The sequence below is a fragment of the Amycolatopsis sp. NPDC003731 genome, from assembly GCF_053586895.1.
In genome coordinates, this window is the sequence record NZ_JBSFNC010000071.1 from 1 (window position 1) to 45,203 (window position 45,203).

The following is a 45,203-nucleotide window of genomic DNA, read 5'->3' on the forward strand; positions in this document are numbered from 1 at the left end:
CCAACCGGCCGCCGCGGCCGGTTGGTCCGGCCGATTGCCGCGGGCGGTCGGTGCAGCGGCCGATCGGTAGGGCCGGTCGGCGCAACCCGTCGGTGTGGCCGGTCGGTCGACGCGGCGGCCGGGGCGGCCGGTTGGTCCGGCCGATTGCCGCGGGCGGTCGGTGCAGCGGCACAGGCGCGCGGGGCCTGCCAAGGGCGACCGAACCGGGGCCACCGGCGGCAGCCGCTTCTTCCCTTGGGCCCCGCCCCCGCCCCCTCCCCGCCCCTCCGCTTGGTCATGCCAGTGCCTCGGCTACCTCGTCGACCGTCAGCCAGCGCTCGGGGGCCAGGATCTTGGCCACCTGCGGGGCGAACGCCGGCGAGGCGACCACCACCTCCTTCGTGGGGCCGTCCGCTACCAGCTCGCCCTCGGCCATGACCGCCACTCGGGTGGCCACCGTCGCCACGAACTCGACGTCGTGGGTGGCCAGCACTATCGCGTGGCCCTGCGAGGCCAGTTCTCGCAGGGCCGCCGCGAAGCGCCTTTTTGCGTGGTAGTCGAGGCCGCGGGTCGGCTCGTCGAGCAGCACCAGCGGTGGGGCCGACGCCAGCTGGATCGCCAGCACCAACGCCAGTCGCTGCCCTTCCGAGAGGTCGCCGGGGTGCGCTTCACCGGCGACTCCGGGAGCCAGCCTGTCCAGCAGGCCCCGGGCCGTTCCCGCCGGCACCTCCGACTCGGTGTCCGCCTGTGCGCACTCGGCGTCCACCGAATCGAGGTACAGCAGGTCGGCCGGGGTTTGCGGGACCAGGCCGACGCGCTGACGGGCCACTCGTGGCTTGAGCGACGCCGGGTCCGTGCCACCGACGTCGACCTTCCCCGCCGACCTCGGGCCACTGCCCTGCACCGCCCAGAGAAGCGACGACTTGCCGGAGCCGTTGCGTCCCATCAGCGCGACCACCTCTCCCGGTCCGACACGCAGGCTCACCCCGCGTACCGCCAGGACATCTCCGTATCGGACCACCACCCCTCTCACGTCCAGTGCCGAACCGGTCACCGAGAGGCTACGACCCACCACCGACAATTTTTGAACTTGCCCTGAGAGACGAGCACGCAGCGGCCCCGCGACCCGCCGCGCGTCCCGGACCGACAGCGGCAGCGGTGACCAGCCCGCCAGCCGCCCCAGCTCGGCGATCGGGGGTGCGATCGGCGATGTCGCCAGGATCTCGGCCGGCGGTCCCGACCGGACCGAGCCGTCGCCCGGGAGGTACAGCAGCCGGTCCGCGTACTGGGCCACCCGCTCCATCCGGTGCTCCGCCACGATCACCGTCGTCCCCAGGTCGTGCACCAGGCGCGTGATCGCCGCGAGGACGTCCTCGGCCGCCGTCGGGTCCAGGGCCGACGTCGGCTCGTCCAGCACGACCACCGACGGGTGGGCCGTTAAGACCGAGCCGATCGCGACCCGCTGCTGCTGGCCGCCCGACAATGTCCGAAGTGGACGGTTGCGCAGGTCCGCGATGCCCAGCAGGTCCAGGGTTTCCTCGACGCGCTTGCGCATGACGTCCGGCGGCACCGCCAGCTGCTCCATCGCGTACGCGAGTTCCTCCTCGACGGTGTCCGTCACGAAGCCGGAGAGGGGGTCCTGCCCGACGACGCCGACGACCGAGGCCAGCTCCCGGGGCGGGTGACGGGCCGTGTCGAAACCGCCGACGACGACCCGGCCGGACAGGCGGCCGCCGGTGAAGTGCGGGACGAGCCCGTTGATCGCGCCGAGGAACGTCGACTTCCCCGCGCCCGTCGGGCCCGCGACCAGGCACAACTCGCCCTCTTCGATCTGCAGCGACACGTCGGACAGCACCGGCCGCGCGGCGTCCGGGTAGGTCACCGTGACCCGTGAGAACTCGATCATCGGACGACCTCCCGAACCGGGGGTGCGACGACCGCCGGCAGCGCCGCGACCAGCACGGACACCGCGTGCACCCAGGACACCTCCGGCCAGCGCAGCGGGCTGAGCGAGGGGAACAACCGGCCCGGGTCGATCCGGGCGGTCGCGAACAGCAGCACGCACGCCCCGACGCCGGCCGCGACGACCAGCGTCTCCGGCCAGCGCCACGGGTCCGGCCGGTACGCCGTCCGCCGCACCCGGCGCCCGCCGAGGACGAAGCCGACGACCGCCACCACCAGCCCGGTCACCAGCAGCGGCACCCCGAGCCAGGACGGCGACGTCCCGTCCAGCACGCCGTAGACGCCGACGCACACACCCAGCAGCCCGGCGAGGACGCAGACAGCGATCAGCACCCGCAGGCGGGAACTCAGGTACGCCCGGCGGCCGTAGCCCCGGGAATCCATCGCGGCCGCCAGCCGCAGGGACCGGTCCATCGCGTCCTCCAGCACCGGCACCACGATGCCCTTGACCGCCCGCAGCCCGCGACTCCGCCCCGCCCGCAGCCTCCGAGCCCGCCGCACGCGCTGCACGCTCTCGACGAGCTGCGGGGCGACCGTCAACGCCACCGTCACCGCCGTCCCGACCTCGTACAGCGCACCCGGAACCGCCTTGAGCAGGCGTTTCGGGTTGGCCAGGGCGTTGGCCGCGCCGATGCAGACGACCATCGTCGCCAGCCGCAGGCCGTCGTAGAAGCCGCCGAGCAGCTCCTCCGCCGACGTCGGCCCGAACAGGGACAGCCCGGCGGCGAGCGGGATCCGCGGCAGCGTGAACAGCACGTGCCCGCCGTCGTCGCCGCCGATCAGGATCCGGAACAGCACGCGGGTGGCGACGATCAGTGCGCCGACGTACACGTACAGCCGGAACGCCAGCGCCCAGGGCGCGTCCGACCGCCGGTTCGCCACGACGAACCCGGCGACGGCGATGATCAGGCCGAGCAGCAGCGGGTTCGTCGTCCGGCTGGCGGCGACGGCCAGCGCGAGCGCCCACGCCCACCACGCGCCGGGGTGCAGCGCCCTACTGCGCACGCCGGCGCCGGGCGACGACGATCCCGGCGCCGCCGACCAGCACGATCACGACGGCCCCGAGCACCAGGCCCCACGGGAACGAACCGTCGGAGGCAGCGGGAGCAGGCGCCGGAGTGGCCACCTGGCGGACCGGCGCCACCCGCGGCGGCGACGGCAGGTCGTTCGCCGAGTTCGGCCGCGCGAACGCCCAGCCCTCGAACCCGTTCGGGGTGGGCTTCGCCGTCTGGGCGCCTTCCTGGCTCGACGTCCAGGTGCCCCCGGCCGAGGCGTGCCAGTAGCTCCAGTACGCCGTCGCCGAAGGCATCCCGGCGCAGGACTCGACGTCGGGGCCGGGCTTGCCGTTGATCCGGCAAGCCACCGCGAGGCCGTACTTCTGCGAGCCGGCCACCTCGATCCCGGCCTCCTGCAGGGCGGCGATGCCGTTCGCCGGCGTCCCGGCGGCGCAGCGGATCAGCGGCTGCGGACCGAGGTCGCCGAAGTCGACGACCACCGTCACGCCGCCGCCGTCCGGGCAAGCCCCGTCGGTCCCCGCCGCCGAAGCGGGCGCGGCACCCACGAAGGCGGCCCCGAACAGCAGAGCGCAGACAACGGCGAAGCGGGAGGCGATCATGCAGGCACTTTAACCAGGCCGGGGCCCGCCGCAGGTGCGGTTCCCGAGCGACGCGGGACACACCTAGACTGCGGGCCGTGGGACAGCTCATCGCGGACGGACAGCTGCGCGTCGGCCTGATCGGCGCCGGCCCGTGGGCGACGACGATCCACGCACCCGGACTCGCGGATCACCCGGGCACGGCGCTGACCGCGGTCTGGGCCCGGCGGCCGGAGGCGGCGCAAACGCTTGCGGAGACGCACTGCGCGGCCACCGCCGGCAGCGTCGAGGAGCTGTTCGAGCAGGTGGACGCGGTCGCGTTCGCCGTTCCGCCGTCGATCCAGGCCGAACTGGGCGTCCGCGCGGCCGAGGCCGGGAAGCACCTGATCCTCGAGAAGCCGATCGCCGCGGACCTCGACGGCGCGCGCCGGCTGGCCGACGCGGTCGCGGGCGCGGGTGTGGCCGCGCTCGTCGTACTGACCTTGCGCTACTCCGCGCAGACGCAGGAGTGGCTCGCCGGCCTCGCCCAGGCGGGCGGCTGGGCGGGCGGCGGCGCGCGCTGGCTCTCCGGCTCACTGCTCGGCGGCCAGTACGCCACCTCCGAATGGCGGCAGGACGACGGCGGCGCACTGTTCGACATCGGCCCGCACGCCCTCGACATGCTGGACGCCGCGCTCGGCCCGATCACCGAGGTGGTCGCGGCCCGGCAGAGCCCCGGCGACCTGTGGCACCTGATGCTGGCGCACGAAGGCGGCGTGATCAGCACGGCCACCCTCTCGCTGCGGCTGCCGGTGCAGCCGACCGTCGTCGAGGTCGCGGTCTGGGGCCAGCACGGATACCGGACGCTGGGCCGCAAACCGGGCTCGGCGCAGGAGTCCTACACCGCTCTGCTCGACGATTTCGCCGCGATGATCGCGAGCGGCACGACCACGCACCCCTGCGACGTCCGCCGCGGGCTGCACCTGCAGGCGCTGCTCGAGCAGGCGCGCACCCTCGCCGCGCAGTAGTACACAGGGCGGTTTCACGCCGTTTCGTTGCACCGCAACGCTTTCACACTTGTCCCGCGAATTCATCCACAGGGTTGTCCACAGCATCCACTGTGGACAGTGTGCCCCCTGGCCGAACCACGGTTGAACAAACGTCGCCACCGGAAAGATCACCGAATAGTGCGGTCCGCTCGGAATGCCGAGTCGATCTTGTGATGCGAAGGTGATCTTGCAAGGGGTCGTTCGTAGTGCGCACTGAAGGTCTTGAGGGGTTCGAGAAGGGAGGCGCATGGGAGCTCTGCTGCGCGCCTTCTGGGGGATGATTCCGATTTCGGCCATCGCGCTGCCGTACGCGCTGCTCGGCTGGCCACTGCTCGCGGCGAGGCGCCGCCGGAGAATGGCCGCCCGCCGCGCGAGCGCGACGGCCGCCGTCGACTGCGCGGTCTTCCTCGTCGTCTTCCTGGTGTTTTGCCTGGTCACGATGCCTGTCGGCGATTCCGGCGAGAGCACGCTGGACCTCGTGCCGGGCGCCGACATCGCCGCCGCGCTCAGCAGCGACGGATCACTCTGGCAGGTGATCGGCAACGTCTTGCTGCTCGGCCCGCTCGGCGCGCTGCTCCCGCTGCGGATCCGCCGGCTGCGGGCCCTGCTCCGGATCGCGCTGGCCGCGTTGATCGCGTCCGTGCTGGTGGAAGGTACGCAATATCTGATCCACACCGGGCGGGTGACCTCGGCCGACGACGTCCTCCTCAACACAGCGGGCGCGACGCTGGGGGCGGCACTGAGCCGCCGCGGCTGGCGGGCGCTGGACGCGGCCCCGCCGGTGCCGGTGGCGATCCCGCGGCCACGCCGCACGATCTGCCCAGCGCCGACGCTCACGCTGCGGGTGCCGAGGTCGGTGTGGGACACGCGCTACGCCGCCATCGCGCACCCGGAACGTCAGTAAAACCGGTTGCCGCCCGTGCGACCATGGCCGGGAAGAGCCACTTCGACCTCAAGGAATGACTGCCTATGCCTGGCGCCGTCTCCGGCGTCGGCCCTCGCTAGGCCCGACGCCCAGCGACCAGCCCGCAGGCCCGTGACGAGGGCCGCGGTTCCTTGACGTGCTTTTCGAAAGGCTCCCATGATTCAGGCTTATGTCCGCGCGACCGCGCCACGCGGCCGCGAAACCGAGCAGGTCGGCCCGTTCCTCGCCACCTACTCACCGGGCACCCCGCACCCGATGCTCAACTACGCGATCCCGGACGACGGCGCGCAGCCGACGGCGGCCGAGATCGACGCGCTGACCGCCGCCTACCGGCGGCGGGACCTGCTCCCGCGGCTGGAGTACTTCACCGACGTCGCTCCCGACCTGGAGAAACTGCTGGTCGAGGCGGGGTACGAGCTCGAACGGCGGGTGCCGTTGATGACGTGCGCGCCGGCCGAGCGGGTCGACCAGCCGGCTCCGGCGGGGATCCGGCTGCGCGTGCCGGAGTCCGATGAGGACCTCCGGCGGATGCGGGCCGCGCAGAACACCGCGTTCGGCGAACCCGCGGAGATCGGCGACGAAGAGGTCGAACAGCTGAAGACCGGTCTCGAAGCCGGCGTGCGGCACCTGCTCGCGGAAGACGACGGCGTGGTCGTCGGCGGCGGACTGGCGCTCGAAATCGTCGACGGCACCACCGAGATCGCCGGGATCGCCGTGCTCGAGCCGTACCGCGGCCGCGGGATCGCGGCCGCGCTCACCGGGCACCTCACCCGCGAGGTGCACGAGGCCGGCGCGCACACAGCGTTCCTCACCCCCGGTGACCTGGGGATCGGTGTCGTCTACGCCCGCGTCGGCTACCGGCCGGCGGGCGAGTGCGTGCACCTGTCGCTGACCTAGTCGTCGAAGCGGCCCGAGCGGCCTTTCTTCACGTCGCTCCGGCGCTTCTTCGACGCCAGGCGGCGTTCCTTCGAACCGCGGGACGGCTTCGTGGGGCGCCGCTTGGCGGGCGGCGGGGCCGACGCGTCCATCAGCAGGTTCGCCAGCCGGCCCCGCGCGGCTTCGCGGTTCTGCAGCTGGGAGCGGTGTTCGCTGGCGGCGATCGTCAGGACGCCGTCGACCAGCCGCGAACCCAGGCCGGTCAGGACCCGGTCACGCAGGTGCTCCGGGATCGACGGCGAAGCAGCGACGTCGAAGGACAGCTCCACGCGCGAGTCCGTGGTGTTGACGCCCTGCCCGCCCGGGCCGGACGACCGCGAAAAGCGCTCGCTCAACTCGGCTCCCGGGATCGTGAACCGGGAGCCGACCACCACGTCTTCGGCTGCCACCCCTCAAGTGTGACAGCCGCGAGCAAGGGCGTTTCAGAACCGCGGGTGGTCACCCGAGAGGACCGCGCGCGGTCCGTCGACGTCGTCGGCGGGCTGGACGTCGCCGAGCACCCACGCCGGGACGTGCCGCGCGGTCAGCATGGCCAGCGCCCGGTCGACGTCCTCGGCGCCGACGATCGCGACCATGCCGACACCCATGTTGAACGTCTTCTCCAGCTCGGCCCGCTCGACCTTGCCGCGCTGGCCGATCAGCGCGAACACCGGCGCCGGGTTCCAGGTGCCGCGGTCGAGCCGGGCGACCAGGCCGCGCGGCATGACGCGGGCGAGGTTGGCCTCCAGGCCGCCGCCGGTGATGTGCGCGAACGTCCGGACCTCGGTTTCGGCGGCGAGCGCCAGGCAGTCCTTCGCGTAGATCCGCGTCGGCTCCAGCATCTCCTCGCCGAGGGTGCGGCCGAACTCCTCGACGTGCCCGTCGAGCGGCATCCGCGCGATGTCCAGCAGCACGTGCCGGGCCAGCGAGTAGCCGTTGGAGTGCAGGCCGGACGAGCCGAGCGCCAGCACGACGTCACCGGGGCGGACCTTCTCCGGCGACAGCAGCTGCGACGCCTCGACCACGCCGACGCCGGTGGCCGACATGTCGTAGTCGTGCTCGCCCATCAGGCCCGGGTGCTCGGCCGTCTCGCCGCCGAGCAGCGCGCAGCCGGCCCGGACGCAGCCCTCGGCGATACCGCCGACCAGCGCGGCGATCTTCTCCGGGTGCACCTTGCCGACGGCGATGTAGTCCTGCAGGAACAGCGGCTCGGCGCCGGTCACGACCAGGTCGTCGACCACCATGGCGACCAGGTCGATGCCGACCGTGTCGTGCTTGTCGAGCGCCTGCGCGACCGCGATCTTCGTGCCGACGCCGTCGGTCGACGACGCGAGCACCGGCTCCTTCCACTTGTCGAGCTTCAGGGAGAAGAGCCCGGCGAAGCCGCCGACGCCGCCCATCACCTCGGGCCGCGTCGCGCGCTCGGCGTGCGGCTTGAGCAGCTCGACGGCTTCGTCGCCGGCCTCGATGCTGACGCCGGCGGCGGCGTACGTGGCGCTCGTGGACTCGCTCACGGTGGACGGACTCCCTACTGGAAGGAACTCAGGGACGCCGGACGGCGTCTTCGGCACCGTACCCGGCGGGACTGACGGGGGTCGCCGCGCCATTGACCGCGTCCAGGCTTTCAAGCAGGTGCTTTCCGATCAGCGCGTCCTCGGGCAGCGGGATCGGGTACTCGCCCGAGAAGCACGCCGTGCACAGCCGCGACTTCGGCTGTTCCGCCGCCGCGACCAGGCCGTCCAGGGAAATGTAGCCCAAGGAGTCGGCCCCGATCGAGCGCCGGATGCCGTCGAGGTCGACGCCGTTCGCGACCAGCTCGGCCCGCGACGCGAAGTCGATGCCGTAGAAGCACGGCCAGCGCACGGGCGGTGACGCGATCCGGACGTGCACCTCGAGCGCGCCGGCCTCCCGCAGCATGCGGACGAGCGCGCGCTGGGTGTTGCCGCGGACGATCGAGTCGTCCACCACGACCAGGCGCTTGCCGCGGATGACGTCCCGCAGCGGGTTCAGCTTGAGCCGGATGCCCAGCTGGCGGATGGTCTGCGACGGCTGGATGAACGTGCGCCCGACGTAGGCGTTCTTCACCAGGCCGGTGCCGTAGGGGATGCCCGAGCCCTGCGCGTAGCCGATCGCGGCCGGGGTGCCGGACTCCGGCACCGGCATCACGAGGTCGGCTTCGACCGGCTGCTCGCTGGCCAGCCGGCGGCCGATCTCGACGCGGGTGGCGTGCACGCCGCGGCCGGCGATCGTGGTGTCGGGGCGGGCGAGGTAGACGTACTCGAAGACGCAGCCCTTGGGGTCCGGGTTCGCGAACCGCGACGAGCGCAGGCCCGCGGCGTCGATCGCGATCAGCTCGCCGGGCTCGACCTCGCGGACGAAGGACGCGCCGACGATGTCGAGGCCCGCCGTCTCGCTCGAGACGACCCAGCCGCGTTCGAGCCGGCCGAGCACCAGCGGGTGCACGCCGTGCGGGTCACGCGCCGCATACAGCGTGTTCTCGTCGGAGAACACCAGGCAGAAGGCGCCCTTGAGGGTGGGCAGCAGCTCCATGGCCGCGGCCTCGATGCCCTTGTCGGCGGCGTTCGCGGCGAGCAGGCCGCAGATCAGGTCCGAGTCGCTCGACGAGCCGGTCAGGCCCGCGTGCGGCTTGAGGCCCGCTTCGATGGTGCGTTCGCGCAGCTCGGCCGTGTTGACCAGGTTGCCGTTGTGCGCGAAGGAGAGGCCGCTGCCGGTCTCGGTGGTGCGGAAGATCGGCTGGGCGTTCTCCCAGATGGTCGCGCCGGTGGTCGAGTACCGGCAGTGACCGACGGCGATGTGCCCCTGCAGCGACTGCAGGATCTGCTCGTCGAACACCTGGCTGACCAGGCCGAGGTCCTTGAAGACCACGATCTGCGAGCCGTCGGAGACGGAGATGCCGGCGGCCTCCTGGCCCCGGTGCTGCAGGGCGTAGAGGCCGTAGTAGGTCAGCTTCGCGACTTCTTCCCCGGGAGCCCAGACGCCGAAGACGCCACACTCCTCACGGGGTTCCGGTTCGGGCTGGTCGGACACGAGCTGCGGGTCGGAAACCACCGAGGAGCTCCTGGGAAGACGTGGTCAGGCCGATTTCAGTGTAAACGGTGCGGACATGCGTCAGGCCCCGGCCGACGTGGTTCTGACCACTTCGGACGGGGCCTGCAAGCCTGAACGTCTAGCACGCATCCGGCAGCGAAAGGATCTCCGTCAGCACCTGCGCACCTTCTCCGCGGCGGCGCCACAGCCACCGCTCCGGCTCGAAGATGTTCTCTTCGGAGCCGGGCATCCTGGTCGCCACGACGTCGTCCTCGGCGTTGAGCCGGACCACGTCCACCACGTCGTCGTGCACCCGCACGCCGACGACGGCGAGGACCTCGCCGAGCTCGTCGGCGGGGTGGACGAACTGGTAGCCGCGGGCCACCAGTTCCTGCAGTCCGGTCTCGATGTCGAAGACGGTGGCGACGGCCTCAGCCGAGGACATCGTCGAATTCACCGTCCTTCGCACCCGCGAGGAACGCCGCCATCTCGGCCCGCGTGTAGACGAGCGCCGGGCCGGTCGGGAACCGCGAGTTGCGCATCGCGATCTCCCCGTTGGACAGCGGCGCGACCTCCACGCAGTTGCCGTAGGCACCGCTGTAGCTCGCCTTGCGCCACTGGGCACCGGACAGCCGATCGGCCGGGATGCCGTTCTCGAATCGCTCAGCCATGTTCCCACCTCTCGATGCGGAAAACTCTGGGGGCAATGCAGATGCATGTGCATTTGCCCGCGTATCGGAGGCTAGCACGTGTGCCTGCAACGGTAAATGCACGTGCAGAATTTCTTGCAAAGTTCTCGGACGGTAAAGAAGTGCGCGGCCCCGGTTAACCTATCGGGTGATAGGCACCTTCTCGTTTGGCCTAATAACTACCGGCAGTCACCGATCACCGGGACATGACGGCGCCCCGGATCGGGCGTGGGCCAGGGTTTCTAGATCTCCTGCCGGCGCTTGCCGAGCATCGACCGGCTGCGCTCCGGCGTCTCCGCGTCGACCGCCAGCATGTCCAGCGCGCGGCTGTACTTTTCGATCTCTTCGCGCTTCTCGATGTAGTGCGCGCCGGTCATGTACTCGACGTAGGCGATGTTCGGCAGTTCCGGTTCACCGAACCGCAGCAGCGAAAACGCGTGTTCCGCGGACAGGCCGCTGCGCGAGTACGGCAGGATCTGGATCGACACGTGGGGCAGCGCGCTCATCTCGAGCAGGTATTCGATCTGCTGCTTGAGGACCTTCATCCCGCCGATCGGGCGGTGGAGCACGGACTCGTCGAGCACCATCCACACGCGCGGCGCGTCCGGCCTGCTGAACATCTTCTGCCGCCGCATCCGGAGCGCGACCAGCTGGTCGACCCGCTCGTCGGCCATCTCCGAACGGCCGTGGCTGAAGATCGCCCGCGCGTACGGCTCGATCTGGAGCAGACCCGACACGTAGAGCGGCTCCCAGATCTGGATTCGCGCCGCGGCTTCTTCGAGGCCGACGAGGTCGGTGAACCAGTTCGGCATGGTGTCGCCGAAGCGCCGCCACCAGCCCGGCTCGTTCGACTGCTTGACCATGTCGAGGAACGCCCGGCGTTCGTTCGGGTCCTCGACGCCGTACATCGTCAGCAGGTCGGTGACGTCGCGTTCCTTGAACCCGACGCGGCCCAGCTCGAGCCGGCTGATCTTCGACTCGGACCCGCGGATGTTGTAACCGGCCTGCTGACGGGTGATGCCGGCCTCTTCACGGAGCCGGCGCAGCTGCGACCCGAGGATCATGCGGCGTGCCGTCGGGCCGATGTTCTGTTCACCTGCGGACGCGTTCACCGCGTTCATTCCCGGCCCTTCCGCGCTCACGTCACCAGGGGGTCCTAGCCCGACTACCGAAAGTACACGTTGGGCCGTCCTGCGCAAAGAGGTGACCCGGTTTACCGCATGCGTGTGGAGTCCTACTCTACGTAGAGTACGAGACTTTCGACACAGAACTTGCGAGGTTCAACATGCCCGACGCCGCGACCCGGACCGAACGAGTTCCCGTGGGGGTCGACCCGACCCGAGCGAGCATCGCGCGCGTGTACGACGCCTTCCTGCTCGGGAAGGACAACTACGAGATCGACCGGGAGGTCCTGCACAAGGTGCAGAAGGCCGCTCCCGAAGCGCAGGACCTCGCCTTCGAAAACCGGGGCTTCCTGATCCGCGCCTGCCGCTTCCTCGCCAGCCAGACCGGCATCACCCAGTTCCTCGACTGCGGCTCCGGCCTGCCGACCGCCGAGAACACCCACCAGGTGGTCCAGCGGATCAACCCGGAGATCAAGGTCGTCTACGTCGACAACGACCCGGTCGTGCTGGCCCACGGCCGCGCCCTGCTCGAAGAGAACGAGAACACCCACTTCGTCGCCGAGGACATCTTCGAGCCGCAGCGGATCCTCGAGCACGAGGTCGTCCGGCAGCACATCGACTTCTCGCAGCCGGTCGCGTTCCTCCAGCTGGGCACGCTGCACCACTTCAACGGACCCGCGGAACGGCCGGCGGAGATCATGAAGGAGTACGTCGACGCGCTGCCGTCGGGCTCCTTCGTCGCGCTCTCGCACTTCTTCGACCCCGAGGACGAGGACTCCGCGACCGCCCGCCGGATGGAGGACTTCTTCCTGCACAGCCCGATGGGCTCGGGCACCTTCCGGAAGCAGAAGGAGATCGAGGACCTGTTCCCGGGTCTCGAAATGGTGCCCCCGGGCGTGGTCCGCTGCGCCGACTGGTGGCCGGACGGCCCGCGGCTCAAGGACCTCAACGTGGCCCAGCGGACCATCGCCGGCGGCGTCGGCCGCAAGCCGTAGGACAGCCTCCGGTCCCCACCGGTTGTCAGACGCGCAGCAGCGGGAGCCAGTGCGACAGATCGGCCCGGGTGCCCGACGCGGACACCCGGCCGTCGGCCACGGCCGTGGTCCAGTCCAGCCGCCCGGTGGCCAGCTCGAGCCACGTGCGCGGGTCCGTCTCGATCACGTTCGGCGGGGTGCCCCGCGTGTGCCGCGGTCCTTCCACGCACTGCACCGCGGCGAACGGCGGCACCCGCACCTCGACCGTCCGGCCCGGTGCGTCGGCCGCCAGCGCACGCAGGGACAGGCGCACCGCCGCGGCGAGTTCCGGGCGCGCCGGATCGGGCGCATCGCCCTGCAGCCACGGGGAAATCGCCAGCACCGCCGCACGTAACTGTCCGGGGTCGACCGAACGCGAAGAGGCCATGGGCAAACAGTAGAGTGGCGCACCAAGACTTGGCAGGCACACCCGAGAACGTGGGGATGACGATGGCGCAGCGGGACGAGGCGGATCGGATGGTTTCGCAGCAGCCCACCGGAAGCGGAGCCGATCGCCCCGGCAGGCACGGCAAGCACAACCGGGCCGCCCGGCGGGAGGGCCAGCAGGCGCGGCGCACCGGCAAGCACGGCACGCCCGAGATCACCGCGGAGATGCGCTCGAACGCCCGCGCCAACCCCAACAGCTGGCTCTACGTCATCGACGAGGCTTTCGACCCGAACGGCCCGGTGCCGTCGTGGGCGGTCGTCGGCGCGTACCCGGTGAACGGCGCCGGCGACGTCGTCGCCGACTTCCACCCCAACGACCGCTACCGGCCCTCGCCCAAGGCGCTCGGGTTCCCGGACCCGGCCAACGACCTCGAGCACCTGCTGCAGCTCGTCCGCACCGAGCACCGCCCGCCGTCGGACCTGCCGAAGGTCGTCCTCGACGCGACGCTGTTCGTCTACGCGATGTCGCCGGTGCAGCGGACCGTGATCGGCTTCCACAACGCCGACGGCCGGGTGATGGTGCCCGCCTACACCCGCAAGTCGCTGGTGCCGCGCGAGTGGCCGCACGCGCGGGCCGTGGTCGGCCGCGACATCGTCGACCTGCTCGGCGGGCACCCGGTCGCGATCAACCCGCACGACCTCATCACGGCCGTCGTGCCGGCCGAGCACCTGCTGAAGGCCATCGCGGACGAGCGCCGCTGACCTGCGGGTCCAACCCCATCGAGTGATCATCGACTCGCCGATCCGGCGGCGCCGGTGCATCGTGAGACTGAAGAAGTCTGACGAGATCGGTGGGGAGCAAGAGGGTGAAAAGACGTTCGCTGCCCTTCGCCGCCGCCCTCGCGTCCGTCCTGCTCGTGGCCGGGCAGGCGCCGGCGAAGGCCGCTGACCCGTACGCCGGCGCGGAGGACCACTACGCGGGTTCGCAGATCGCCGCGGTCGAGGGCGTCGGTGAAGGGCCCGACGTGTTGTACGGCGGGGAAGACCAGGTGCTCGGGCACGACGTCAGCGGGCACCAGGGGCCGGTCGACTGGCCCGGCGCGGCGGGGTCGGGCGCCAAATTCGTCTACGTCAAGGCGACCGAGGGCACCGGGTTCGTGAACCCGCAGTTCGCCCAGCAGTACAACGGCTCCTACCAAGCGGGCCTGATCCGCGGTGCCTACCACTTCGCGCGGCCGGACATCTCCGACGGCGCGTCGCAGGCGCGGTACTTCCTGGCCCACGGCGGCGGCTGGTCGAAGGACGGCAAGACATTGCCCGGCGCGCTCGACGCGGAGTACAACCCGTACGGCGAAACGTGTTACGGCAAGGACGCCGCGGGCATGGTCGCCTGGATCCGGGCCTTCTCGGACACCTACCTGGCGGCGACCGGCCGCCACCCGACGATCTACACGTCGACGAGCTGGTGGAAGCGGTGCACCGCGAACAACGGCGGGTTCGGCGCCAACCCGCTCTGGATCGCGCGCTACAACAGCTTCATCGGCGAACTGCCGTCCGGCTGGAGCATCCACACGATCTGGCAGTTCGCCGACCGCGGCACCCTGCCCGGCGACCAGAACTGGTTCAACGGCTCGGCGGACCGCCTGCTGGCCCTGGCGCTGGGCTGAACGGCGCAACCGTCCAATAATAGGTGTTAACTCGCCACCAATTAACGATCTTCTTCCCGGGAAAATCACCCACACGTATACCCAATTTCACGGAAGTGAGTGACAAACGCCACTTCGTCCCTAACAATCGTGCTCGGGCGGCTACCTGCAAGTAGGCCGCCCATCGCGAGGGTTTCCGTGAAGGGATTCAACGATGTCCACCTCCCGAAGAGGGCGGCTGTTCGCTGCCCTGGTCGTCCCGGCCGCGCTGCTCCTGCTCGGCAGCACGGCGCAGGCGACGACCTTTTCCCCCGAAGTCGACCCCGTGGCCGCGATCAACGCGGACATCGCGCAGAACAACCACGCACTGGGGTCGCAGATCCGGCGCGTCGAAGGCGACTCCTCGACCCCCGACTCGCAGAAGGCGGCCCAGCAGCCGCAGCCCGGCCAGGCCATCCCCGGCCAGGTGCTGGCCACCGTGGCCGGCATGGACGTCGCCAGCTACCAGGGCAACGTCGACTGGGCGAACTGGTGGAACCAGGGCAAGCGGTTCGTCTGGACCAAAGCCACGGAGAGCACCAGCTACACCAACCCGTACTTCGCCCAGCAGTACAACGGCTCCTACAACCAGGGCTTCATCCGCGGCGCCTACCACTTCGCCACGCCGAACACCTCGAGCGGCGCGGCGCAGGCCCGGTACTTCGTCGCCCACGGCGGCGGCTGGTCCAAGGACGGCAAGACGCTGCCCGGCGCGCTGGACATGGAGTACAACCCGTACGGCGCGACCTGCTACGGGCTGAGCAAGGCGGGGATGACGTCGTGGATCCTCGACTTCCACGACACCTACCACTCGCTGACCGGCCGGTACCCGGTGATCTACACGTCGCAGAGCTGGTGGAGCAGCTGCGTGAGCGGTGACTTCTCCAGCACGGCCCCGCTGTGGGTCGCGCGGTACGCGTCGTCGGTCGGCACCCTGCCCTACAACTGGGGCTTCTACACCGTCTGGCAGTACACCTCGAGCCCGCTCGACCAGGACACCTTCAACGGTGCCTACGACCGGCTCCAGGCACTGGCCAACGGCTGACCCACCCCGCCCCGGCTCCCGGATCGTGACGGTTTCGCGCCGCACGGACCGGGAGCCGGTTCCATGCCGTACCGTCCGAGCTTGCAGAATGCTGCAGCCACGTCCTGGGGGAACCGCACGCCGCCGTCGGACGTCGGAAGCGCACGAACACCCAGCGCCCGGAAGGCATGGACAGATGACCTACCCGCCTCAGCCGGGCCAGCCCGGCCAGCCCGACCCGTACGGCCAGCCGAACCCCTACGGCCAGCAGCCCCCGTCCGGCGGCTTCCCGCAGCAGGGCGGGTGGGACCCCAACCAGCAGCAACAGCCGTACCCGACGCAGCAGTACCCGCAGGGCTGGGACCCGAACCAGCAGGGCTACCCCTCGGGCGGCTTCCCGGCCAACCCGCAGCCGGCGTGGGGTGACCCGTACGCGCAGCAGCAAGGGCAGCAGTCGGCGTGGGCCGACCCGAACGCGCAGCAGTACGGCCAGCAGGCCTGGGACCCGAACGCGGCCGGCCAGGTGTCCGGCTGGGACCCGGCGACCGGCGGCTACACGCAGGGCTTCGGCGGGCCGCCCGCGCCGCCGAAGAAGAGCAAGACCGGGATGTGGATCGCCATCGGCTCCGCCGTGGTCGTCGTCCTCGCCCTGGTCGGCATCACCGGCTTCGTCGCGCCCGGCTTCTTCCTCTCGAAGGACGACACGAACACGGCCGCGGCCCCGTCGTCGAGCACGTCGGCCAAGCCGTCCACGCCGAAGCCGACGTCCAAGAAGCCGACGACCTCGAAGACGCCGTCCGGCAGCGAAGGGGGCGGCGCGGACGCCAAGGTCGTGCTGCAGGGCTTCATCGACAAGCTGAACGCGGGCGACAACGCCGGCGCCGTCGCGCTGGGCTGCGCCGACTCGAAGCAGCTGCTCAGCTCGTGGCTCGAGACGTTCCTCAAGCCGCCGCTGCAGCTGCAGCTCGGTGACGTGCCCGCCGACAAGTACCTGGTCGAAGGCGAGGTCACCGGGACGTCCGCCGGCAAGCCGGTCAAGGGCACGCTGAGCGCGACGAACTTCGACAAAAAGGGCTTCTGCGTCAGCACGATGCTGGTGTCCTGAGGCGTGAAGCTGTGGCGATCGCCGCTGGCGTGGACGTTCTTCGCGTCGGTGGTGCTGCTGCTCGGGGTCGGCGGCTGGCTGCTGACCGACCCCGCCACCAGCCGCAGTGACGCGCTGAAGACGGGCGGCCTGGCGGGCGGCGCGATCGTGGCGCTGTACGCGCTGTGGCTCAACGACCGCCGTCGCCGGGTCGAGGAGCGGCGGCAGGACATCGAGCGGCAGCGGCACGAACTCGAGGCGCAGCGGGCGGAACAGGACCGCGAGCGCGTCGCGGACGAGCGGTTCGCGAAGGCGGTCGAGCTGCTGGGGCACGCGGCCGACCAGGTGCGGGTGGGGGCGCTGCACGCGCTGGCGGGGCTGGCGCGGAGCCGGCCGGGCTACACGCAGACGGTGCTGGACGTGCTGTGCTCGTACCTGCGGCGGCCGTTCACCTACACCCGGGAATCCTCCGACGGAGAGCCGGATCCCGAGCTGGAGCGCGAACTGACGGTCCGGCTCACGGCGCAGCGGCTGGTCTCCGACCTGCTCCCGGCGCGCGACGACGACGCCCCGGCCTACGACCTCGACCTGACCGGTGCCCGGCTGGAGTACCTCGACCTGTCGGGCAAGCTGATCGGTGGTCTGCTGCTGCGGTACGCGTCGCTGCACAACAGCACGAACTTCAGCGGCTGCCGCTTCAAGGGCCGGGTCTACCTCACCGCCGCGGGCACCGTGTCCGGTCGCCAGGTGGGCTACTTCCGTTGCCGTGGCGCGGTTTTCGAACGCCACGCGTGGTTCAGCGGGACGAAGTTCGCCGAGGACGTGGACTTCACCGGCACGACCTTCGCCGGCCCAGCGAACTTCAAGGACGCGAAGTTCGCGAAGGACGCGGGGTTCTCCGGCGTCGTCGTCGCGGACTCGCTGGACCTGCGGCGGACCTCGTTCGACGGGCAGACCGACCTGCGGTTCGCATCGCTGCCCGACTCGGTTTCGCTGTACAACACGCTGGTGCGGGCCGAGAAAGACGTGCAGCTGCCCGAGGCGTGGACGCAGGAGGAACTGCGCGACGGGGACGCGCGGATCGTCGCCAAGGTGGGCTGAGCAGCCCCCGGTTTCCACGCTAGCGGAGGGGACCGACAGTTCTGCGTCGGCGCGGCTGGATGTCCGGCTTCTGACAGATGTCACGACGAGCCGGTGGACAACGTCGCTACCAGCGGAAACGCCGATCGGCCAGCATTTCGGGCATGACGAAGCAGACCAGCCCGACCGTGACCGTGACCGACTCCGACGCCCGCGAGAAGCTGCACATCGCCAAGGTGCTGCTCGGCGGCTACGCGGCCGTGAGCCTCCTGACCTTCCTGGCGATCGTGGTGTTCAGCGGCGACCCCGACGTCGTCACCGACGCCGTTTGGGTGCGCGGCTCGATCCTCGCCGTCGCCGCGCCGATCACCTTCGCGCTCGGCGTTTCCATGGCCAAGGGCTCGCGCGGCAACTACCGCCGGGTGCGGATCATCACCGTGGCCCAGGTGGTGGCCATCCTGGTGATCGAGGCCATCCCCGGCTCCTTCCCCGTCTGGTTCAAGATCGCGAACGGGGTGTGCCTGGCGCTGCTGATCATCGTCGCCCTGCTGACCGTCGCCCGGGCCGTGCGCGCCACTTTCGCGGCCGAGTGAACACCGGCGGCGGTACCGTCACCGGCGTGGACGACCTGCGGGGCCTGGACGAGCGGCGCCGGCTGCTGCTCTCCCTGGGCATGCTCTGCTACCCCTTCCTGGCGGCCGCGGGCCTCACCCAGTACACGCGCGGCGCCGGCCTGGTCGCCGGCTACCTGCTGCTGGCCGGCATCTCCGCTTGCTACCTGGCCATCGTGGTCGCCGCGATGCGCTCGGCGTGGCGGGTCTACTGGTGGCTGCTGGCGGCGATGACGGTGCTGTCCGTGCTGGTCGCGCCACTGGCCCACGAGTACGCGTTGATCCTGGTCGCGGTGATCGTGCCGTCGGCCGCGACGCGCGTCGACGTCCGGAAGGCGGCGGCGCTGGTGGTCCTGGGCGCCGCGGCGTGCGTGGTGGTGCCGCTGGTCGTGCCCGGCTGGAACACCGGGCCGAGCTGGTACTACGCGGTGGCCGTCGTGTTCACCACGCTGCTGGTCCACGCCTTCAGCCGCACCGCCACGGCGAACCAGCAGCTGCGCGAAGCCCGGGCCGAGGTGGCCCGGCTGGCGTCCGAGGCCGAGCGCAACCGGATCGCCCGCGACCTGCACGACCTGCTCGGCCACTCGCTCACCGCCATCACCGTGAAGAGCACCCTGGCCCGGCGGCTGGCCGTCGGCGCCCCGCCCGCGGCACTGGCCGAGATGGAATCGGTGGAGCAGCTGTCCCGGCAGGCGCTGGCCGACGTGCGAGCGGCGGTGTCCGGGTACCGGGACGTCACGCTCGCGGGTGAACTCGCCCGGGGCCGGGAGCTGCTGCGGGCGGCGGGGGTGGTCGCCGACCTGCCCACCGCCCACGACGACGTGCCGCAGGAGCGGCAGGAACTGTTCGGCTGGGTGGTCCGGGAAGGGTTGACGAACGTGGTGCGACACGCACGCGCGGGCCGGTGCACGGTGGAGCTGACCGCGTCCTCGGTGGAGGTGCGCGACGACGGGACCGGCGGCCCGGCCGGCTCCGGCTCCGGGCTGGACGGCCTGCGCGCCCGGGTGGCCGCGGCCGGTGGCGTGCTGACCGCCGGGCCGGCGCAGCCGCACGGCTGGTCCCTGCGGGTGGAGGCATGACGATCCGGTTGCTGCTCGCCGACGACCAGGAGCTGATCCGGCAGGCCCTGCGCGCGCTGCTCGACCTGGAACCGGACTTCGAGGTGGTGGCCTCGGTCGGCCGCGGCGACGAGGTGACGGCCTCGGCGCTGGAGCACCGCCCGGACGTGGCGCTGCTGGACATCGACATGCCCGGGCTGGACGGTCTCGCGGCGGCGGCCGTGCTCACCGCGCAGGTGCCCGGGTGCCGCGTGGTCATCCTGACCACCTTCGGCCGCACCGGCTACCTGCGCCGGGCCATGGAGGCGGGCGCCGTCGGGTTCGTCGTGAAGGACGCCCCGGCCGACACGCTCGCCGACGCCGTCCGGCGGGTGGTGGCCGGCGAGCGGGTGGTGGACCCGGCGCTGGCCGCGGCCACGCTGGCGGCGGGCGAGTCGCCGCTCACCGCGCGCGAACGCGACGTGCTGATCGCGGCCCGCTCCGGCGCGACCGTGGCCGAGATCGCGGCCCGGCTCTACCTCGCCGAGGGCACCGTGCGGAACTACCTGTCCGGGGCCACGACGAAGACCGGCACCCGCAACCGGATGGAGGCGCTGCGGGTGGCCGACGAGCGCGGCTGGCTGTAGGCCCCGGCCCGGCGGGACCGGGCCGGGGCCCGGCGTCAGTCGAACAGGGCCGGGAGCGTGCGCTCCCAGGCCTCCCGCAGCTCGTCGAGCGTGAACTCCGTGATGCCCTGCAGCTCCAGCGTGCCCGACTCCGGGTCGACCACGCCGGTCTTGCGCCACGGGAGGCCGCGCGCGGTGCACATCTCGGTGAAGCGGAGCTCCTCCGTGCGCGGGACGGCCACGAGCACGCGGCCCGCCGACTCGGAGAACAGCTGCACGAACGGGTCCTGGCCGTCGTCGAGGAACACCCGGGCGCCGCACTGTCCGATGAGGACGGTCTCGACCAGGGTCTGGATCAGGCCGCCGTCCGAAAGGTCGTGCGCCGCGGAGATCATGCCGTCGCGGGAGCCCGCGACCAGGATCTCGCCCAGCAGCTTCTCGCGGGCCAGGTCGACCTTCGGCGGGACACCGCCGAGGTGGCCGTGCAGCTCGCGGGCCCACGCCGAGCCGTCCAGCTCGTCGTGCGTTTCGCCCAGCAGCAGCAGGGTTTCGCCCGCCTCCGCACCGATGCCGGTCGGGATGCGGCGGGTGACGTCGTCGATCACGCCGAGGACGCCGATCACCGGCGTCGGCAGGATCGCCGTCGACCCGGTCTGGTTGAAGAAGCTGACGTTGCCGCCGGTGACCGGGATGCCGAGCTCGACGCAGCCGTCCGCGAGGCCGTGCACGGCCTGCTCGAACTGCCACATCACGCCCGGGTCGGTGGGGGCGCCGAAGTTCAGGCAGTCCGACACCGCGACCGGCGTCGCGCCGCCCGTGGCGACGTTGCGGTAGGCCTCCGCCAGCGCCAGCTGCGCGCCGCGGTACGGGTCGAGGTAGACGAACTTGCTGTTGCAGTCCGTCGCCACCGAGACACCGCGGCCGGTGGACTCGTCGATCCGGATCATGCCGGAGTCCGACGGTTGGGCCAGGACGCTGTTGCCGCGCACGTACCGGTCGTACTGCGACGTCACCCATTCCTTCGACGCCTGGTTCGGCGCGGAGATGAGCTTGAGCACGTCCGCGCGCAGTTCGTCCGGAGTGGACGGACGCGGCAGCTTGGCGGAGGTGTCCGCGATCAGGGCGTCCTGAGTGGACGGTCGCTCGATCGGCCGGTCGTACACCGGGCCATGGTGGGCGACCGTGTGCGCCGGGACGTCGACGACGACCTCGTCGTGCCAGGTGATGACCAGGTGCTCGCCGTCGGTGACCTCGCCGATGTCGGTGGCGATGACGTCCCACTTGCGGCAGACCGCCATGAACGCCTCGACGTTCTCCGGCGAGACGACCGCGCACATGCGCTCCTGCGACTCGCTGGAGAGCACCTCGGCGGGCGTCATCCCCTTGGCGCGCAACGGAACGCGGTCGAGGTAGATGTGCATGCCGCCGTCGCCGGCCGCGGCGAGTTCCGACGTCGCGCAGGACAGCCCGGCGCCGCCGAGGTCCTGGATGCCGACGACGAGCTTCTGGGCGAACAGCTCGAGGCAGCACTCGATGAGCACCTTCTCGGTGAACGGGTCGCCGACCTGGACGCTCGGCAGCTTCTTGCGGCCCGACGCCGACTCGTCACCCGAAAAGGTGTCACTCGCCAGGACGGAAACGCCGCCGATGCCGTCGAGGCCGGTGCGCGCGCCGAACAGGATGATCTTGTTGCCGGTGCCGGACGCGAAGGCGAGGTGCAGGTCCTCGACGCGCATCGCGCCGACGCAGAGGGCGTTCACCAGCGGGTTGCCCGAGTAGGACGGGTCGAAGACCAGCTCGCCGCCGATGTTCGGCAGGCCGAGGCAGTTGCCGTAGCCGCCGACGCCGGCGACCACGCCGGGCAGCACGCGCTTGGTGTCCGGGGCGTCGGCCGGGCCGAAGCGCAGCGCGTCGGCGACCGCGAGGGGCCGCGCGCCCATGGCCATGATGTCCCGCACGATGCCGCCGACACCGGTCGCGGCGCCCTGGTACGGCTCCACATAGGACGGGTGGTTGTGGCTCTCCACCTTGAAGGTGACGGCCCAGCCTTCGCCGATGTCGACGACGCCGGCGTTTTCGCCGATGCCGGCCAGCATCTTGGCCTTCATCTCGTCGGTGGCGGTCTCCCCGAAGTAGCGGAGGTGCTTCTTGGAGGACTTGTAGGAGCAGTGCTCGCTCCACATGACCGAGTACATCGCCAGCTCCGCATCGGTGGGCCGGCGGCCGAGGATCTCCCGGATGCGGGCGTACTCGTCGTCGGCGAGGCCCAGTTCGCGGTAGGGCTGGGTGTGCTCCGGAGTCGCCCCGGCGCGCTCGGTGGTGTCAACGGTGCTGGTCACGGTGTCCGTGTCAGGGTTCGCCACGGCCGTCAGGATACGGGTCGCTCCCGGCCACCCCGGACGGTGGGCCGCCGAACCCGGCCCCTCTGCGGCGGGTGTGACCGGGGCGACATCGGGAGCCGGCCGGGGTGACTCGGCGGCGGGCGGGGCGGGGTCGGGTGGGGCGCCTCGACGCCGGGTGGAGCGGGCGCCTTCCTTGGGGACAACTCGGGGCGCGGCTCGGTCGCGCGGCCGGAATTGTCGGTGTCCGCGAGTAACGTTGAAACCGGGGGTCCCCCAAGCGGCCGGGGCTGTCAGCAGCGCCCGGAGACCCAGGCGGCAAGGCCCTCGGCGGGGCTCGGCAGCAGGCCCGGTGGCCCGAAAATCGGTCGCCTTTGCCCGGGCCTCGGCTTACCGTCGGAAATCGTGCTTTCCGCCACGTACCCCCTTCCGCCGCTGCGGCTGCCCGTGCGGCCGACCGCGAGCCGGTTCCTGCTCGCCGTCTTCCGGGCTCGGCTCGGGACGGTGGTGGGCGCCGCCGCGATCGGGGTCGTCTGGGCGCTTCCCGGTGCGCTGCTGCCGCTGGTCGTCGGCCAAGGCATCGGCGCCATCGGCGCGCACGATGGCGCCGCCGTCGCGCGGTGGGCGCTGGCCGCCGCCGCGCTCGGGGTGGTGCAGACGATCTTCGGGACCTGGATGCACTTCCTCAACTACGGCCTGTGGCTGCACGGCGCCGGCTCGACCCAGCGGCTCGTCTCCGCGCACACCACGCGCGTCGGGGCCGGGCTGCGCGAGCAGACCACCACCGGCAACCTCGTCGCCGTCTCCACGACGGACATCAACCACATCGGCAACACCGTCGAGATGACCGGCCGCGCCTTCGGCTCGCTGCTGGCCTTCGTCGTGGTCGCGGTGTGGCTGATCTCGACGTCGCCGCTGCTCGGCGTGGTCGCGCTGGTCGGGGTGCCCGTTGCCGTGCTCGGCATCGGGCCGTTGCTCGCCCCGCTACAGAAGCGCAAGGCGAAGCAGCGCGAGCAGCGCGGGGACGTCAACGCGCTCGGCGCGGACATCGTCTCCGGCCTGCGGATCCTGCGCGGCATCGGCGGCGAGCGGCGGTTCTTCGCCCGCTTCCGCGAGACGAGCCAGCGGGTGCGGCGGGCCGGTGTCGAGGTCGGCAAGGCCGAGGCGTGGCTGGCCGCGGCCGAGATCGCGCTGCCCGGCCTGGTCACCGTGGTGATCACCTGGCTCGGCGCGCGGCTGGCCGTGGCCGGCTCGATCGACGTCGGGCAGCTGGTCGCGTTCTACGGCGTCTCGGCCTTCCTGATCTGGCCGGTCAACGCCGCGACGGAGGCCGTCGGCTCGATCACCTCGGGCCTGGTCGCGTCGCGGAAGGTGGTGGCGCTGCTGGCGATCCGCCCGAAGCTGGCCGATCCGGAGACACCGGTGCCGCTGCCCGGCGGCCCGCTGGAGCTGGTGGACACCGAGTCCGGGGTGCGGGTCGCGCCCGGTCGCCTGACGGTCGTCGACTTCGGGGCCGGCGGCGAAGCGGTGGCCGACAGGCTGGCCCGGTTCGCCGATCCGGCCGAGGGCGAAGAGGTGCTGGTCGGCGGGGTCCGGGCGGACCACGTCGCGCTTGCGGAGCTGCGCCGCCGGATCGTCTACGCGCACAACCAGGACATCTGGTTCTCGGGCGTGCTGCGCGAGCAGCTGGCGCCGGCGCGATCGGGCGGTGTCAGTGTCACCGAAGCGCTGTACGCGGCCGATGCCGAGGACATCGTCGAGGCGCTGCCCGACGGCGTCGACGATGTGATCGGCGAGCGCGGCCGCGAGGTGTCCGGCGGCCAGCGGCAGCGGCTGAACCTGGCCCGCGCGCTGGCCACCGACGCCGACGTCCTGGTGCTCGACGAGCCGACATCGGCGGTGGACGCGCACACGGAGGCGCGCATCACCGAGCGCGTCGCCGAGCTGCGGCGCGGCCGGACGACGGTGGTGTTCAGTCAAAGTCCTCTGTGGACACATGTGGCCGACGAAGTCTTCACCGCGAAGGGGGTGACGGTGTGAAGCGGCTTCCCACGGCGGCCCGGCGGGACGTCCGCCGCTGGACCGTGCACACGGCGATGCTCCACAAACGCGAATTCGGCCTGCTGCTGGGCTCGCTCGCCGTGGCCACGCTGATCGGCCTGGCCGGGCCGCAGCTGCTCGGCTCGCTGGTCGACGACGTCGCGGCCGGCACCACGACCGGGCACGTCGACGTGCTGGCGGTGGCGTTCATCGGCATCCTGCTGCTGCAGGCGGTGGCGCGGAAGATCGCCCGCATGCGCGGCGCGGTGTTCGGCGAGCTGGTGCTGGCCGAGACGCGCGAGGAGTTCGTCGGGACGGCGTTGCAGCTGCCGCTCGGCACCGTCGAGGCGGCCGGCACGGGTGACCTGCTCAGCCGGGCCACCACCGACCTCGGCCGGATCGACCACGCGGCGCGGTTCGCGGCGCCGGAGATCCTGGTCGCGGCGGTGACCGTGGTGTTCACCATCGTCGCGATGGTCGTGACGTCGCCGCTGCTGTCGCTGGGCCTGCTGGTCGCGCTGCCGCTGCTGGTGCCGGTGAACGTCTGGTACCAGCGGCGGATCCCGTCGGTCATGCAGTGGATGCTCGACCGGTGGGCCGACCTGACCACCAGCGTCCACGAGACCGCCGAGGGCGCGCGCACGACCGAGGCGCTCGGGCTGACCGAGCGCCGGATCGGCGCCGCGCACGACGCGCTGGACCAGAGCATCTACGGCGAACGCCGGATGCGGGCGCTGCAGCTGCGGTGGCTGCCGTCGCTGGAGATCAGCTACGTGCTGCCGCTGGCGGTCATGCTGCTGCTCGGCCTGCTCGCGTACGCGCAGGGCTGGGCCGGGCTCGGCGAGATCACCACGATGCTGCTGTACGTGCAGGGCATGGCGGCGCCGCTGAACGAGGCCCTGTTCTGGCTGGAGGACCTGCAGGTCGCGGCGGCCGCGGCGCGCCGGATCCTCGGCGTCCGGACGGTCGCGGTCGAGGACACGGAAAAGATCACCGAGGTGCCGCGCGGGCGCGACATCGACGTCCACGACGTGCGGTTCAGCTACACCGCCGACCGCGAGGTGCTGCACGGCATCGACCTGCGGGTCCCGCGCGGTGAGCGGCTGGCGATCGTCGGGCCGTCGGGCGCGGGCAAGTCGACGCTCGGCCGGCTGCTGGCCGGCATCGCGGCGCCGTCGGCGGGCTCGGTGCGCATCGGCGGCCAGGACGTCTCGGCGCTGGCCGACGACGTGCTGCGCGGCGAGGTGCTGCTGCTGACCCAGGAGCACCACGTGTTCTCCGGGACGCTGCGGCAGAACCTGGCCCTGCCGGCCCGCCGCGCGGGTGGCGACTGGACGGACGAGGAGCTGACGGCGGCGCTGGCGTCGGCGGGCGCATCGGACTGGGTCGCGACGCTGCCGTCCGGGCTGGACACGAAGCTGGGCCCGGGCGAGCACCCGGTGCCGGCGGCGATCGCGCAGCAGCTGGCGCTGGCCCGGGTGGTGCTGGCGGACCCGCACACGCTGGTGCTCGACGAGGCGACGTCGCTGCTGGACACGGGCTCGGCCCGCGACCTGGAGAGGTCGCTGAACAGCGTGCTGGCGGGCCGGACGGTGATCGCGATCGCCCACCGCCTGCACACGGCCGCGGCGGCCGACCGCGTCGCGGTGGTCGAAGGCGGCCGGATCACGGAGCTGGGCCCGCACGAGGAGCTGCTCTCAGCGGGCGGCTCGTACGCCCGCCTGGTGGCGGCGGCGAGTTAGCCCGGCCCGGTTCGGTCGGCTCGTCGCCGCCCGGCCGGGCCGGGCGGTCAAAGCGGGGCGCGCACCGACGGCGCCACTCGGTGGCGCGACGGGGTCCGCTCCGGGCTCGGTTCGGTCTGCGAAGAACACGGCCGACTGAGCCCGGGGCCGCCAAAGCCGGGCGCACCCGGCCGGCGCGGGCTCGGCAGCGGCTCGGCGGCTCGGCAGCGGCTCGGCAGCGGCTCGGCGGCGGCTCGGCGGCTCGGCAGCGGCTCGGCGGCTCGGCGGCGGCGCGGCAGCGGCTCGGCAGCGGCTCGGCAGCGGCTCGGCGGCGCGGCGGCGCGGCGGCGCGGCTCGGCAGCGGCGCGGCAGCGGCTCGGCGGCGCGGCAGCGCGGCGGCCGAACCGCGGCGGCGAGCCCGGCGGGCCGACTTCGGGCCCGACCACCGGTCCCACAGCCTGGCCGCGGCCGCCATTTGGTCCGGAATGTCCGGAGCGAGCGACGTGTTGCTCCTCGTGGATGACCAGCTACCTGGGGAGTGACATGTCGTCGTTCGTGATGAGCGCCGTGGAGCGGGAAGAGTTCCTGAGCGGGGTGCACGTGGGCGTGCTGGCGGTGGAGCGCGCCGGCCGGGCGCCGCTGGCCGTGCCGGTCTGGTACGACTACGAACCCGGCGGTGAGCTGCTGATCTGGATGGAACGCGACACCGTCAAGGACCGCTCGATCCGCGCGGCAGGCCGGCTGAGCCTGGTGGCCCAGGACGAGAACCCGCCGTACCGGTACGTCACGGCCGAGGGACCGGTGGTGGCCAACGACGAGCCGCCGACCCGCGAGCAGGCCCTCCGGATCGCGAAGCGGTACTGGCCCGAAGACCAGGCCACGGCCTACGTCGATTCGGCGCTCGGAGAGCGGTCGATCCTCGTCCGGGTGCGCCCGGAGAAGTGGCTCTCGAACGACCAGAGCAAGAGCTGAACGAGGTCCGGGGCTGTGGACAACTCACGTCCGCAGCCCCGGAACTGTCGGTGTCCCCCGGTAGCATGGTTACCGGGGGCCGAGGGCCGCCCTCAGGCCTTCACCAGCGCGTCCACCGCGCTGAAGAACATCCCGAGCCCGTCGTCCGAAGGCCCCGTCAGCGCGTCGATCGCGTGCTCCGGGTGCGGCATCAGCCCGACGACCCGGCCGTTCTCGCTGCGGATCCCGGCGATGTCGTTGCGCGACCCGTTCGGGTTCCCGCCGACGTACCGGAACACCACGCGGCCCTCGCCCTCCAGCTCGTCCAAAGTGGACTGCTCGGCCACGTAGCAGCCGTCGATGTTCTTCATCGGGATGAGGATCTCGGCGCCTTCGTCGTAGCGCGTGGTCCACGCCGTGGACGTGTTCTCCACCCGCAGCCACTGGTCGCGGCAGATGAAGTGCAGGCCCTGGTTGCGGATCATCGCGCCGGGCAGCAGGCCGGCCTCGCAGAGGATCTGGAACCCGTTGCAGATGCCGAGCACCGGCATGCCCGCGCGCGCCGCCTCGATCACCGGCGTCATGACCGGCGCGAACCGGGCGATCACGCCCGCGCGCAGGTAGTCGCCGTAGGAGAAGCCGCCCGGGACGACGACGGCGTCGACGTCACGCAGGTCTTCGTCGGCGTGCCACAGCGGCACCGCCTCGCCGCCGGCGTAGCGGACCGCGCGGGCCGCGTCGCCGTCGTCCAGCGTGCCCGGGAACGTGATGACGCCGATGCGCGCGCTCACGCGTCCACCCGGGTGATCGTCCACTGCTCGATGACCGGGTTCGCGAGGAAGCCTTCGGCGATCTTCTCCAGCGTCGCGTCGTCGACCGTGTCGTCGACCTCGATCTCGAAGTGCTTGCCCTGGCGGATCTCGGTGATCCCGGTGAACCCCAGGCGACCGGCGGCGCCGAGCGCGGCCTGTCCCTGCGGGTCGAGGATTTCGGGCTTCGGCATGACGTCGACGACGACTCGGGCCACGGCAGGCTGCTCCTTATTTCTGCAGGTCGTGGGTACCTCGTCAGCATAGTTCACCCGCTGGCCCACCCTGCGTGGCCGGTCGGGAAACCTAGACTGGCCCACGGCGCCGGGCTGCGCCATGATGAGTCGTTGACATCTCGCCAACAGGAGGCACCGTGGCCGTCCAGGAGTCCTACGACTACGTCATCGTCGGTGCCGGCAGCGCGGGGTGCGTCCTCGCCAACCGCCTGACCGAGGACCCGTCCGCCCAGGTCCTGCTGCTCGAAGCGGGCGCGGAGGACACCGCGGACGAAATCCACATCCCGGCCGCGTTCCCGTCGCTGTTCAAGACCAAGTGGGACTGGAACTACGAGACCGTCGAACAGAAGCACACGGGCAAGTCGGCGTATTGGCCGCGCGGCAAGATGCTCGGCGGCTGCTCGTCGATCAACGCGATGATCTACATCCGCGGCAACCGCGCCGACTACGACGGCTGGCGCGATTCCCACGGCGCTTCGGGGTGGGGCTGGGACGACGTCCTGCCGTACTTCAAGCGCGCCGAGGGCAACCAGCGGCTCGGCGGGCCACTGCACGGGACGGACGGCCCGCTGCACGTCGAAGACCGCCGGTTCACCCACGAGCTGTCGAACGCCTGGGTCGACTCGGCCGTCGCATGGGGACTCAAGCGCACCGACGACTTCAACGGCGAGAGCCAGGAGGGCGCCGGCGTCTACCAGGTGACGTGCAAGAAGGGCCGCCGCTGGTCCACGGCGGACGCCTACCTGCGCCCGGCGCTTTCGCGGCCGAACCTGACGGTGAAGACGTGCGCGCCGGCCACCCGCGTAGTCTTCGAGGGCACCCGCGCGGTCGGTGTGTCCTATCTGGACAACGGCGTCGAGCAGACAGCGCGCGCTTCGACTGAGGTCATTCTTTCGGGTGGTGCGATCAATTCGCCGCAACTACTCATGGTGTCGGGGGTGGGTCCGGCCGAGCACCTGCGCGAGCACGGCATCGACGTCGTCGCCGCGCTGCCGGGCGTCGGCGAGAACCTGCACGACCACCCGGCGTGCGGAATCATCTGGTCCACTCGGGACACCTCCGATCTGGTCGAGGCGGCCACGGTTTTCGGCCTGGCCCGGTACCAGCTGACGCGGCGCGGCCCGTTGACGTCGAACATCGGTGAAGCGGGCGCGTTCTACCCGACCACGGACGGCCTGCCGGCACCGGACATGCAGATCCACGTGGCGCCGACGTTGTTCTACGACAACGGGATGCGCGAGCCGACGGTGTCGGGGTTCACCTCGGCGGCGACCTTGGTGGACGTCGCCAGCCGGGGGCGGCTGCGGTTGAAGTCCGCGAATCCGCTGTGGAAGCCGGAAATCGATCCGGCTTATTACGCCGATTCGCGCGATATGGAGACGATGATCGCGGGATTGCGGTCGTTGATCGAGATCGGGCAGGTCGGGCCGTTGCGGCGGTTCTTGGACAAGCCGTTCCTGCCGGTGCGGCACGATTTGAGCGATTCCGAGCTGGCCGAGCACATCCGGGAGAACACGCAGACGCTTTATCACCCGGTCGGGACTTGCTCGATCGGGTCGGTGGTTGACCCGGAGTTGCGGGTGCAGGGGGTGGAGGGGTTGCGGGTGGTGGACGCGTCCGTGATGCCGGTGGTGCCGCGGGGGAACACCAATGCGCCGACGATCATGGTGGCGGAGAAGGCCGCCGACCTGATCCGGGGACGGTCGATCTAGCGGGCGCGGCCCTCGGCCCCCGGTATCCAGTTTACCGGGGGGCACCGACAGTTTTGGTGCTGCTCCGGGGTTGTGGACCCGGTCGGTCCACAACCCCGGGCGGGTCAGCGCTTGCCGTGGAGGATGGTCACCAGCTTGGCGACCAGCGCGTCCGTCGATTCCTTGCGGGTGAACGACGTCAGCGTCAACGGGGCCGTGAACCGCTGGCGGGCGATCGCCTTCGTGCGGGCGAACTCGCGCAGCCCCTCCGGTCCGTGGATGCGGCCGAAGCCCGAATCGCCCACGCCACCGAACGGCAACGACGCGATCCCGGCGAACGACAACGGCGCGTTGATCGCCGTCATGCCCGTGCGCAGCTTCTCCGCCAGCTCCACACCCCGGGACTTCGAGAACACCGTCGAACCCAAGCCGTACTTCGTGCTGTTCGCGCGCTCGACCGCTTCGTCCATGTCGCGGACCTTGGCGATCGTCACCGTCGGGCCGAACGTCTCCTCCGTCACCGCCTCGGAGTCCTCCGGGACGTCGACCAGGACCGTCGGCTGGGCGTAGCGGTCGCCCACCGCTTCCTCGCCTCCGAGCACCGCCTTGCCTCCGCGGGCCAGGGCGTCCTGGATGTGCCTCTTGATCACGCCCAGCTGGGAGGGCATCGTCACCGGGCCGTACTGGGCTGCCTCGTCCGAGCCCGCCCGCACGTCCTTCGACTTCTCGACCACCTTGGCCACGAACTCGTCGTGGACCTTCTCGTGGACGTACACGCGCTCCACGCCGATGCACGTCTGGCCCGAGTTCGAGAACGCGCCCCACACCGTGGCGTCCGCCGCCGCGTCCAGGTCCGCGTCCGCGTCGACCAGGACCGGGTCCTTGCCGCCCGCCTCGATGACCACCGGCGTCAAGGTCTCGGCCGCCGCCGCCATGATGCGCTTGCCCGTGGCCGTCGAGCCGGTGAACGCGATCTTGTCGACGCCCGCGCCGACCAGGGCCGCGCCCGTCTCGCCGAAGCCCGTGATGAGCTGCAGGACCGGCTGCTCCGGGACGATCTCGGCGAACGCGTCGACCAGCCACTTGCCGACGCCCGGCGTGTACTCGCTCGGCTTGAACACCACCGCGTTGCCCGCCGCCAGCGCGTACGCGACCGAGCCGAGCGGGGTGAACACCGGATAGTTCCACGGGCCGATCACGCCGACCACACCCAGCGGCTGGTACTCGACCGTCGCCGCCTGGTTGGACATCAGCAGCCCCGCGGACCGCTTCTGCTTGCCGAGCACCTTCTTCGCGTGCTTGCCCGCCCACGCGATGTGCTCGATGGCCAGGACGCTCTCCAGCTGCGCGTCGGCGATCGGCTTGCCGGTCTCGTCGCGGACCACCTGGCACAGCTGCGGCAGCCGGCGCGTCAGCACGCCCTTCCAGGCCTTCAGCCGCTCGGCGCGCCCGGCGAAACCGAGGCCCGCCCACCACTCCGCCGCGACGCGCGCCCGCTCGACGGCCGCCTTGACGTCCTCCGCGGTGTGGATCGGGTAGGTTCCGACCACCTCGTCGGTCGCCGGGCTGAGCGAGTCGAAGGTCTCGCCGACCGTCGTCGGCTTCGGCTGGACGGCAGTCATCGGCGTCTCCCGTGGGTCGAGGGTCAGCCCAGGTTACGACCTTACTGACATCGTGCCAATAGCTCGTGCGGGCTTCGCCACCAGCATTGCACCGGCGACCGCCGCGGCAAAGACACCGAACAACGGCGGCAGCCACAGCGGCAGCACGCCGACGGCCAGCGAACCGAGCCCGAAGCCGCACGACTGCACGGTGAAGCTCAAGGAGAACCCGGCGGACCTGCGGTTTCTCGGCAGCAGGCGCTGGAGGTTGACCGAGGTCGTGGCGACCAGCGGCCCACCGCAGGCGCCGATCACCGCCAGGGACGCGAGCAAGCCCGCCCAGCCGAGATCCGCGGCGAGCACCATCCCGCCGGCGACGAACCCGCCGAGGAACAGCCGCGGGTCGCCGGTCTTGCCCCGCCACGCGTAGACCGCGCCACCGACGAGGCTCGCCCCGGTCAGCACAGCGATCACCAGCGGCGCAGCCGCGTCGGGTGCGCCGACGCGTTGGACCAGCGGCAGGGGCGCGACCTCGATCGTCGATGTCAGCAGCCCGACGGTGAAGGCACAGCAAAGCCACGGCAGGTAGGCGACCGGCGGCGCGGACGGGAGGTCCTCCACGGATTCCACCCGATCGTGGGAGCCGGCGCGACGCGGGACGAGCAGGGCAGCGGCCACGCAAGAGGCGGCCATCGCGGCCAACGGCACGAGCGGGCCGGCCAGGTCGAGCAGCGTGACCAGCACCGGGCCGCCGACGAGCACACCTTCGAGGATCATCCCGTCGACGGAGATCGCCCGGGGAAGCAGCCCGTCGTCGACCGTCTCCGCGAGCAGTGTCCGGAACCCGCCCGACAACGCTCCGCCCGTGATGCCGGGCAGCACGACGAAGACCAGCAACACGGTACCCGGAGCGCCGTTCGCGGCGGCCACGGTCAGGACGACGAACCCCGCCGCGGTCAGGAGCAGCAACACCGGCAGCCCGCGCCCCGGGCCGACGCGGTCGAGCAGCCGCCCGACCGGGACCGCGCAGACCATTTCCGCGGCGACGTAGACCGCCATCAGGACGCCGCCCAGCCGGTACGACCCGGTCGTGGCGGTGGTCAGCACGGTGAACGCAAGCGGCGCCATGAACGCCGGGAGCCGGGCGAACTGGACGCCCGCCGACCAGCGCCAGTACGCGCGATGGGTGAACAACGACATGGCGTCACGCTCTCGTGGCGCGCTCCCGCGGCATACTGATTCGGGTGAGAGCGAATCAGCCGTGATCGAACTGGCCCTGACCGCGGCCGGGAGCCAGCGCGTCCGCTTCGCGATCTCGCCCTTGGAGGAGGTGCTGGGCGCGGTCCAGACGCTGCTCGGCATCCGGCGGCACCCCGCGCCCCTGCCGTGGCTGTCCGACGTCCCCGACGTGCCCGAACTGATGGCGGTGCTGAGCGCGCGGCACTACATCACCGAGTTCCTGAGCCCGCCGCCCGACGGCCCCGAGACGACCGCCGAAGCCCAGGTCGAGGTGGTCCGCGCGACGCCGCCCGAGCAGGTGGCGCTGGAGCTGGGCATGGTCGACGCGGATCTGTCCGGGCTGCCGGCCGACCCGGCGGCCGCGCGCGACCTGCTCGCCGGCCAGCTGGCGACGGTCTGGCAGGCGGTGCTGGCGCCGCAGTGGCCACGCCTGCGCGAGCTGCTCGCGGCGGACATCACGCACCGGACGCGCCGGCTGGGCTCGGGCGGCGTCGCGGCGATGCTGGCGGAGCTCCACCCGCGCGTCCGCATGTCCGGCACCTCGGTGCTGGTCGACGTCCGCGCCCGGGAACGGCTGTCGATCGACTCGCGCGGGCTGCTGCTGATCCCGGCGGTGTTCGCGTGGCCGAACGTCGGCGTGGTGACGGTGCCGCCGTGGCAGATTTCGCTGCTGTACCCGGCTCGGGGCGTGGCTTCGCTGTGGAGTTCTTCCGTCACGCCACCGGAACCGCTGGCGGAGGTGCTCGGCCGGACCCGCGCGTTGTTGCTGACGACGCTCGACCGCCCGGCGGCGACGACCGAACTGGCCCGGCGCCACGACCTGGCGCCCGCGACGGTGTCGGCGCACTTGACGGCGTTGCGCGGAGCGGGGTTGCTGGCTTCGGAGCGGCGCGGGCACCGGGTGCTGTATCGGCGGACGGAGCTGGGTGACGCGTTGCTCACCGGGAAGCTCTGAACGGGACTAGGCTGGAAACGACCACCCGTGAAGGAGAACCAACGATGCGTATCGTCCATTTCGGACACGCCTGTCTGTTGCTGGAGACCGGTTCCGAGCGGATCCTGCTCGATCCCGGCGTCTTCTCCACCGGCTTCGAGGGTGAGCGGGAGCTGTCCGCCGTGCTGGTGACCCACCAGCACTTCGACCACCTCGACGTCGACCGGCTGCCGAAGATCCTCGAAGCCAACCCGGGCGCGAAGCTGATCGTCGACCCCGGGTCCGCTCCCGAAGTCGAGAAGCTCGGCCTGGAGTTCGACATCGCCAACGTCGGGGACGCTTTCGCCGTCGGGGACACGTCGATCAAGGCCGTCGGCGGGGAGCACGCCGTCATCCACTCCGACATCCCCGTCATCCCGAACATCGGGTACGTCTTCGACGACGGCGCCTTCTTCCACCCCGGCGACTCGTTCTTCGTGCCGGAGCAGAAGATCGATGTCCTGGGACTGCCCACCGGCGCTCCGTGGCTGAAGGCCGGGGAAGCCGTCGACTACCTGCGGGCCGTCGCGCCGCGGGTGGCCGTGCCGATCCACGAAGCCGTGCTCGCCAACCCGGCCATGCACTACGGCCTGTTCGGCAACCTCGCGCCCGAAGGCACCGAGGTCAAGGTGCTGGAACGGGCCGAGCCGGCGAAGTTCTAGCCACCCATGCCTTGACACCGTCGAGGAACCGGTCCACACCGAAGCCCAGTTCCGCCGGCCGCCCGCTCGGTTCGTACGCCGGGCCGCCGGCGGCTTCGGCCTCGTGGACCGCCGTCACCGGCCGGACCGTCAGCTGCAGGCTGATCTGGGCCGTACCGCGAGCAGGGGCTGCAGCAGGCGGTCGAGCCAGGCGAGCTGGTTGGTGCCGACCGGCGTGTGGTCGAGCGGCACGCACAGGATCCACGGCCGGGCCTGGGAACCGGCCCACAGCGCGGCCAGCATCGGCGTCCGGCTCAGCCCGCTGGTGCTGCTCCTGTTGACCGGCTGGCTGCTCGAACGCCGGTGACCGCGTCAGGCCGCGACCGCGCGCAGCGAACCGTAGGTCGCCCCGAAGGCGCGGTTCTCGAGAGCGACGTCGACCGCGTCGAGCAGCGCCTGGCGGAGGCCGGGGCGGGTCAGGTCCGATGCTTCTGCCCCCAGCCGGACCAGCCCGCCCCGGCGGGCCGAACGCGCCGCCGCCAGCACCAGGGCGAAGCAGCGCACCGTCTCGGTGCGGTGTGACTGGCTCGTGAATTCCTGGACCCGCGCGCGGCGCACCTCACCGGTGACGAGGTCGCGCACCGCGCCGAGGTCGGCGCACAGCCGGAAACCGTGCTCGGCCAGGGCCTGCAGCGTGCCCTGGGACGCGATCCAGCGAGGCGGTGCGAAGCCGTCCACCGCCAGCCCGGCGTTGTCCAGCGCGGCCTTCGCGGCGATCAGCCGCAGGCGGGCCTCGTGCGCCGGCAGCGTCGCGAACTCCGCCCGCTTGCCCAGGTACACCGTGCGGTGCGTGGGCGTGACGGTGTGGTCGTAGCCGTGCAGCAGCACGGAATCACCGCCGCGGGCGCGGGTGCGCACCCACTCCGTCACCGGGCCTTCGCCGGTGCGGGCGGCGTACAGCAGCGAGAGCGGCACCTTGCGGCGGTCGAGCTCGGCCGCGAGGTCGGCGCACCGGTGCAGCGTGCGCGGGGTGATTCCCGACAGCGAAACCAGCAAGCGAGCTTCCACGACCACCATTGGCGCGCACGCGTCTGAAACTCCCGTGAACTGCGCAGAACGGGCGGGCGACCGTTGCCGGAAGCCTCAAATGCCTTCACGCAGGCGCTGCACGGCCACCGCGATCCGGCCGCGCAGATCGGGGTCGGCGACCTGGCCGTCGGCGACGTCCGCCCGCGAGACCGGGATCCGCGCGCACGCTTCTTCGACGATCTTCGCGCCCGCGTACGTCAGGACTTTGCGCAGCGAATCGTGCGCGTCCCGGCCGCCGGTGGGCGCCGCGATCGAGGACGCGTTGATCCACGCCACCGGCTTGCCGTACATCTCGCCGCCGCCGACCGTCCAGTCGAGGAGGTTCTTGAACGAGCCCGGCAGGCCGCCCGCGTACTCCGGCGTGCAGATCAGGACGGCGTCGGCTTCCTTGAGCGCCGCGCGCAGCGAGGTGACCTCGGGGTGCAGGGGATCGCGGTCGTCATCGGGGTTGAAGTGCGGCAGATCGGCGAGGCCGGTGTACGTCTTGCTCGCGGTGAGGGTCGCGACGGTCCCCAGCACCGCCGCATTGCCCGAGCCGGCTCGCAGGCTGCCGCAGATCAGCAGGATCACGAGGCCAGTCTGCCAGCGAAAGCCCGGTGATGCGCCGGTACGCCTCGAGGTACCGGTCGCGCGTGGCCGTCACCACTTCGGGCGGCAACGGCGGCAGCGGGGACACGCAGTCCCAGCCGGACGCCGGGTCGACCAGCCAGTCACGCACGTGCTGCTTGTCGAACGACGGCTGCGGGACGCCGGGCTGGTGACCGTCGGCGAGCCAGTAGCGCGCCGAATCCGGCGTCAGCAGCTCGTCCGCGAGCACCAGACCGCCGTCCGAGCCGATGCCGAATTCGAACTTCGTGTCGGCCAGCAGCAGGCCCTGCTCCGCCGCGCGCGCGGCACCCCGGCGGTACAGCTCGAGGGAGGCCTCCCGGACCTCCTCGGCGAGCGCACGGCCGAGCACCGACACGCACGTGTCGAAGTCGATGTTCTCGTCCTTCTCCCCGCGCCGCGCCTTGGTGGACGGCGTGAAGATCGGCTCGGGCAGCCGCGCCGACTCGGCCAGGCCGGACGGCAGCGCCAGCCCGCACACCTCCCCGGACCGGCGGTAGTCGGCGTACCCGCGGCCGGTGAGGTAGCCGCGGACGACCGCCTCCACGGGCAGCATCTCGAGCCGCTCGACCAGCAGCGCGCGGCCGCGGACGGACTCGGGGATCAGCGGTCCGTCGCAGGTCACGAGGTGGTTCGGGAGGACGTCGGCGAGCTCGCGGAACCAGAACACGCTCATCGCGGTGAGCACGCGGCCCTTGCCGGGGACCGAGGTGGGGAAGACTTGCTCGAAGGCGGAAATGCGGTCGGAGGCGACGATCAGCAGGTGGTCGTCGCCCGCTTCGTACAGGTCGCGGACCTTGCCGGAGGCGAGCCTCCGGCGTGTGGGGAGGGGTGTCACGCACCGAACCCTAACGGGCACCCTCTGCCACCATGGATGATGCTGGCATGGCGTACGACTGGATCTCGGTGACCACCGACTACGGCCTGCGCGACGGCTTCGTGGCGGCCTGCCACGGCGTGATCGCGCGGCTGGCGCCCGCCGTGCGGGTGATCGACGTGACCCACGAAGTGCCACCCCAGGACATCCGGCACGGGGCGATGGCCCTGGCCCAGACCGTCCCCTACCTGCCGGAGTCGGTGCACGTCGCGGTGGTGGACCCGGGTGTCGGCACGGACCGGCTCGGCGTGGTCGTCGTCGCGGAGGACGGGCTGCTGGTCGGGCCGGACAACGGCCTCCTGCTGCCGGCCGCGCAGGCCTTGGGCGGGGTCCGGGTGGCGTACGAGCTCGCCGAGCCGTCGCTGCGGCTGCCCGCGACGTCGGCGACCTTCCACGGCCGGGACGTCTTCGCGCCCGCGGCCGCGCACCTCGCGCTGGGCGTGTCGCCGGCCGACTTCGGCGACCCGGTGGACGGCCTGGTCGCGATGCCGGAGCCGTTCGTGGCGGCGTTTCCGGGGAAGCTCGTGTCGGAGGTGCTGACGGTCGACCACTTCGGCAACGTCCAGCTGGCCGCGACCCCGGCGGACCTGGAGCTTTCGGGCCTGTCCGGCGCGGTTTCCGTGCACAGCGAGCGCGTGGCGGTGACCACGGTGCTGGGGCGGACGTTCGCCGACGTCCCCGCCGGCGCGTCGGTGCTCTACACGGACTCGGCGGGCCGGCTCGCGGTCGCCGTCAACGGCGGCTCGGCGGCGGCGGTGCTCGGGCTCGGGCCGGCCCAGGAGTGCACGATCACCTCATCGCCGACCGCGACCTGACCCGGCCGCAGCACCGCGGCTTTCGCGCCGAAGACGACACCGCCCTGCGGGTCACGCCGGTAGGTCGCGAGGGTGCGGATCGGCTCGGGACCGGCCTTCGCGCCGGTTTCCTGGTCGACCATCGGGACCGCGCACCGGACGCACCTCTCGGCGTACCCGATCCGCGCGGTCCCGGCGGTCAGTTCGCGGGCCTCGTCTTCGCGGTGGGGTTCGACCCAGCCGGCGAGCACGATGTTGGGCCGGAAGCGGTCCATCGGCACCGGTTCGCCCTGTCCGGCGGCGATCCGCTCGTTGAGGTTGTCCAAAGAGGACTCGGAAGCGAGCAGCAGGGCGTGCGCGTCGCCGAAGGCGGCGAGGCCGGGGAACACCCCGTCGCTGACGCGGTGGTGATCCGGCGTGACGCCGATCAGCGCGGCCGGACGGCCGAGCAGGTCCGAGAACCACTCGTCGGCCCGGGGATCCTGCCGGACGCCCTCGCCGTGCCAGCTGAGCATCGACACCGGGCGCCGCGGGCCGTCGCGCCGGATGTCCACGACGACGTCCTCGCGGCCGGGTGCCGACAGCGCGAGCCTGTCGCCGAGCACCCGCGGCCGGACGACCGCCATGACCGGGTGCGGCCGCTGGGTGAGGACGTCACCCTCCGGCGAAATGACCTGGAAGACCCGGTCGCCCGCGAGCCCGGTGCTGGTCACCTCGGCGGACGGCACGTCGATGCCCGCGCAGGACTTGACCGGGTAGTACGTCAGCCGAGCGATTCTCGCCATCTTCGCAGGCTACCCGGGCGGCCGCCGCCGAAGCGCCTCCTTTCAGAGGACCTGCGAGAGGAACCGTTGCAAGCGGGGGCTCTGCGGCTCGTCGAAGATCTCCGCCGGTGGGCCCTGCTCGACGATGCGGCCCGCGTCCATGAACGCCACCTCGTCGGCGACGCTGCGAGCGAAGCCCATCTCGTGCGTCACCACGATCAGGGTCAGCCCGCGCGAGGCCAGGCCCGCCATCAGGTTCAGCACGCCCTTGACCAGCTCCGGGTCCAGCGCGCTGGTCGCCTCGTCGAAGAGCATCACCTCGGGGTCCATCGCCAGGGCCCGGGCGATCGCCACCCGTTGCTGCTGGCCGCCGGACAGCGCGCTCGGGCGGTACGGTGCCTTGTCCGCCAGACCGACGTCCGCCAGGCGGGCGCGGGCGATCGCCGACGCCTCCTCCTTGCTGAGCTTCTTCACGCTGCGCAGCGGGAGCACGATGTTGTCCAGCACGCTCCGGTGGCCGAAGAGGTTGAAGTGCTGGAACACCATGCCGACGCGCTGGCGCAGCACGTCCGGGTCGGCCTTGATCACCGACTCGCCGTCGAGCAGCAGATCGCCGGAATCGGGCTCCTGCAAGCGGTTCACGCAGCGCAGGAGCGTCGACTTGCCGGAGCCGGACGGGCCGATGACGCACGTCGTCTTGCCGCTCTCCACGCGGAGGTCGACCCCGCGCAGGACTTCGAGCGTGCCGAAGCTGACGTGGATGTCCTTCAGTTCCACACTGGACGAGCGCACCGCCGTCGTCACGAAGGGACCTTTCCGCTGGCGACCAGGTCCAGCTCGTCGCCGTCGTCCGGCTCGTCGACGCGCACCTTGCGGCCGGTCCGGAGCTTCTTGTCGATGTAGTTGACCAGGTGCGTCAGCGGCACGGTGATCACCAGGAAGAACACGCCCGCGGCGACCAGCGGCGACAGGTTGCCCGTGTTCGCCGCCAGGTCCTGGCCGATCCGGAACAGCTCGCGCTGGCCGGACAGCAGGCCGAGCACGTACACCAGGCTGGAGTCCTTGACCAGCGCGATGAACTGGTTCACCAGCGCCGGCAGCACCCGCCGGACGCCCTGCGGGATGATCACCAGCAGCATCGACTTGGTGTAGCTCATCCCGAGCGCCCGGCTGGCCTCCATCTGGCCCTTGTCCACGCTCTGGATGCCGGACCGGAAGATCTCGCCGATGTAGGCGGCGGCGATCAGCGACAGCGCGAGGATGCCCATCGGGTACGGGTTCGTGCCGACGACGTCCCGCGCGAGCGTGCCGAGGCCCTGGCCGATCAGCAGGATGGTCAGGATGGCCGGCAGCCCGCGGAAGATGTCGGTGTACACCCGCGCGGGCCAGCGCAGCCACCACTTGGTGGACAGGCCCATCACCGCCAGCACCATGCCGACCACGGTGCCGATCAGCGCCGAGGACACCGACAGGATCAGCGTGTTCAGCAGCCCGGTCTTCAGCAGGTCCGGCAGGACCTGCGAGATGTAGTGCCAGTCGAGGAACGTGTTGACAAAGTCTCCCACCCGTCACCCACCCCCACCCTCAACGGAAGCGCTTCGCGCTGCTGGCTTGTTCACAGTGGACTACTGCCCCGGCTTGAACTCGGCGGGCACCGGCGCGGTGGGCTCGAACTGGTCGTGCACCTTCACCCAGGTGCCGTCCGCGATGACCTTCTTCAGGCCGTCGTTGATCTTGTCGATCAGCTCGGTGTTGCCCTTCTTGAAGGCGAACCCGTGCGGGATGGTCGTGGTGATCGCCTTGGTCACCTTGAGCTTCGCGTCCGGGTTGTTCTTCGCGTAGTCCTCGGCGGTCGCCTGGTCGAACACCGCGCCGTCGATCGCGCCGGTCTTGAGGGCGTTGAGGGCCGCGGCGTCGTTCGGGAACCGGACGGCCTGCGCGGTCGGTGCGTTCGTGCCGAGCCAGGTGTCCGACACCGTGCCCTGGACGACGCCGACCCGCTTGCCCGCCAACGAGTTCTCGTCGGTGATGCCGGCGGTTTCCTTGGCTTCGATGCCGAGGGCCTGGTAGTTGTACGGCGCCGAGAAGTCGACGGTCTTCTTGCGGGCGTCGGTCTGGGAGATCGCCGAGCTGCCGATGTCGAAGGTGCCGTTCGCGACCTGGCCGAGCAGCGCCGAGAACTCGGTCGCGGCGAACTCCAGCTTCAGGCCTTCCTTGGCCGCGATGGCCTTGAGCAGCTCGTTGTCGAAGCCGGTGTAGTTGCCGTTCTCCTGGTAGGCGTTCGGCTTCGAGTCGCTCAGCGTGCCGACGCGCAGGGTCTTCTCGCCGCCGCTGTCCGAGCCGCCGCAGGCCGTGAGGGCGGCCAGCAGGGTCGCGGTCAGCGCTGTGACCAGTGTCTTCCTCATGCTTCTCCTAACCCTGGAACCCGGCCGGCACCGGAGCGGTCGGCAGGAACTGCTGGTGCAGCTTAAGCCAGGTGCCGTCGGAGATCACCTGCTTGAGCCCGTCGTCGATCTTGCGCAGCAGCTCGGCGTTGCCCTTCTTCACCGCGAAGCCGTGCGGCACGTCCGTGACGAAGCTCTTCACGACGACCAGCTTGGCGTCCGGGTTGTCGGTGACGTTCTTCTCGGCAATGGACTGGTCCAGGATGTACGCGTCGACCGCGCCGCTCTTCAACGCGGTCAGCGCGGCGGCGTAGTCCGGGAAGCGCACGGCCTGGGCGCTCGGCACGGTGCTGGTCAGCCAGTGGTCGCCGACGGTCGCCTGGATGACGGCGACGCGCTTGCCGGCCAGGCCCTTCTCGTCGGTGACCGGCGTGCCCTGCTTGGCCTGGATGCTCATCGTCTCGAAGTCGTACGCCGCGGAGAAGTCGACCGTCTTCTTGCGCTCGTCGGTCTGCGCGATCGCCGAGCTGGCGATGTCGTACCGGCCCGAAGCGACCTGCCCGAGCAGCGCGGAGAAGTCGGTCGCGGCGAACTCCAGCTTCAGGTTCTGCTTGGCCGCGATGGCCTTGAGCAGCTCGTTGTCGAAGCCGGTGTAGGTGCCGTCCTTGAGGTAGATGTTCGGCGGCGCGTCGCTCAGCGTGCCCACGCGCAGCGTCGAGGAAGCGCTGTCCGAACCGCCGCATGCGGTCAGCGTGAGAGCGGCGGCCAGCACGGTGACGATCAGCTTCTTCATGTCACGCCCCCAGGTTCTTGACGGGCAGGCCGGGGCCGCCCTGCTGAAGTTCCTTCGACAGCGGCGTGTTCTTGTAGAACTGCCCGTAGATCCGGGCCACCGTGCCGTCCGCGACGGCCTTCGCGAGGCCGTCGTTCAGCTTGTTCAGCAGATCGGTGTTCTTCTTCGCCACGGCGAACGCCGACGGCGTGTCCTTGTCCTCGACCGTGTACCCGAGTTCCAGCGGGACATTCGGGTTCTGGTCCAGGTACTTCTGCCCGATGTCCTGCGGGACGACCCAGCCGTCGAGCGTGCCGTTCTTCAGCTGCGCGAAGCCCGCGTTGTAGTCCGGGAAGCGGACGACCTGGGCGCCGGCGACCTTGCCCGCGAACTCGTCCTGCACCGAGCCCTGGACCACGCCGAGCCGCTTGCCGCCCAGCGCGGCGACGTCCTTCAGGTTCGCGCCCTTGGCCGTGACGATCGTGGTGAAGCCGGTGTTGTAGCCGTTGGAGAAGGCGACCGTCTTCTTGCGCGCCTCGGTGCTGGAGATCGTCGAGCTGCCGATGTCGAACTTGCCGCCCGCGACGCCGGCGAGCAGGCTGGAGAACTCGGTGCCGACGAACTCGACCTCGAAGCCCTCCCGCTTGGCGATGTCGCGCAGCAGCTCGTTGTCGTAGCCGGTGAACCGGCCGTTCTCCAGGTAGATCGACGGCGGGGCGTCGCTCAGCGTCCCGACGCGCAGGGTGGCCGCCCCCGCGTCGGAACCACCGCAGGCGGCCAAGGTCAGCGTCAGCGCGCCCGCGGTGGCGGCCGCGGCGATTTTCGACAGCGTGGATCTCATCGCTTCTTCCAGAGGTAGGCGCGCCCAGGGCGCGAGGAAAGCACGTCAGGTCACTGGGTAAACGTCCTGACGCTCCGGTTTCGTGCGATCGAGATTAGGGATTTCGCCCGTTCGTGTGGATTCGTTCCAGTCCGTGGACTCGTGCGTCAGCTCACAGGATCGGCTGCGGGACGTATCCCGCGGCCTCGGGGAACCGCTCGAGGACCTCGGCGACGCGCTCGGCCACCTGCGTGACCTGCCGCCCGGCCGTGCCGGTGAACGAGATCCGGTCGGCGAGGAGTTTGTCCAGCTCACCGCGGTCGAGCGGGATGCGCTCGTCGGCGGCGAACCGGTCGAGGAGGTCGTTCTCGGCGCGGCCTTCGCGCATCTCGAGCGCGACGGCGACGGCGTGCTCCTTGATCGCTTCGTGGGCCGCCTCACGCCCGACGCCGGCGCGGACCGACGCCATGAGCACCTTCGTCGTGGTGAGGAAGGGCAGATAGCGATCGAGCTCACGCTCGATCACCGCCGGGAAGGCGCCGAACTCGGCGAGCACGGTGAGGAACGTCTCCAGGAGGCCGTCGAGCGCGAAGAAGGCGTCCGGCAGCGCGACCCGGCGGACGACCGAGTCGGAGACGTCGCCCTCGTTCCACTGGTCGCCGGCCAGCTCGCCGATCATCGAGAGGTGGCCGCGCAGCACGACGGCGAGGCCGTTCACGCGCTCGCAGGAGCGGGTGTTCATCTTGTGCGGCATGGCGGACGAGCCGACCTGGCCGGGCTTGAAGCCCTCGGTGACCAGCTCGTGGCCGGCCATCAGCCGGATCGTCTTGGCCAGGCTGGAGGGCGCCGCGGCGAGCTGGACCACAGTGGACAACACGTCGAAGTCGAGCGAGCGCGGGTACACCTGGCCGACGCTGACGAACCGCCGGTTGAACCCGAGGTGCTGCATCACGCGGTCCTCGAGCTGGTCCAAAGTGGACTCGTCGCCGAGCAGGTCGAGCATGTCCTGCGCGGTGCCGACCGGGCCCTTGATGCCGCGCAGCGGGTACCGCTCGATGAGGTTGTCGAGGCGCTCGAAGGCGACCAGCAGCTCGTCGGCCGCGGTGGCGAACCGCTTGCCGAGGGTGGTGGCCTGCGCGGCGACGTTGTGGGAGCGCCCGGCCATGACGGTGTCGGCGTGCTCGACGGCGAGGGCGGCCAGCCGCGCCAGCACGGCGGCGACGCGGGTGCGCACGAGCTCCAGCGAGCGGAGCAGCTGGAGCTGCTCGACGTTCTCGGTGAGGTCGCGCGAGGTCATGCCCTTGTGGATGTGCTCCTGGCCGGCGAGGTCGCTGAACTCCTCGATCCGCGCCTTGACGTCGTGGCGGGTGACGCGCTCGCGGGCGGCGATCGACTCGAGGTCGACGTTCTCCAGCACCCGCTCGTAGGCCTCGACGACGCCGTCCGGCACCTCGACGCCGAGGTCCCGCTGGGCCTTGAGGACGGCGAGCCAGAGCTGCCGCTCCAGGACGACCTTCTGCTCCGGGGACCAGATCTCGACTAGGTCCGCGGAGGCGTAGCGGGCGGCGAGTACGTTCGGAATGCGGGGCTTGTCCGTCACGCCCTCACGATACCTGCGCAGGTCAGGGCGGTGACGGCCTGGGGTTTCACCATTCCGCGAAGCTGCCGTCGTCGTGGCGCCACACCGGTGAGCGCCAGGCGTGGCCGGTCTCGTCCGCCCGGCGCACGGCTTCTTCGTCGACCTCGATGCCGAGACCGGGGCCGAGCGGCCGGGCCGCGTAGCCGTCCTGGAACGCGAAGATCGACGGATCCGCGAGGTACGTGTGCTCGCGGCCCTCGTGGTAGTGCATGCCCACGCTTTGTTCCTGGATCAGGAAGTTCGGTGTGGCGAAGGCGACCTGCAGCGACGCGGCCAGGGAAATCGGGCCGAGCGGGCAGTGCGGCGCCAGCGAAGCGCCGTACACCTCGGCCAGCGCCCCGATCCGCCGCAGCTCCGAGATGCCGCCTGCGTGCGACGGGTCGGGTTGGACGACCGCGACCCCGGCGTCGAGCACCGGCTTGAACTCCCAGCGCGAATAGAGCCGCTCGCCGAGCGCGATCGGCACCGTGGACGCCTCGACGATCGAGCGCAGCGCGTCGCCTTGGGTCTCCGGCAGGATCGGCTCCTCGACGAACAGCGGCTGGACGTCCTCCAGCAGCCGCACCAGCCGGCGCGCCATCGCGGGCGAGACCCGGCCGTGGAAGTCGATCGCGAGGTCGCGGTGCGGGCCGAGCGCCTCCCGCGCTTCCCAGGCCCGCGCCACCGCCGCGTCCGCCTCGGCCGGGGACGCGATCGCCGTCATCGGCCCGGCGACGTTCATCTTCACCGCGGTGAACCCGGCCTCGACCTGCGCGGCCACTGCTTCGCGGATGCCGGCCGGGCGGTCGCCGCCGACCCAGCTGTAGACCCGGACGCGGTCGCGGACCGGTCCGCCGAGCAGCTCGTGCACCGGCGCGTTGCGGACCTTGCCGGCGATGTCCCACAGCGCGTGGTCGAACCCGGCGAGCGCGCTGGAGAGCACCGGGCCGCCGCGGTAGAAACCGCCGCGCCGCAACACCTGCCAGTGGTCCTCGATGCGCAGCGGGTCCTGGCCGATGAGCAGCTCGGACAGCTCGTGCACGGCCGCGCGCACGGTCTCCGCGCGGCCCTCGACCACGGGCTCGCCCCAGCCGCTGACCCCTTCGTCCGTGCTGACCTTGAGGAACAGCCAGCGCGGTGCGACCAGGAACGTCTCGATGGCGGTGATCTTCACCCGGGTACCCCTGCTTCTACGCGGAATCCTTGGCGGCCGACCAGCCGCCGTCGACGGTCAGTTCGGCCCCGGTGACGAACGAGGCGGCGGCCGAGAGCAGGAACGCGATCACGTCCGCGACCTCCTCCGGCCGGCCCAGGCGGCCGGCCGGGGTCGCCCGCGCGCTGCGTTCGCGGTCTTCGGGCGGGATGCGGGCCCAGGCCTCGGTGAGCACCGGCCCCGGCAGCACGGAGTTGACCCGCACCTCGGGGGC

47 protein-coding genes are annotated in these 45,203 nt (G+C 71.4%); 20 read left to right on the forward strand and 27 right to left on the reverse strand.

What is annotated here, in order from left to right; genetic code table 11:
* Nucleotides 1–274 precede the first annotated feature (274 nt).
* Genes ACWDN5_RS26480 through ACWDN5_RS26490 form a run of 3 tightly spaced genes read right to left on the reverse strand, consistent with a single transcriptional unit; the run spans nucleotide 275 to nucleotide 3,556 of the window.
* A complete protein-coding gene (locus tag ACWDN5_RS26480; protein WP_449678180.1) occupies nucleotides 275–1,885 on the reverse strand; it encodes an ABC transporter ATP-binding protein in 1,611 nt (536 codons plus the stop codon).
* On the reverse strand, nucleotides 1,882–2,946 hold the full coding sequence (locus ACWDN5_RS26485) for a CbiQ family ECF transporter T component (protein WP_449678181.1): 1,065 nt from the start codon (nucleotides 2,944–2,946) through the stop codon (nucleotides 1,882–1,884). The genes ACWDN5_RS26480 and ACWDN5_RS26485 overlap by 4 nt, the downstream gene beginning before the upstream one ends.
* The gene (locus ACWDN5_RS26490) at nucleotides 2,936–3,556 is read right to left on the reverse strand and encodes a hypothetical protein (protein WP_449678182.1); all 621 of its coding nucleotides are present in this window, start codon (nucleotides 3,554–3,556) and stop codon (nucleotides 2,936–2,938) included. The genes ACWDN5_RS26485 and ACWDN5_RS26490 overlap by 11 nt, the downstream gene beginning before the upstream one ends.
* Nucleotides 3,557–3,633: 77 nt before the next feature.
* Between ACWDN5_RS26490 and ACWDN5_RS26495 the strand changes: the two genes are divergently transcribed.
* From ACWDN5_RS26495 to ACWDN5_RS26505, 3 genes are all read left to right on the forward strand, one after another.
* Entirely contained in the window at nucleotides 3,634–4,542 is a 909-nt protein-coding gene (locus tag ACWDN5_RS26495; RefSeq protein WP_449678183.1) for a Gfo/Idh/MocA family protein, read from the forward strand.
* Nucleotides 4,543–4,810: 268 nt separating this feature from the next.
* Nucleotides 4,811–5,467 (forward strand): VanZ family protein, encoded by a 657-nt coding sequence (locus ACWDN5_RS26500; RefSeq protein WP_449678184.1) that lies wholly within the window; start codon nucleotides 4,811–4,813, stop codon nucleotides 5,465–5,467.
* 177 nt (nucleotides 5,468–5,644) lie between these two features.
* Nucleotides 5,645–6,385 carry a GNAT family N-acetyltransferase gene (locus tag ACWDN5_RS26505; protein ID WP_449678185.1) on the forward strand — a complete coding sequence of 247 codons (741 nt, stop codon included), beginning with the start codon at nucleotides 5,645–5,647 and terminating at the stop codon, nucleotides 6,383–6,385.
* Here the strand turns inward: ACWDN5_RS26505 and arfB are convergent.
* From arfB to ACWDN5_RS26535, 6 genes are all read right to left on the reverse strand, one after another.
* The gene (gene arfB, locus ACWDN5_RS26510; RefSeq protein ID WP_310969689.1) at nucleotides 6,382–6,798 is read right to left on the reverse strand and encodes an alternative ribosome rescue aminoacyl-tRNA hydrolase ArfB; all 417 of its coding nucleotides are present in this window, start codon (nucleotides 6,796–6,798) and stop codon (nucleotides 6,382–6,384) included. The two genes, ACWDN5_RS26505 and arfB, sit on opposite strands and share 4 nt — an antisense overlap.
* Before the next feature lie 48 nt (nucleotides 6,799–6,846).
* Nucleotides 6,847–7,917, reverse strand: coding sequence for a phosphoribosylformylglycinamidine cyclo-ligase (gene purM / locus ACWDN5_RS26515; protein WP_310969461.1), 1,071 nt, complete (start codon nucleotides 7,915–7,917; stop codon nucleotides 6,847–6,849).
* 28 nt (nucleotides 7,918–7,945) lie between these two features.
* Nucleotides 7,946–9,472, reverse strand: coding sequence for an amidophosphoribosyltransferase (gene purF, locus ACWDN5_RS26520; RefSeq protein ID WP_310969462.1), 1,527 nt, complete (start codon nucleotides 9,470–9,472; stop codon nucleotides 7,946–7,948).
* A 118-nt stretch (nucleotides 9,473–9,590) separates the two neighbouring features.
* On the reverse strand, nucleotides 9,591–9,896 hold the full coding sequence (locus ACWDN5_RS26525; protein ID WP_310969463.1) for a hypothetical protein: 306 nt from the start codon (nucleotides 9,894–9,896) through the stop codon (nucleotides 9,591–9,593).
* Entirely contained in the window at nucleotides 9,883–10,122 is a 240-nt protein-coding gene (locus tag ACWDN5_RS26530; protein ID WP_310969464.1) for a DUF397 domain-containing protein, read from the reverse strand. The genes ACWDN5_RS26525 and ACWDN5_RS26530 overlap by 14 nt, the downstream gene beginning before the upstream one ends.
* A 260-nt stretch (nucleotides 10,123–10,382) precedes the next feature.
* Nucleotides 10,383–11,261: a helix-turn-helix domain-containing protein gene (locus tag ACWDN5_RS26535; protein ID WP_310969465.1), complete on the reverse strand. Its 879-nt coding sequence runs from the start codon at nucleotides 11,259–11,261 to the stop codon at nucleotides 10,383–10,385.
* Nucleotides 11,262–11,461: 200 nt separating this feature from the next.
* Here ACWDN5_RS26535 and ACWDN5_RS26540 point away from each other — a divergent pair, with 200 nt between their 5' ends.
* Nucleotides 11,462–12,259, forward strand: a complete 798-nt coding sequence (locus tag ACWDN5_RS26540) for an SAM-dependent methyltransferase (protein ID WP_310969466.1) — start codon at nucleotides 11,462–11,464, stop codon at nucleotides 12,257–12,259.
* A 25-nt stretch (nucleotides 12,260–12,284) separates the two neighbouring features.
* On the opposite strand, the gene ACWDN5_RS26545 is transcribed toward ACWDN5_RS26540, so the two are convergent.
* Nucleotides 12,285–12,665, reverse strand: a complete 381-nt coding sequence (locus tag ACWDN5_RS26545; RefSeq protein ID WP_176174130.1) for a sterol carrier family protein — start codon at nucleotides 12,663–12,665, stop codon at nucleotides 12,285–12,287.
* A gap of 56 nt (nucleotides 12,666–12,721) precedes the next feature.
* Between ACWDN5_RS26545 and ACWDN5_RS26550 the strand changes: the two genes are divergently transcribed.
* The 8 genes from ACWDN5_RS26550 (at nucleotide 12,722) to ACWDN5_RS26585 (ending at nucleotide 19,832) form a co-directional block, all read left to right on the forward strand.
* Entirely contained in the window at nucleotides 12,722–13,426 is a 705-nt protein-coding gene (locus ACWDN5_RS26550; protein ID WP_449678208.1) for a type VII secretion system-associated protein, read from the forward strand.
* A gap of 104 nt (nucleotides 13,427–13,530) precedes the next feature.
* The gene (locus ACWDN5_RS26555; protein WP_310969468.1) at nucleotides 13,531–14,331 is read left to right on the forward strand and encodes a lysozyme; all 801 of its coding nucleotides are present in this window, start codon (nucleotides 13,531–13,533) and stop codon (nucleotides 14,329–14,331) included.
* A 193-nt stretch (nucleotides 14,332–14,524) separates the two neighbouring features.
* The gene (locus tag ACWDN5_RS26560; protein WP_310969469.1) at nucleotides 14,525–15,394 is read left to right on the forward strand and encodes a lysozyme; all 870 of its coding nucleotides are present in this window, start codon (nucleotides 14,525–14,527) and stop codon (nucleotides 15,392–15,394) included.
* Between the two features lie 175 nt (nucleotides 15,395–15,569).
* Nucleotides 15,570–16,478 carry a hypothetical protein gene (locus tag ACWDN5_RS26565; protein WP_449678186.1) on the forward strand — a complete coding sequence of 303 codons (909 nt, stop codon included), beginning with the start codon at nucleotides 15,570–15,572 and terminating at the stop codon, nucleotides 16,476–16,478.
* Between the two features lie 3 nt (nucleotides 16,479–16,481).
* The gene (locus tag ACWDN5_RS26570) at nucleotides 16,482–17,558 is read left to right on the forward strand and encodes a pentapeptide repeat-containing protein (protein WP_449678187.1); all 1,077 of its coding nucleotides are present in this window, start codon (nucleotides 16,482–16,484) and stop codon (nucleotides 17,556–17,558) included.
* Nucleotides 17,559–17,701: 143 nt separating this feature from the next.
* On the forward strand, nucleotides 17,702–18,130 hold the full coding sequence (locus tag ACWDN5_RS26575) for a hypothetical protein (protein WP_449678188.1): 429 nt from the start codon (nucleotides 17,702–17,704) through the stop codon (nucleotides 18,128–18,130).
* Between the two features lie 26 nt (nucleotides 18,131–18,156).
* Nucleotides 18,157–19,227 carry a sensor histidine kinase gene (locus ACWDN5_RS26580; RefSeq protein ID WP_310969473.1) on the forward strand — a complete coding sequence of 357 codons (1,071 nt, stop codon included), beginning with the start codon at nucleotides 18,157–18,159 and terminating at the stop codon, nucleotides 19,225–19,227.
* Nucleotides 19,224–19,832: a response regulator transcription factor gene (locus ACWDN5_RS26585; RefSeq protein ID WP_310969474.1), complete on the forward strand. Its 609-nt coding sequence runs from the start codon at nucleotides 19,224–19,226 to the stop codon at nucleotides 19,830–19,832. The genes ACWDN5_RS26580 and ACWDN5_RS26585 overlap by 4 nt, the downstream gene beginning before the upstream one ends.
* A 35-nt stretch (nucleotides 19,833–19,867) precedes the next feature.
* Here the strand turns inward: ACWDN5_RS26585 and purL are convergent, their stop codons facing one another.
* On the reverse strand, nucleotides 19,868–22,174 hold the full coding sequence (gene purL, locus ACWDN5_RS26590) for a phosphoribosylformylglycinamidine synthase subunit PurL (RefSeq protein WP_449678189.1): 2,307 nt from the start codon (nucleotides 22,172–22,174) through the stop codon (nucleotides 19,868–19,870).
* A 381-nt stretch (nucleotides 22,175–22,555) separates the two neighbouring features.
* On the opposite strand from purL, the gene ACWDN5_RS26595 reads away from it, so the two are divergent.
* The 3 genes from ACWDN5_RS26595 to ACWDN5_RS26605 all read left to right on the forward strand — a co-directional run bounded on the left by ACWDN5_RS26595 (nucleotide 22,556) and on the right by ACWDN5_RS26605 (nucleotide 26,883).
* Nucleotides 22,556–24,190: an ABC transporter ATP-binding protein gene (locus ACWDN5_RS26595; protein WP_449678190.1), complete on the forward strand. Its 1,635-nt coding sequence runs from the start codon at nucleotides 22,556–22,558 to the stop codon at nucleotides 24,188–24,190.
* Complete coding sequence (locus ACWDN5_RS26600; RefSeq protein ID WP_449678191.1) at nucleotides 24,187–25,932, forward strand: ABC transporter ATP-binding protein; 1,746 nt, start codon at nucleotides 24,187–24,189, stop codon at nucleotides 25,930–25,932. Before ACWDN5_RS26595 ends, ACWDN5_RS26600 begins: the two co-directional genes overlap by 4 nt.
* A 522-nt stretch (nucleotides 25,933–26,454) precedes the next feature.
* Nucleotides 26,455–26,883: a pyridoxamine 5'-phosphate oxidase gene (locus ACWDN5_RS26605; RefSeq protein ID WP_449678209.1), complete on the forward strand. Its 429-nt coding sequence runs from the start codon at nucleotides 26,455–26,457 to the stop codon at nucleotides 26,881–26,883.
* A gap of 92 nt (nucleotides 26,884–26,975) precedes the next feature.
* On the opposite strand, the gene purQ is transcribed toward ACWDN5_RS26605, so the two are convergent.
* Together purQ and purS are read right to left on the reverse strand one after the other, a co-directional pair.
* Nucleotides 26,976–27,653: a phosphoribosylformylglycinamidine synthase subunit PurQ gene (gene purQ / locus ACWDN5_RS26610; RefSeq protein WP_191315274.1), complete on the reverse strand. Its 678-nt coding sequence runs from the start codon at nucleotides 27,651–27,653 to the stop codon at nucleotides 26,976–26,978.
* Nucleotides 27,650–27,889, reverse strand: coding sequence for a phosphoribosylformylglycinamidine synthase subunit PurS (purS, locus tag ACWDN5_RS26615; protein WP_013230759.1), 240 nt, complete (start codon nucleotides 27,887–27,889; stop codon nucleotides 27,650–27,652). Before purS ends, purQ begins: the two co-directional genes overlap by 4 nt.
* A 155-nt stretch (nucleotides 27,890–28,044) precedes the next feature.
* Between purS and ACWDN5_RS26620 the strand changes: the two genes are divergently transcribed.
* Complete coding sequence (locus ACWDN5_RS26620) at nucleotides 28,045–29,619, forward strand: GMC family oxidoreductase (protein ID WP_449678192.1); 1,575 nt, start codon at nucleotides 28,045–28,047, stop codon at nucleotides 29,617–29,619.
* 104 nt (nucleotides 29,620–29,723) lie between these two features.
* Here ACWDN5_RS26620 and ACWDN5_RS26625 read toward each other — a convergent pair whose 3' ends face one another.
* Both ACWDN5_RS26625 and ACWDN5_RS26630 read right to left on the reverse strand, forming a co-directional pair.
* On the reverse strand, nucleotides 29,724–31,220 hold the full coding sequence (locus ACWDN5_RS26625) for an aldehyde dehydrogenase family protein (RefSeq protein ID WP_449678193.1): 1,497 nt from the start codon (nucleotides 31,218–31,220) through the stop codon (nucleotides 29,724–29,726).
* Nucleotides 31,221–31,253: 33 nt separating this feature from the next.
* Complete coding sequence (locus ACWDN5_RS26630; protein ID WP_449678194.1) at nucleotides 31,254–32,399, reverse strand: MFS transporter; 1,146 nt, start codon at nucleotides 32,397–32,399, stop codon at nucleotides 31,254–31,256.
* 61 nt (nucleotides 32,400–32,460) lie between these two features.
* Here ACWDN5_RS26630 and ACWDN5_RS26635 point away from each other — a divergent pair, with 61 nt between their 5' ends.
* From ACWDN5_RS26635 to ACWDN5_RS26645, 3 genes are all read left to right on the forward strand, one after another.
* The gene (locus tag ACWDN5_RS26635) at nucleotides 32,461–33,393 is read left to right on the forward strand and encodes a DUF5937 family protein (protein WP_449678195.1); all 933 of its coding nucleotides are present in this window, start codon (nucleotides 32,461–32,463) and stop codon (nucleotides 33,391–33,393) included.
* Between the two features lie 44 nt (nucleotides 33,394–33,437).
* Nucleotides 33,438–34,073, forward strand: a complete 636-nt coding sequence (locus tag ACWDN5_RS26640; protein WP_310969481.1) for an MBL fold metallo-hydrolase — start codon at nucleotides 33,438–33,440, stop codon at nucleotides 34,071–34,073.
* Nucleotides 34,074–34,275: 202 nt separating this feature from the next.
* Nucleotides 34,276–34,419 carry a hypothetical protein gene (locus tag ACWDN5_RS26645; RefSeq protein ID WP_449678196.1) on the forward strand — a complete coding sequence of 48 codons (144 nt, stop codon included), beginning with the start codon at nucleotides 34,276–34,278 and terminating at the stop codon, nucleotides 34,417–34,419.
* A 5-nt stretch (nucleotides 34,420–34,424) separates the two neighbouring features.
* Here the strand turns inward: ACWDN5_RS26645 and ACWDN5_RS26650 are convergent, their stop codons facing one another.
* The 3 genes from ACWDN5_RS26650 to ACWDN5_RS26660 all read right to left on the reverse strand — a co-directional run bounded on the left by ACWDN5_RS26650 (nucleotide 34,425) and on the right by ACWDN5_RS26660 (nucleotide 36,585).
* Nucleotides 34,425–35,129, reverse strand: coding sequence for a DUF2334 domain-containing protein (locus ACWDN5_RS26650; protein ID WP_310969482.1), 705 nt, complete (start codon nucleotides 35,127–35,129; stop codon nucleotides 34,425–34,427).
* Nucleotides 35,130–35,195: 66 nt separating this feature from the next.
* Nucleotides 35,196–35,660, reverse strand: coding sequence for an NADPH-dependent FMN reductase (locus tag ACWDN5_RS26655; RefSeq protein ID WP_449678197.1), 465 nt, complete (start codon nucleotides 35,658–35,660; stop codon nucleotides 35,196–35,198).
* A complete protein-coding gene (locus ACWDN5_RS26660; RefSeq protein ID WP_449678198.1) occupies nucleotides 35,581–36,585 on the reverse strand; it encodes a phosphoribosylaminoimidazolesuccinocarboxamide synthase in 1,005 nt (334 codons plus the stop codon). The genes ACWDN5_RS26655 and ACWDN5_RS26660 overlap by 80 nt, the downstream gene beginning before the upstream one ends.
* A gap of 47 nt (nucleotides 36,586–36,632) precedes the next feature.
* On the opposite strand from ACWDN5_RS26660, the gene ACWDN5_RS26665 reads away from it, so the two are divergent.
* A complete protein-coding gene (locus ACWDN5_RS26665; protein WP_310969486.1) occupies nucleotides 36,633–37,439 on the forward strand; it encodes an SAM hydrolase/SAM-dependent halogenase family protein in 807 nt (268 codons plus the stop codon).
* Here ACWDN5_RS26665 and ACWDN5_RS26670 read toward each other — a convergent pair.
* The 9 genes from ACWDN5_RS26670 to ACWDN5_RS26710 form a co-directional block, all read right to left on the reverse strand.
* The gene (locus tag ACWDN5_RS26670) at nucleotides 37,322–38,203 is read right to left on the reverse strand and encodes an MOSC domain-containing protein (RefSeq protein ID WP_449678199.1); all 882 of its coding nucleotides are present in this window, start codon (nucleotides 38,201–38,203) and stop codon (nucleotides 37,322–37,324) included. The two genes, ACWDN5_RS26665 and ACWDN5_RS26670, sit on opposite strands and share 118 nt — an antisense overlap.
* 42 nt (nucleotides 38,204–38,245) lie before the next feature.
* The gene (locus ACWDN5_RS26675) at nucleotides 38,246–38,986 is read right to left on the reverse strand and encodes an amino acid ABC transporter ATP-binding protein (RefSeq protein ID WP_449678200.1); all 741 of its coding nucleotides are present in this window, start codon (nucleotides 38,984–38,986) and stop codon (nucleotides 38,246–38,248) included.
* Nucleotides 38,983–39,747, reverse strand: a complete 765-nt coding sequence (locus ACWDN5_RS26680) for an amino acid ABC transporter permease (RefSeq protein ID WP_449678201.1) — start codon at nucleotides 39,745–39,747, stop codon at nucleotides 38,983–38,985. Before ACWDN5_RS26680 ends, ACWDN5_RS26675 begins: the two co-directional genes overlap by 4 nt.
* 60 nt (nucleotides 39,748–39,807) lie before the next feature.
* Nucleotides 39,808–40,587 (reverse strand): ABC transporter substrate-binding protein, encoded by a 780-nt coding sequence (locus ACWDN5_RS26685; RefSeq protein WP_449678202.1) that lies wholly within the window; start codon nucleotides 40,585–40,587, stop codon nucleotides 39,808–39,810.
* A gap of 7 nt (nucleotides 40,588–40,594) precedes the next feature.
* Nucleotides 40,595–41,359, reverse strand: a complete 765-nt coding sequence (locus ACWDN5_RS26690; RefSeq protein WP_449678203.1) for a transporter substrate-binding domain-containing protein — start codon at nucleotides 41,357–41,359, stop codon at nucleotides 40,595–40,597.
* A 1-nt stretch (nucleotide 41,360) separates the two neighbouring features.
* Nucleotides 41,361–42,179: an ABC transporter substrate-binding protein gene (locus ACWDN5_RS26695; protein ID WP_449678204.1), complete on the reverse strand. Its 819-nt coding sequence runs from the start codon at nucleotides 42,177–42,179 to the stop codon at nucleotides 41,361–41,363.
* Between the two features lie 151 nt (nucleotides 42,180–42,330).
* Nucleotides 42,331–43,758, reverse strand: a complete 1,428-nt coding sequence (purB, locus tag ACWDN5_RS26700; RefSeq protein ID WP_449678205.1) for an adenylosuccinate lyase — start codon at nucleotides 43,756–43,758, stop codon at nucleotides 42,331–42,333.
* A gap of 46 nt (nucleotides 43,759–43,804) precedes the next feature.
* Nucleotides 43,805–44,950 carry a galactonate dehydratase gene (gene dgoD / locus ACWDN5_RS26705; RefSeq protein WP_449678206.1) on the reverse strand — a complete coding sequence of 382 codons (1,146 nt, stop codon included), beginning with the start codon at nucleotides 44,948–44,950 and terminating at the stop codon, nucleotides 43,805–43,807.
* A 16-nt stretch (nucleotides 44,951–44,966) separates the two neighbouring features.
* Nucleotides 44,967–45,203, reverse strand: a 237-nt coding sequence (locus ACWDN5_RS26710; RefSeq protein ID WP_449678207.1) for an SDR family oxidoreductase, incomplete at its 5' end; no start/stop codon positions are given.

Excerpts from the sequence above, each read along its gene's own strand:
- ACWDN5_RS26480 (WP_449678180.1), bottom strand. The coding sequence starts at position 1,885 with ATGATCGAGTTCTCACGGGTCACGGTGACCTACCCGGACGCCGCGCGG.
- ACWDN5_RS26490 (WP_449678182.1), bottom strand. The coding sequence starts at position 3,556 with ATGATCGCCTCCCGCTTCGCCGTTGTCTGCGCTCTGCTGTTCGGGGCC.
- ACWDN5_RS26500 (WP_449678184.1), top strand. The coding sequence starts at position 4,811 with ATGGGAGCTCTGCTGCGCGCCTTCTGGGGGATGATTCCGATTTCGGCC.
- ACWDN5_RS26505 (WP_449678185.1), top strand. The coding sequence starts at position 5,645 with ATGATTCAGGCTTATGTCCGCGCGACCGCGCCACGCGGCCGCGAAACC.
- ACWDN5_RS26525 (WP_310969463.1), bottom strand. The coding sequence starts at position 9,896 with ATGTCCTCGGCTGAGGCCGTCGCCACCGTCTTCGACATCGAGACCGGA.
- ACWDN5_RS26530 (WP_310969464.1), bottom strand. The coding sequence starts at position 10,122 with ATGGCTGAGCGATTCGAGAACGGCATCCCGGCCGATCGGCTGTCCGGT.
- ACWDN5_RS26535 (WP_310969465.1), bottom strand. The coding sequence starts at position 11,261 with ATGAACGCGGTGAACGCGTCCGCAGGTGAACAGAACATCGGCCCGACG.
- ACWDN5_RS26545 (WP_176174130.1), bottom strand. The coding sequence starts at position 12,665 with ATGGCCTCTTCGCGTTCGGTCGACCCCGGACAGTTACGTGCGGCGGTG.
- ACWDN5_RS26550 (WP_449678208.1), top strand. The coding sequence starts at position 12,722 with ATGACGATGGCGCAGCGGGACGAGGCGGATCGGATGGTTTCGCAGCAG.
- ACWDN5_RS26560 (WP_310969469.1), top strand. The coding sequence starts at position 14,525 with ATGTCCACCTCCCGAAGAGGGCGGCTGTTCGCTGCCCTGGTCGTCCCG.
- ACWDN5_RS26565 (WP_449678186.1), top strand. The coding sequence starts at position 15,570 with ATGACCTACCCGCCTCAGCCGGGCCAGCCCGGCCAGCCCGACCCGTAC.
- ACWDN5_RS26575 (WP_449678188.1), top strand. The coding sequence starts at position 17,702 with ATGACGAAGCAGACCAGCCCGACCGTGACCGTGACCGACTCCGACGCC.
- ACWDN5_RS26585 (WP_310969474.1), top strand. The coding sequence starts at position 19,224 with ATGACGATCCGGTTGCTGCTCGCCGACGACCAGGAGCTGATCCGGCAG.
- ACWDN5_RS26605 (WP_449678209.1), top strand. The coding sequence starts at position 26,455 with ATGTCGTCGTTCGTGATGAGCGCCGTGGAGCGGGAAGAGTTCCTGAGC.
- ACWDN5_RS26625 (WP_449678193.1), bottom strand. The coding sequence starts at position 31,220 with ATGACTGCCGTCCAGCCGAAGCCGACGACGGTCGGCGAGACCTTCGAC.
- ACWDN5_RS26630 (WP_449678194.1), bottom strand. The coding sequence starts at position 32,399 with ATGTCGTTGTTCACCCATCGCGCGTACTGGCGCTGGTCGGCGGGCGTC.
- ACWDN5_RS26640 (WP_310969481.1), top strand. The coding sequence starts at position 33,438 with ATGCGTATCGTCCATTTCGGACACGCCTGTCTGTTGCTGGAGACCGGT.
- ACWDN5_RS26650 (WP_310969482.1), bottom strand. The coding sequence starts at position 35,129 with ATGGTGGTCGTGGAAGCTCGCTTGCTGGTTTCGCTGTCGGGAATCACC.
- ACWDN5_RS26665 (WP_310969486.1), top strand. The coding sequence starts at position 36,633 with ATGGCGTACGACTGGATCTCGGTGACCACCGACTACGGCCTGCGCGAC.
- ACWDN5_RS26670 (WP_449678199.1), bottom strand. The coding sequence starts at position 38,203 with ATGGCGAGAATCGCTCGGCTGACGTACTACCCGGTCAAGTCCTGCGCG.
- ACWDN5_RS26685 (WP_449678202.1), bottom strand. The coding sequence starts at position 40,587 with ATGAGGAAGACACTGGTCACAGCGCTGACCGCGACCCTGCTGGCCGCC.
- ACWDN5_RS26690 (WP_449678203.1), bottom strand. The coding sequence starts at position 41,359 with ATGAAGAAGCTGATCGTCACCGTGCTGGCCGCCGCTCTCACGCTGACC.
- ACWDN5_RS26695 (WP_449678204.1), bottom strand. The coding sequence starts at position 42,179 with ATGAGATCCACGCTGTCGAAAATCGCCGCGGCCGCCACCGCGGGCGCG.